Here is a 46,574-nt window from a genome sequence, read left to right on the forward strand (position 1 = left end):
GAACACCTCGCGATTCACAGTTGAGCATCAGATCAGTAGGATCAATAAGAATCCAAGAAACTGAACCAAAGTTCAATGCGCTAGTAGTCACGACGCGACAGAGTGAGGAGGCACCGTGAGCGGCAGTGCCACCGGTAAGGCGACCGCTGTAGCGGCCCGCGACGGAAGCGGTGGGCCGGGGCGACCTCTCCCGCGGCTCACCCCGGAGAACGAGTTCTTCTGGACGTCCGGAGCGGACGGGCGGATGCGCGTCCAAGAGTGCGAGGCATGCAAGGCCCTGATCCACCCGCCGCAGCCGGTGTGCCGCTACTGCCGCGGGACGGACCTCGGCATCCGTCCCGTCTCCGGATTCGCGACGCTCATCGGGTTCACCGTCAGCCACCGGTTCAACGTGCCGGGGCTCCCCGCCCCCTACGTCGTGGCGCAGGTCGCGCTGGAGGACGACCCCCGCGTGCGGCTCACGACCAACGCCGTTCAATGCGAGCCCGGCGACCTCGACCTCGGCCTGCGCATGGAGGTGGTGTTCGAGAGGGCCGAGGACGTGTGGCTGCCCCTCTTCCGGCCCGTCGCCGGGCAGGGGCCGCCCGACGAGATCCCGACCGACGACATCGAGCCCGAGCGGATGTCGGAACGCGTCCGCCCGATGCTCACGACCGACAAGTTCGAGGACAAGGCCGCCATCAGCGGTATCGGCGCCTCGCGGATCGGCCGCCGGCTGCTGGTGGACCCGCTGTCCCTCACCGTCCAGGCGTGCGAGCGGGCCACCGCCGACGCCGGCCTGACCCTGGACGACATCGACGGGCTCGCCACCTACCCCGGCGCGGGCCCGTTCGGCGGATTCGGCGAGGGCGGCACGACCGCTGTCGAGTCCGCGCTGGGCCTGCGGCCGACCTGGCACAACGGCGGCGCCGAGACGTTCGGTCCCGGCGGTTCGCTGATCGCGGCGATGCTGGCGGTGGCCGGCGGGCTCGCCCGGCACGTGCTCTGCTTCCGGACCCTGTGGGAGACCACCTACGGCGAGTTGACGCGTCGCGACGGGGCGGGGGGTGGCGGCGGCCGAGCCGAGGGCGCCGCGAGCTGGCGGATGCCGTTCGGGTCGACGTCGGCCGCGCACACCCTCGCGCAGAACGCGCAACGGCACTTCCACCGCTACGGCACCACGCGCGAGACGCTCGGCTGGATCGCGCTGAACCAGCGGGCGAACGCCGCCCTCAACCCGGCGGCGATCTACCGCGACCCGATGACGATGGACGACTACATGGAGGCCCGGCCGATCACCACGCCGTTCGGGCTCTACGACTGCGACGTCCCCTGCGACGGGGCCGTCGCCGTGATCGTGTCCGCGGTGGACGCCGCCCGAGACCTCGCCAAGCCGCCGATCCGGGTCGAGGCCGTCGGCACGCAGATCACCGAGCGGATCGAATGGGACCAGAGCACCCTGACCCACGAGCCGCAGGTCCTCGGCCCCGCGGCCCACCTGTGGACGCGCACGTCGATGCGGCCGTCCGATGTGGACGTGGCGCAGCTGTACGACGGGTTCACGCTCAACTGCCTCTCCTGGATCGAGGCGCTCGGGTTCTGCGGCATCGGTGAGGCCAAGTACTTCCTCGACGGCGGCACGAACATCGCCCGGGACGGCCTGCTCCCCTTGAACACCCACGGTGGCCAGCTCTCCCACGGCCGGACGCACGGCATGGGCCTGGTGCACGAGGCGATCGTGCAACTGCGGGGAGAGGGCGGCGAGCGGCAGGTGCCGGGCGCCCGCGTCGCCGTGGTCAGCAGCGGCGGTCTCACGCCCGGCGGCGCGATGCTGCTCAGGACAGACGCATGACGTTCGGCGATCTCTCGTTGACGGCAGCCCGAGACACCGGCGCGGTGCGCCCCGCCTACGTCGACGCCCCCGGACGTCCGCCGCTGTCGTTGCTGCGGACGGGCACGGCGCTCGGCTTCACCGTCCTCGCGCTGGCCCGTCCCGGCTACGGCGCGTCCGCCGGCCACGACCTAAGCCTCGGGCTCTCCGCCGCCGCCTACCACCTGAAGGCGCCGGCCTTCGCCGGGCAGTGTGCGGTGGCGCGAACGAGGTCCCACAACGATCTGACGGGAGAATGAGATGCCGGAAGCCGATGCCGTGGCCCTCTTGGCCGTGCGACTGGTCGTGGGCGTCACGATGATCGCCCACGGTTACAACCACTGGCGGGGCGGCGGACGGATCGAGGGCACCGCGGGCTGGTTCGGCGGGCTCGGGCTGCGCCACGGAAAGCTGCAGGCGTGGCTCAGCGTGATCACCGAGATCGGTGCGGGCGCGCTGCTCGTCCTGGGTCTGCTGACGCCGCTGGCCTGCGCGGCGATGGTGTCGGTGATGCTGGTCGCAGGTCTGCTCGCGCACCGCGCGAATGGGTTCTTCGTGGTCAAGGACGGCTACGAGTACGTCCTGGTGCTGGCGGTCGTGTGTGTCGCGCTCGGAACCCTGGGGCCGGGAACGGTGTCGGTGGACTCTGCCGCGGACATCGCGGTCACCGGCTGGGCCGGCGGCGCCATCGCTCTCGGTGTGGGGGTCGGCGCGACGGCGGGCCTGCTCGCCGCCTTCTGGCGGCCCGAACGCGAACCCGCCACGCCGGCCAGGGAACAGGCCGTCTGAGACACGCCCTACCCGTTGTCGGCGGAGATGCCGTGCAGGCAGAACCGCCACACCTCGCCGGCGGTCATCGGGGCTCCGTGGCCGCCGGCGACACTGCTGTTCTGTGCGGCGAACATGACCGTCTGCATGACCATGGCCGCCTGCCGGCGCGTCCGGCGCGGAGTGACGGCCCCCGCCGCTACGGCCTCCTCCATCAGTTCGGTGAGGACACTCAGCAGCGGACGATGCGCGGCCGCCACCTGCGGTGGATGTGTGACGACCAGCCGCAGGGCGAAGTCGTTGAACAGCGGGCGGCGGTCACCAGGGCGCGGGCAGGACTGCTCGTAAAGGGTTTCGATCGCAGCTCGCAGCCGCGACAACGGCTCATGGTGCCGCGCGGCGGCCTGCCTGATCTCGGCCGCCCCGGCCGCCAGCGCGTCCTCGAAAAGCGCGAGCAGCAGCTCGTGCTTGCCGCCGAAATGCTGGTAGAAGCTGCGCAGCGACTGCTTGGAGCGCTCGACGACCTCCTGGACGGTGAAGTCGGTCGTCTCCTTTTCCGCGATCAGCTCGTGCGCGGCCTCAAGGAAACGCTGCACGCGCTGTTCGGCGCGGATCCCGGCGGCACGGGTGGAACGCTCGACCGCACGCCGGCGCCAGGCGGGTTCTTCCGCGACCTCGGACATCCCGCCGATCATACTCGCACGATCGCAAGAATGAGACTCTTACTTACGTTCAATGAGAATGTTATTCTCGTGCGCATGGAGTTCGAGTTCGATGAGGACCAGCTGCTGCTGCAGCAGCTGGTCCGTGAGACGGTCGCCAAGTCGCGATCCCGCCCGGAGGACGAGCTCTGGGCGGCCTACCGCGGGCTGGGCTGGCTGGAAGCGCCCCCGGTGGAGCTGGCGATCGTGCTGGAGGAACTCGGATACGTCGCCGACCCGACCCCCTTCCTCGCCACCGCCACCTGGTTCGCGCCGCTCGCCGGGCAGCCCCCGCGCGGCGCGGGGACGGCGGTATGCGACGGCACGGGCCGGTTCGTCCTGGACGCCGACCGGGCGGACGAAATCGCGCTGGTGACGGCGGACGGCGTCGTGGTCGTGGACCGCGCCGACATGGCAGCCGAGCGCGCCGACACCTTCGACCCCACCCTGCACCTGGCCCACGTGACGTCCCTGCCGGACGGGCCGGGCCTCGTCGCGGGGGTCCCCGACCTCGCCCTGATGGGCCTGGCCATCACCGCGGTCGGCAGCTGCCGCCGCATCCTGGACATGGTCGTGGCGCACGTCCGTGAGCGGCACCAGTTCGGCGTGCCGATCGGCTCGTTCCAGGCGGTCAAGCACAAGGCGGCGGACATGCACGTCGCCATCGAGCGCGCCCGGGTGCTGGCCTACTTCTCCGCCCTGACGATCGCAGAGGACGATCCGCGCCGCGGCAGGGCGGCGGCGATGGCCAAGGCCGCTGCCGGCGAGTGCCAGCAGGTCGTCTTCCGCAACGGTCTCCAGCTGTACGGGGCCATGGGATTCACCTGGGAGAGCGAGCTGCAGATCCATCTCAAGCGGGCCAAGGCCTGCGACCTGCTGCTGGGGACGGCGGCCGAGCACAGGAGGGCGTTGCTGCGATGAGGCTGGGCACCGACCCCGCGGTCGAGGAGTTCCGCACCGAGTTCGCCGCGTTCCTCGACGCGCACCTGCCGGACGAGGCCGAGGCGGTGCCGCGGCCGAGATCGAGCGCGGACGTCCCGGAGTGGGCGCGACGGTGGCAGCGGACGCTGTTCGACGCGGGCTGGCTGCTGCCGGGCAACCCGCCGGAGTTCGGCGGGCGCGACGCCACGCTCCCGCAGCAGCTCGCGCACCTGGAGGAGCTGTCCCGGCGGCGGATCTACCACAGCTTCAACCCGCAGGGCCTGGGCATCATCGCCGCGTCGATCCTGACGTTCGGGACCGACGAGCAAAAGCTGAAGTGGGCCGTCCCGATCCTGCGCGCCGAGATCACGGCGGCGCTCGGGATGAGCGAGCCGGACGCCGGGTCCGATCTGGCCGGCCTGCGGACCCGGGCGGTGCCGGAAGGCGACGGGTTCGTCGTGAACGGGCAGAAGGTGTGGACGTCGGGGGCGCACGACGCCGACGTCCTGCTGACGTTCGTCCGCACCGACCCGGACGCGCCCAAGCACAAGGGCATCAGCGTCCTGCTGATCCCCACCGACAGCCCGGGGCTGGCGCGCCGCCCGTTCGGTTCCATCGCCGACCCCGACGACCTGGACTTCAACGAGGTCTTCTTCAGCGACGTGCGGGTGCCCAAGGAGAACCTGATCGGCGAGCAGAACAAGGGCTGGAGGGTGGCTCACGGCTCCCTCGGCCACGAGCGGACGCTGCTGTGGCTGAGCTTCGCCGAGCGCATGGAGGACCTCCTCCGGGACGCGCCGAGCGGCCAGGAGTGGTACGCGACGCTGCAGATGGATCTGCAGGCGTTGCGGCTGCTCGGCTACCGGGCGCTCGGCGGCGACGGGGACCCGGCGGAACTGTCGGTGCTCAAGCTCCTCGGCTCCGAGGCCGTGCAGGCCGCGTCCCTGCACGCCCTGGACGAGCACGGCGCCGAGGGGTTGGTCCATCCCGCCAGGACGGCGCCGCCGAACCACCTGAGCCTGGAGGCGTTCTCCGCGAGCTGGTTCGAGCGGTACGCCCGCAGCTTCGCCGGGACGATCGCGGGCGGGACGTCGGAGATCCAACGCAACATCATCGCCGAGCGGGTCCTCGGCCTGCCCAGGTAAACCACGTGAGGATGGCCAACGGACCAGACCCTGTACGAGGTGAGCGACAAGGTCGCGGTCATCACGCTGAACCGGCCCGAGGCCGCCAACGCCCGGACCGGTGCGCTGCTGGACGGCCTGGACGCCGCGTGGGCCCCGGCCGACGAGGACGTCCGCGTCATCGTCCAGAAGGTGAACGGCCGGCACTTCTCGGCCGGGCACGACCTGAAGGCCCGCGAGGGGGCGCCGGAGAAGCTCACCCTGGAGTGGATCTACTCCATGGAGACGCGGTGGTATCAATAGCCAGCCCGTGACCGAACGCGGTGGCGATCGTCCGCTCCAGGGGACGGTCGCCACCGCGTTTCTCCCGAGAGGCGGGTCAGGAACCCGCTCCGAGGGCGCCGTCGAACCCCTCGTCGGCAGTGCCTTCGTCGAGCGGCAGATCGAAGGTGGTGAACACCATCGAGAGCAGCGCGTAAGTCCCGACCGTGAAGACCAGGTCCATCAGCGCCCGGTCGTCGCCGAGTTCGGCCGCGATCTCCCGGTAGGTCTCGTCGGACAGGCGCGATCGCTCGTCGAGCTCGTCCACCACCCGGTTGAGGAGGGTGGGGCCGCCGGCGCGCACCTGCTCGATCTGGGCGTCGGTCACGCCGGCCTCACGGGCCATCTTCACGTGATGCGCCCACTCGTACCGGCAGCGCCGCCGCCAGGCGACCCGCAGGATCGCCAGCTCGCGGACGACGACCGGCAGCGCCGAGCGGTTCAGCACGTACGCGTTGTACCGCATGAACGACTTGGCCAGCAGGGGATGCCGGGCGAGCAGGTCGAGCGCGTTGTTGGGCGGCGGCAGCCGACCCTCTCGCGGGGAGAACGCGGCGATGGTCTCGTCGTCCCACTCGTCACGCGGCAGCGGGGAGATGCGGTTCATGTATTGCGCCCCCCGTTCACGCCGAGGATCTGGCCGGTGATGTAGCCGGCCTCCTCGGAGACCAGGAACGCGCAGGTCGCGGCGATGTCCTCGGGGCGCCCGACGCGCCGGACGGGGGTACGGGCGATGTGGTCCTCGACCGTCCCGCCGAGCAGTCTCCGGCTCTCGGCCTTGCGGAGCATGGGTGTGTCGATGAAGCCGGGCGGCACGGCGTTCACAGTGATGCCGGACGGGCCCAGTTCCAGAGCCAGGGCCTTGGTGAGCCCGTTGACCGCCGACTTCGCCGACACGTAGTGCGCCATGTACTGCTGGCCGGAGTGCGCGCTGGACGAGGAGATGTTGACGATCCGGCCCCAGCCGGCCTCCGTCATGTCGGGCAGGACGGCCTGCACACAGTGGAAGACGCCGTTGAGGTTGACGTCGATGACCCGCTGCCAGGCGTCGAACGACAGCTCGGAGAACCGCTTGAACCCGTCCATCCCGGCGGCGTTCACGAGCACGGTGACCGGGCCGAACCGCTCCCGGACGACGTCCAGCGCCTTGTCGACCTGGGCCCGGTCGGTCACGTCGGCGGCCTGCCCGAAGGCGGCGGCCGCCGGGTCGAGGTCGAGCGCGGCGACGTTGTACCCGTCGGCGCTCAGCCGCTCGGTGATGGCCTTGCCGATGCCGGACCCGCCGCCGGTCACGACCGCCGTTCTCGCGCCGGCGCTCACGCGACGACCTCGTCGAGGGGCGGGCTCGGCGTCGTCTCGATCATGGAAATCTCCCTTTCCGATGTGAGAACACTACTCTCGCCACTGTACGGCCGAAACCCCCCGGTCGTGGTCGGGGATCGATGCCGGGACTGTCGTGTCAGGAGTGCCATCAGGAGTCTCTACTGACATACTGTTCTCGCAACTGGATGGTTGATTTGCACTCATTGAGAATGTAGTTTCCGTCTCTAAGGAGGCAGGATGCGACTTCAGGAGACGGTGGCGAGGGTGAAACGCCTGCTCATCGACGGACGGCTCGTCGAAACCGAACGGACCTATCCCTCGCTGAACCCCGCGACCGGCGAGGAGCTCGGCCGGGCCCCGGACGCCACGACCGCCGACGCGGAGCGGGCCGTCGTGGCCGCGCGGCGCGCGTTCGACGCCACGGACTGGGCGACCGACCGGGAGCTGCGCATCCGGTGCCTCGACCAGCTCCACGCGGCGCTGGTCGAGCACAGGGAGGAGCTGCGCGAGCTGACCATCGCCGAGGTCGGCGCCACCCGCCAGCTCACCCACGCCAACCAGCTCGACGTGCCGATCGAGATGTTCCGCTACTACGCCGATCTGCTGCGCGAGTACCCGCTGACCGAGGAGCTCGCGGAGATCGAGAGCCGGGGGCAGCGGCACCGGCGCTGGGTCGAGAAGGAGGCCGCGGGCGTCGTCGCCGCGATCATCCCGTACAACTATCCGAACCAGATCGGGTTCGCGAAGCTGGCGCCCTCGCTGGCCGCCGGCTGCACCGTCGTCCTCAAGGCCTCGCCGGACACCCCGCTGATCACGCTGGCCCTCGGCGAGCTGATCGCCGAGCACACCGATATCCCGCCCGGCGCCGTCAACGTCGTCTCCTCGTCCGAGGCGGCCGTCGGCGAGGTGCTGGCCGGCCACCCCGACGTCGACGTCGTCACCTTCACCGGCTCGACCGCCACCGGCCGCAGGGTCATGGAGACCGCGAGCACGACGATCAAGCGGGTCTTCCTCGAGCTCGGCGGCAAATCGGCGATGATCCTGCTGGACGACGCCGACCTCGACACCTCCGCGATGTTCGCCGCCTTCATGATCTGCTCGCACGCGGGACAGGGGTGCGCCATCACCACCCGCCTCGTGGTGCCGCGCGAGCGGCACGACGAGATCGTCGAGAAGGTCGCGGCGAACCTCGCGCGGGTCACCTACGGCGACCCCGGCGACCCCAAGACCTACATGGGACCGCTGATCAGCGAGCGGCAGCGCGACAAGGTCGACGGCATGGTCAAGCGCGCCGTCGAGGCGGGCGCGAAGCTCGTCAGCGGCGGCGAGCGCGTCGACCCGGGCTACTTCTACACGCCGACGCTGCTGGCCGGCGTCGACCCGGCCAGCGAGATCGCGCAAGAGGAGATCTTCGGTCCCGTCCTCGTCGTCATCCCGCACGACGGTGACGACGACGCCGTGCGCATCGCCAACGACTCGATCTACGGACTTTCGGGCGGCGTGATGAGCGCCGACCCGGACCGGGCCATCGCGCTCGCGCGCCGGATCCGCAGCGGCACGTTCAGCATCAACGGCGGCAACTACTTCGCGCCGGACGCGCCCTTCGGCGGCTACAAGCAGTCCGGCATCGGCCGCGAGATGGGCGTCGCCGGCCTCGAGGAGTTCATGGAGCGCAAGACCTTCGCGATGGTGCTCCCGTGACCCCGCCGCTCGAGGGCATCCGTGTCGTCGAGGTCGCGATGTACGGATTCGTCCCATCGGCGGGCGCCGTGCTCGCCGACTGGGGGGCCGACGTCGTCAAGATCGAGCACGCGGTCACCGGCGACCCGCAGCGCGGGCTCCGGCAGACCGGCACGATGAAGGTCGAGGGAGACCCCAACCCCAACATCGAGCACGCCAACCGCGGCAAGCGCAGCCTCGGCCTGGACATGTCCGCACCCGAGGGCAAAGAGATCCTGCACGACCTGATCCGCCGGTCGGACGTGTTCCTGACCAGCTTCCTGCCCGCCTCCCGCCGCAAGCTCGGCATCGACGTGGACGACGTCCGCGCGGTGAACCCCGAGATCGTCTACGCCCGGGGCAGCGCACTCGGGCCCCGCGGTGAGGAAGCGGAGAAGGGCGGATACGACATGACCGCCTTCTGGGCGCGGGCCGCCACCGCCGCCAGCATCACGCCGCCCGGCGTGGAGGGCATGGTCCCGCCGCCCGGCCCCGCCTACGGGGACACCATCTCCGGCACCAACCTCGCCGGCGGCGTCGCGGCGGCCCTGCTGCGCCGCGAACGGACCGGTGAGGCCCAGGTCGTGGACGTCTCCCTCCTCGGCAGCGGCCTGTGGGCGATGGGCCACGGGATCGGACTGTCCCTGCACCTGGGCAAGGCGCTCGAGGCGCCCGAGACGGGCGCGCACGGCTCGCCCACGAACCCGCTGACCGGTCTGTATCGCACGGCCGACGGCCGCTACCTTGCCTTCGTCATGATGCAGCCGGCCCGATTCTGGGCCGACGTGTGCCGGCACATCGAGCGTCCCGAACTGGCCGACGATCCCCGCTTCGCCACCGCGGAGCTGATCGCGGAGAACACTCCGGCGGCAGTCGAGACGCTCCGCGAAATCCTCGCCACCCGCACGCTGGGCGAATGGACCGAGCGTTTCGCCACCCTCGCCGGGCCGTGGGCTCCGGTGCAGGACTCTCTCCAGGTGGGCGATGACGCGCAGATCCGCGACAACGAATACCTGGTGCGGGCCGGCGAGCTCGAACTGGTCGCCAACCCGGTGCAGTTCGACGTCACCGCCCCCCGGCTCCGCCCGGCTCCCGAATTCGCAGCGCAGACCGAGGAGATCCTCATGGAACTCGGTCTGGACTGGGCCCGCATCATCGCCCTCAAGACGGCGGGCGCGGTCACTTGACCATCGACATCGGGGCTCGGTTCCGAGGAGGAACATTGAGAACGTTGCGAACGTTGACCGCGTGCTTGCTCGTGGTGGCGCTCACAGGCTGCGCCGCCCGCGGGGAGGGGACCGGGGCCGAGGACGGCGACAAGGCCGGCGGAGGCTCCGGCGGATCCGTCCCGAAGCGGGACTTCGGGACGCTCAAGAACGTCTGCGGGCCCGGTGACCCCAAGCCGTCAGAGGTCCAGGGCGTCACCGGCACCGAGATCAAGGTGGGCGTCTTCACCGATGTCGGTTTCACCAAGAAATCCGAGATGGTGGACTCCGCCAAGGTCTTCGCCGCATGGTGCAACGCGGCCGGCGGGATCGGCGGGCGCAAGCTCGTCCCCGTCGTCCACGACGCCAAGCTGATGGAGGTCCGGCCGCGCATGGCCGAAGCCTGTCGGACGGACTTCGCACTCGTCGGCGGCTCCGCGGCGCTGGACGGCCAGGGTGTCGAGACTCGGCTGAAGTGCATGTTGCCGGACCTCCCCGCGCAGTCGAGCCAGGTCCAGGCCCGCGGCGCCGACCTTCAGGTGATGGCGAACGGAGCCTCGCTCGGTTACAACGACTACGCTGGCTTCTACGACTGGCTGATGAACGAGAAGTACAAGGGCTCGGGCGGCTCGGTGGGCGTCATCGCCGGCGACTCGCCGGTCACCAAGATCATGATCGACCAGCACACCGAGACCGTCGAAGGCCTCGGCGGCAAGGTCACCTACACCGGGCTGTACCCGGCGCGCGGTGTGTCCGACTGGACGCCGTTCGCGCAGGCGCTGAAGGACAAGAAGGTCAAGGGCCTGATGTTCCTCGGGGACTGGCGGCAGCTCGCCGAGCTCCTCCAGTCGCTCACCAACATCGGCCACCGGCTCGACTGGATCGACAGCACCAACAACGCCTACGGCCCCGGCTTCCCCAAACTGTCCGGCGCGGCCCTTGAGAGCCAGCCCTCCTACGCCGACCTCAGCGGCCTGCACCCGCTGGAGAAGGCCGCGGACAACTCGGCGACCCAGCAGATTCTCGACATGTTCGCCAAGTACGCGCCGGACGCCGAGGTCAATCTCCCGGTGCTGCGATCCTTCTCCGCCTGGCTGGTGTTCGCCAAGGCGGCCGGGGAATGCGCCGAGCTGACCCGCAAGTGCGTCCTGGAGAACGCCCAGAAGGAGACCGAGTGGACGGCCGGCGGCCTCCGGGCTCCGCTCGACCTGTCGACCAAGGCCGCCCCGGCCCCGTGCTGGAACGCCGTCAAGGCGACGCCGAACGGGTGGGTCCCCGCCGACTTCGGCGCGAACAACGGTGCCTACCGCTGTGACGACGTCTCCCACAAGTACGAGAACGACTATCCGGCCCCGGTCAAGCTCGAGGACGTCGGCAAGAGCATGGCGGATCTGAAGTAGAGGAAGCATGGACAAGTTCCTCACCTTCGGGCTCATCGGTCTCAGCTCCGGCGGCATCTATGCGGTCATCAGCAGCGGGCTGGTCCTGACCTACACGACGACCGGCATCTTCAACTTCGCCCACGGCGCGGCGGGGATGATGGCCGCGTTCGCCTACTGGCAGCTCACCGGGGGCTGGGGCCTGCCGGTCCCGATCGCCCTGGCGCTGGTGCTGCTCGTCCTCGCCCCGCTGTTCGGCCTGCTGGTCGAACGGCTCATCATGCGCCCCGTCCAGGGCGTGGGCGAGGTCGAGCGGCTGGTAGTGACGATCGCGCTGCTGATGGGACTCATCGCGCTGGCGCAGTGGGTCTGGGACCCCAACGTCGCGCGTCCGCTCAGGCCCTTCTTCGCCGACCGGGAGGCGCTCCACATCGGGCCGGCGGTGATGACGTGGCACCAGGTCGTCACCCTGCTGGTCGCGGTGGCCGTGGCCATCGGGCTGTACGCGTTCCTGTACGGCTCGCGGCTCGGCGTCGCGATGCGGGCGACGGTCGACGACCCGTCCCTCGCGCGGCTCAACGGCGGCGATCCCGTCGTGGCCGCCAAAGCCGCGTGGGTGCTGGGCACGGTGCTGGCCGCGCTCGGCGGCATCCTCATCGCGCCCAGCCTCCCCCTGGACGCCGCCGCTCTGTCCCTGCTCATCATCAGCGCCTACGCCGCCGCGATCTTCGGGCGGTTGCGAAGCCTGCCGATGGCGTTCGTCGGGGCCATGGTGGTGGGCTGCACCGAGAGCTACCTCACCGGGTACCTGCCGCAGAACGAGTACCTGCCGGGGCTGCGGATCGCCGCGCCCGCGCTGCTGCTGTTCCTCGTCCTGCTGCTGTTCCCCAACCCGAGGGTGAAGGGGAGCGTGCGGATCACACGCTCGCTGCCGACCCCGACGATCAAGGGCACGCTGGTGTTCGGCGCCTGCCTGATGGTGTTCGCGGCGATGCTCGCCACCACCCTCAGCGATCCGGACGTCATGACCTACGGGCAGATCTTCCCGATGTCGATCATCGGGTTGTCCATCGTCGTGCTGACCGGCTTCTCCGGGCAGATCTCGCTCGCCCAGCTCGCCCTGGCCGGGATCGGCGCGGTGGTCTGGGCGGGCGTGGGCGCGAGCGGGAACCCCCTCGCGCTGCTCGCCGTCGTGGCGGTCTCGGCCATGGTCGGCGTGGTGATCGCGATCCCCGCGCTGCGGCTGTCGGGCATCTACCTGGCACTGGCGACCGCCGCCTTCGCGCTGGTCCTGGACGGCTGGATCTTCACGATGCCGGTGGACTGGCTGTTCAGCGGCGGCAGCAGCGAGGTGACCCCGATCTTCTCGGGGCAACGCGTCCAGCTGATGTTCGCCGCCGCCATCCTCGCGGCGCTGTGCCTCCTGGCCGTCGCGATCCGCCGCGGCTTCTTCGGCCGCCGGCTCATCGCGATGCGCGACAGCGAGGCGGCCTGCGCGACTCTGGGCGGGCGGCTGCTGATCACCAAGGTGGCGGTGTTCGCGCTGTCGGCGGCGATCGCCGGGCTGGGCGGCGCGCTGTACGGGATGCAGGCGCGGACGATCAGCCCAGACCAGTTCAACCTGGTCGCGGGGCTGCCGATCTTCCTGCTTGTGATCATCGGAGGGATGGCCGCGGTCGGCTCGGGCTTCTTCACCGGCCTGAACCTGGCCGGGATCATGCACGCGATCACGGCTCTGTGGCCCGGTGCGCACCACGTGTCGTCCCTGCTCGTCGGGCTCGCCGGGATCGGGATGGGCCGGCACCCGGAGGGCGTTGTCCCGCATTTCCGGGAGTCGTGGAACCCGCTGCGCCGTTTCTGGGGACCGCTGGCCGCGATCATCGGGATGCTCTGGGCGCTGCGGCTGCTCGACGCGGTGAACGGCTGGGTGCTGACGTTCGGCTCGATCGCCGCGGCGGTCGCGTTGCGCGAACTGGCCAGGGCCCGGAGGCCGCGGACGGCGGACGTCCCGCTGGAATGGCGCGGCGTCCACCGGCCCTGGCTGCCTTCGGATCGGAAGGAGGTGCTCGATGGCCTTGCTCGAAGCTGAGGCGGTCACCGTACGCTTCGGCGGCAACCTCGCGCTGTCGGAGGTCGACTTCGAGGCGGAGGCCGGCCATGTCACCGGGCTCATCGGCCCCAACGGCGCCGGCAAGACCACCCTGTTCAACGTGGTCTCCGGGCTGATCCTCCCCAAGTCGGGCCGCGTCGTGCTCGACGGGACGGACGTGACCCGGCGCAACCCGGCCGCCCGGGCCCGCCGGGGCCTGGGCCGCACGTTCCAGCGGCTGGAGATCTTCGGTCACTTGTCCGTCCGCGACAACCTGCGGGTCGCCGCCGAGTTCCAGCGCGGCGGCCCGCCCGTCGAAGAGCTCCTCGTCCGGCTCGGACTGGCGGACATCGCCGACGTGCGTGCCGACTCGGTGCCCACTGGCCGAGCTCGTCTCGTCGAGCTGGGCCGGGCGCTCGCCGTCCGGCCCAAGGCGCTGCTGCTCGACGAACCCGCCTCCGGGCAGGACGAGTGCGAGACGGAGCGGTTCGGGCGACTGCTGCGCGAACTCGCCGCGGACGGCCTCTCGGTCGTCCTCGTCGAGCACGACATGCGCCTGGTGATGGAAGCGTGCGACGTCGTGCACGTCCTGCACCTCGGCAAGCTCATCGCCAGCGGCCCACCCGGCCGGATCCGCGCCGACGCGGCGGTGCTCAGCGCCTACTTGGGGGCGGCATGACCGGCGGAAGTCTGCTCGAACTGTCCGGAGTCCACGCGTCCTACGGCCGCATCTCAGCGCTGCGCGGGGTGGACCTGACCGTCGCGGCGGGGCGGATCGCGGCCCTGCTCGGCCCGAACGGCGCCGGGAAGACCACAACGCTGAACGTCGCGGCGGGACTGCACCCGGCCGACCGCGGCGAGGTCCGCGTCGGCGGGCGGGCCCTGACCGGCGCGGACCCGGTGGAGCTTGCGCGGCGTGGGGTGTGCCTCGTCCCCGAGGGGCGCGGAATCTTCCCCAACCTGACCGTCCGCGAGAACCTCTGGATGATGACCTTCGCGGGCGTCAGCCGGGCCGCGGTCGAGGAGATCGCCTACGCCCGGTTCCCCAAGCTGGCCGGACGGCGGCGCCAGACCGCGGGGACGATGTCCGGCGGCGAGCAGCAGATGCTCTCCCTGGCCCGCGGGCTGGCGACCGACCCGGCCGTCCTGCTGATCGACGAGCTGTCCATGGGCCTCGCGCCGCTGGTGGTCGCCGAGCTGTACGGGTTGGTCGTCGAGATCGCTCGGACGGGGGTCGCCGTCCTGGTCGTCGAGCAGTTCGCCAGCACCGTGCTGGAGATCTGCGACCTGGCGGCCGTGATGGTGAACGGCCGGATCGAGCGCGCGGAAGCACCGAGCGACGGCCTCCTGGCCGATCTTTCGGCCCTCTACCTGGGAAGTGCGACATGACCGAGACATCCACGACGTGCACCGCGGAGACGACCGGGAGGCAGGACGCCTCGCCGGCCGAGCCCGCGACCGGGTCGGCCGGCGGCAGTGCCGCGGAGACGCGCGCGGACCGCTTCGTCCGGCAGATCGCCGAGATGCGGATCCCCGACCCGGCCGCCGGCCGGGCCCTGATGTGGTTGCGGGTCGGGATGGGCCTCATGGTCGCCGGCCTGGTGGCCGGGGTGGCCGCCTACTTCCTCTCCCGCGGCACCACGGATTCGCTGGCCCAGCGGGACGCGCAGGCGGTGGGGATCGCCGGCGTCTGCGCCTGCATCGTCGGCAGCGCCCTCTACCTGCGCTACACGCTGGCCAACGTCCTCCGTTTCTGGTTCGCCCGCCTCACACTGACGGTCGAGGCAGGGGCGGAGAAGGTCGAACGGACGCAAGAAAACGACTGAACGGAGTACTCCCGTGCACAAGGATGATCTGATCCTGATCAGCGTCGACGACCACATCATCGAACCTCCCGACATGTTCGTGAACCACCTGCCGGAGAAGTACCGGAAGGAGGCGCCGCAGTTGGTCCGCCAGGAGGACGGCACGGACGTGTGGAAGTTCCGGGACATGGTGATCCCGAACGCCGCGCTGAACGCGGTCGCCGGGCGTCCCAAGGAGGAGTACGGGATGGAGCCGCAGGGCCTGGACGAGATCCGGCCCGGCTGTTACGACGTGAACGAGCGCGTCAAGGACATGAACGCGGGCGGGATCCTCGCCTCGATGAACTTCCCGTCCTTCCCCGGCTTCGCGGCCCGCCTGTTCGCCACCGAGGACTCCGACTTCTCGCTCGCGCTGGTTCGCGCCTACAACGACTGGCACATCGACGAGTGGTGCGGCGCCCACCCCGGGCGGTTCATCCCGATGGCGCTGCCGGTGATCTGGGACCCGCAGCTGTGCGCCGACGAGGTGCGCCGCGTCGCGGCGAAGGGCTGCCACTCGCTGACGTTCAGCGAGAACCCGGCGGCACTGGGCTACCCGAGCTTCCACAGCGACCACTGGGACCCGCTGTGGCAGGCGCTGGCCGACACCGGAACGGTCCTGAACGTGCACATCGGCTCGTCCGGGCGGCTGTCGATCCCCGCGGTGGACTCGCCGCCGGACGTCATGATCACCCTGCAGCCGATGAACATCGTGCAGGCGGCGGCCGACCTGCTGTGGTCGCGTGTGATCAAGGAGTTCCCCGACATCCGGATCGCGCTGTCGGAGGGCGGTACCGGATGGATCCCCTACTTCCTGGAGCGGGTCGACCGGACGTACGAGATGCACGCGACGTGGACGCTGCAGGACTTCGGCGGCAAGCTGCCCAGCGAGGTGTTCCGCGAGCACTTCCTGACCTGCTTCATCAGCGACCCGCTCGGCGTGCGGCTCCGGCACGACATCGGCATCGACAACATCTGCTGGGAGGCCGACTACCCGCACAGCGACTCGATGTGGCCGGACGCGCCCGAGGAGCTCCACAAGGTCCTGACCGACTGCCAGGTGCCCGACGGCGACACCCGTAAGATGACCTACGAGAACGCCATGCGCTGGTACTCCTTCGATCCGTTCGGGCACGTGCCGCGCGAGCGGGCCACGGTGGGGGCGCTGCGGGCCGCGTCCGCCGGCCACGACGTGTCCGTCCAGTCGAGGAGCCATCGCGTCATCGACCCGGCCGAGAAGCTGGAGGGCTACCGCACCCGGGCGCGCGCGGCGGTGGCCGCCGCCGCCAAGTCCTGACCGCCCGAGACACCGTCCGCCGGCCGCGCGCCCCCGTACCCTCCTCGGCCGGGACGCGCGGCCGAGGAGGGAAGGGCCGGGTCGACGGGTTCTCGCTGAGCGAGCACCTCGTGCCGGGCGCCCGCTGGCTGCACTCGGGCGGGCGCCAAGCGCCGCCGGGCCGTGGAGTCCAAGGCGATCCGGTGTAGCAAGGACGCTGCCCAGCCGTTCGACGACCGGTCACTCTCCCGGCGACTGGATGCCGACACCGTCTCGATCTGGACGGTCCACGGCCGTTGCCGGACCGATCCCGGTCCAATGCTCGCCCGAGCGGATGAAGCTTCTCTCCGACCACCGCAAGCGTTGCGAGTTCTCCCCTTCAGGGGTCGGGAAGCTGACCCGGCCGGTTTCGGGGCGGCCGACCGCGCTCCGGCGCGTCTTCTCGATGGACGTCCGTCACCCGTCCATGAAGGCGGCCATGGCCGGGACGATCCCGGCGCGCAGGGCTGCTGCGTCCCGATGCACCCGCAGGTCCACCATGACGCCGGAGCGGGCGGCCCGGGCGGCGAACGCCAGGGAGTCGTCGAGCAGAGGATCGGTCCCGGCCGTGAGGAGCCGCACCGGTGCGAGGCCGTGCAGGTTGGCGTACAGGGGACTCAGCAGAGGGTCGGTCCTGGGGGTGCTCCCGGCGTGCCGGTCGACGAGGTTCCGCAGGCCGGCGAGGTCGAACGCCGGGTCGGCGCCCGCGTTGAGCGTCAGACTCGGCGCCTCGAGGGTGAGGTCGAGCAGTGCGGAGACCAGCACCGCGCAGGCGGGCTGCACGGCCCCCGTGTCGCGCAGCCGCACCAGCAGCGCCGCCGCGAGCCCGGCGCCGAGCCGCTCGCCGGCCACCACCACCGGCCCGGACTCGACGGCGTGCTCGTAGGCGGCGTGCACGTCGTCGAGCGCGGCAGGGAACTCGGCGCGATAGCGGGCGAACACGAGCAGGGCGTTGGCCCGCAGCGCGAGCCGCCCGGCAGGCCCCGGCTCCGATGTGGAGACGGGTGGCCGGTGCCGGTCGCCGTGCAGGTAGAGGACCACCTTGTCGGTACGGCCGCGCGGGCGCACCACGGTGCCCACGGGGCCCTCCTGGACTCGCACGTCACTCGCCATCCTGTCACCTCCCACGCTGTCACCGCCCACGCTGTCGCTTGGCCACGCTCTCACTTGCCACGGCGCGTCATCCCTTCCACCGCCCGCCAGTGCTCGTCGGCGACCCACAGCCGAGCGAAGGCACGTGCCGCCTCCTCTCTGGACACGCCCGCCGCGACCCGTTTGATCTCCCGGGCCGGGGCGTTGGCGAGAGATCGGGCCAGCGCGCGCCAGTCGTCCTCGAAGGTCGCCCGCGGGACGACCCGGTCCAGTAGCCCGACCCGCTCCGCCTCGGCCGCGCCGAGCGTGTTCCCGGCGCCGGCGAGCAGGAGCGCCCGGCCGCGGCCGACGAGTGCGGCCAGCCGTTCCGCCCCGCCCCACGCCGGCATGATCGCCAGCGTCGACTGGGTGAAGCCGATCCTGATGTCGTCGGCGGCGATCCGGATGTCGGCGGCCACCGCCATCTCCGCACCGCCGCCCAGGGCGTGGCCGTTCAGAGCGGCGATCACCGGGGCGGGGAACTGCGCGAGCCGGTCGCAGATCCCGCGCATCCGCAGCGCCATGGCCATCGCGTCCGCCTCGGTGCGGATCGCGGCGAGCTGCTTCAGGTCGCCGCCCGAGACGAACACGCGGTCGCCGCCGCCGCGGACGACGAGGGCGTGGGCGCCCGCGGCCGCGTCGATGGCCTTGTCCAGCTCGTCCATGGTGTCCGCTGCGATGGCGTTGCGGGTCTCCGGGCGGTCGATGGTGATGACCGCCAGCCCCTCGTCCAGCTCAAGATCTACCATTCACGGCTCTCCAACCGCCCGAGACGGGCTCAATCCTCGTAGACGACGGTGATGTCGGCGGAAACGGGTTCGCCCTGGCAGGTGAGGACCAGGCCGTCGGCCACCTCGTCGTCGTCCAGGGCGTTGTTCACCCGCATCTTCGCCTCGCCGTCGGTGATCTGGGCGATGCAGGTGGCGCAGTTCCCGGCCTCGCAGGAGAAGGGCGGTGCGAGGCCCGCCCGGCGCGCGCTCTGCAGCAGCGTCTCGCCGGCGTGTTTCGGAACGGTGCGGCGCTTGCCGGCGAGGACGACCGTGACCGTTCCCTCCTCGCGGGGCTCCTCCTCCGGCGGCTCCTCCCCGAAGTCCTCAGCCGGGGCCCGCCCGGCGGGGGACTCGCTCGCGGTGCCGAAGCGCTCGACGAAGATCTGGTCGGTCCCGGCGCCGTGGGCGAGGAGTGCGCGCTCGGTCAGCTCCATGAACGGTGCGGGGCCGCAGAGGTAGAAATCGGCGTGCCGGTCGACGTTCACGAAATTCCGCACCTGGACCTCGGAGACGTAATCGTTCAGGACGTCCAGGTGGTGATGGACCTCCAGACGTTCCGGATGCCGATCGGACAGTTCGGCCAGCTGGGCTCGGAAGATGATCGCGTCGGCGTCCCGGTCGGCGACGAGCACGCGCACCCGCCGCCGTGTCGTCGCGAGCGCGCTCTTGACGAGGGACAGGACCGGCGTGACGCCGCTGCCCCCGCAGAAGGCCACCAGCGGTGCGGCCGTCTCGCGCAGGCAGAACACCCCGGCCGGCCGCGTCACCTCGACGACGTCGCCGGGACCGAGGTTGTCGATCATCCAGTTGGACACCAGTCCGCCCGGGACCCGCTTCACGGTCGTCATCAGTGCGCCATCGGTGTCCGGGGAACTCGACATCGAGTAGCTGCGCAGTACGCCGCATGCCCGGAACGTCACGAACTGGCCGGCCCGGTACGGCCACGGTGCGTCGAGCACGAAGGTGCGCGCGTCCGCCGTCTCCTGGACGACCCGCGTGATCCGGACCGGATGGAAGCCGTGGTCTCGAGCCATGTATGGAATCTATCTTCTCACTCTGGGAGAGTGCAATTCTCGACAGGAGATCGGAGCTGAAATCATGCCTGCGAACACCCCGCGCGACATCCCCGTGCGCACGGTCCCCGCCGAACTCGTCGAGCGGTACGAGGCGGAGGGCTGGTGGACCCGCGACACGCTCGGCGCCATGCTGGCGAGGGGTCTGCGGACCACCCCGGCCGCCGAGTTCCGCGTGTACTCCGACGCCCGGCCCTGGTCGGGCACTTTCGGTGACGTCGAGCGGGTCGCCCGCCGGTTGGCCGAGGGGCTGCGTGCGCGCGGCGTCGGCCCGGGCGACGTGGTCGCGTTCCAGCTGCCCAACTGGATGGAGGCCGCCGCGACCTTCTGGGCGTCGGCGTTCCTCGGCGCGACCGTGGTGCCGATCGTCCACTTCTACGGGCGCAAGGAGCTCGCGTACATCCTCGACTCCGTCCGGCCGCGCGCGTTCATCGCGGCGGAGCGGTTCGGGCGCATCGAGTTCCAGGCCGACCTGTGCGCGACCGTGCCGGTCGTCGGAGTGGTGGGGCGCGACTTCGACGACCTGCTCGCCGACGCCCCGGCGGCCGACCCGCTGCCGGGGGTCGACGGGACGGACCCGGACGCTCCCGCGCTGATCGCCTTCACCTCCGGCACCACGTGCGACCCCAAGGGCGTCGTGCACAGCCACCGGACGCTCGGCTTCGAGGCGCGCCAGCTCGGCGGTCACCTCTACCCGCCCGACCGGGGACGGCAGCTCACCGCGGCGCCGGTCGGCCACTTCATCGGCATGGTGAACGCCGTCCTGATCCCGGTGCTGGACGGCACACCGATCCACCTCACGGACGTGTGGGACCCGGGACGGGCGCTGCGGCTGATGAAGGACGACGGGCTGACCGTCGGGGGCGGCGCGACGTACTTCGTGACGAGCCTCCTCGACCATCGGGACTTCACCTCCGGGCACCTGGAGCACATGAGGTACGCGGGGCTCGGCGGGTCGTCGGTCCCGGCGGCGGTCACCACCCGGCTCGCCGACCTCGGCATCACGGTCTTCCGTTCCTACGGCAGCACCGAGCACCCCTCGATCACCGGCTCCCGGCACACCGCGCCGGAGGCCAAGCGCCTGTTCACCGACGGCGACGCCCTGCCGGGGGTGGAGGTCCGGCTGGCCGACGACGGCGAGATCCTCAGCCGCGGCCCGGACCTGTGCCTGGGCTACACCGACCCGGCGCTCACCGCGGCGCACTTCGACGACGAGGGCTGGTACCGGACGGGCGACATCGGCGAGTTCGACGAGGACGGCTACCTCACGATCACCGACCGCAAGGCAGACGTCATCATCCGGGGTGGCGAGAACATCAGCGCGCCGGAGATCGAGGATCTGCTGATGGGCATGCCGGGTGTCGCGGAGGTCGCCGTGGTGTCCGCGCCGGACGAACGGCTCGGCGAGCACGCGGCCGCGGTCGTCCGGCCGCGGGTGGGGAAGCGCGCGCCCACGGTCGGGGAGATCCGGGCGCACCTGGAGAAGGCCGGCCTGGCGCGGCAGAAGTGGCCGGAGGAGGTGTACGAGGTCGACGACTTCCCGCGGACCGCCAGCGGCAAGATCCAGAAGTTCGTTCTCCGTCGAGACGTTGCGGGACATCGATAGCGAGAATACTCTTCTCGCTAGAAGTAAAGGAGGGTCTCACATGCCGTCGCGCGAGCTGCCCTATCCGCTCTTCGACGCGGACAACCACCTGTACGAGACCGAGGAGGCGCTGACCAGGTACCTTCCGAAGGGGTACGAGAACGCCGTCCAGTACGTGGACATCAAGGGCCGTACCAAGATCGCCATCCGTGGTCAGATCAGCGAGTACATCCCCAACCCCACGTTCAGCGTGGTCGCCCGTCCCGGGGCGCAGGAGGAGTACTTCCGGCACGGCAACCCCGAGGGCAAGAGCAAGCGCGAGATCTTCGGCGAGCCGATGAAGTCGATCCCCGCCTTCCGCGAGCCCGCGCCGCGCCTGGAGTTGATGGACGAGCTGGGCATCCAGCGCACGTTGATGTTCCCCACGCTCGCCAGCCTCATCGAGGAGCGCATGCGCGACGACCCCGAACTCATCCACGTGGTCGTCCACTCGCTCAACCGGTGGCTGGAGGAGACCTGGTCCTTCAACTACAAGGACCGCATCTTCACCACCCCGGTCATCGGCCTGCCGATCGTCGAGAAGGCCATCGAGGAGCTCGACTGGTGCCTGGAGCGGGGTGCGAAGTGCATCCTGCTGCGGCCCGCCCCCGTGCCCGGCTTCCGGGGGCCGCGCTCCTTCGCCCTGCCCGAGTTCGACCCGTTCTGGAAGCGGGTCCAGGAGGAGGGCGTCCTGGTCGGGATGCACTCGTCGGACAGCGGTTACAGCCGCTACGCCAACGACTGGGACGGCAACCACTCGGAGATGCTGCCGTTCAAGACCAACGCGTTCCGGATGCTCAGCGAGTGGCGCCCGGTCACCGACGCCGTGGGGTCGATGGCCTGCCACGGCCTGCTGACCCGCTTCCCCGAGCTGAAGATCGCGGTCATCGAGAACGGATCGTCCTGGGTGGCGCCGCTTCTGGAGAATCTCGCAGGCGTCTACAAGAAGGCGCCCGAGGCCTTCGGCGAGCATCCGGTCGACGTGGTCAAGCGCAATGTGCACATCAGCCCCTTCTGGGAGGAGAACATGGCCGACCTGGCCGACATGATCGGTGTCGACAAGGTGCTCTTCGGCTCCGACTACCCCCATCCCGAGGGCCTCGCCGACCCGGTCACCTACGTCGACGCGCTCGACCCCGGGCGGCTGACCGAGACCGACCAGGCCAAGATCATGGGCGGCAACCTGGCCAGACTCCTGTCGGTATGACATGGGAGAACACCCCGCGGCTGGTGCTGAGCGCCGGCGACCGCTCCGGTGACGCGGAAGCGGTCGTCGACGGCCCGCTGCGGCTCACGTTCGCCGAACTGGCCGGCCGCGTCGCCGCGGCCGCGGGCACCTTCCGGGCGCAGGGCATCGGCAAGGGCGACCGCTACCTCGCGGTCAACCCGTTCTCCGACGTGTTCGGGTACAAGGCGGGCTGCACCGCCTCGATGATCTGCGGCGCGACGATCCTGCCGTGCCTGTGGAGCCGATCCGCCGGGTCCGCGGGGAGCCGTCCTTCCGGTTGAGCATGACCGGATGCGGGCTGACAGAGGCCGGGACGGTCACCGCGTCCCGGCCCGGCGACTCGTTCGACTCGACATATCGACATCAGAACTCTCAACATCTGGAAGTGGCGTATTCGTCGATGAACGACATCGTGCAGACCTCGTCCGGCATCCCGCTACGGCCGGTCTACGGACCGGGGGACCGGAGGACCGACCCGCCGGACCCGGGGCGGTTCCCCTTCACGCGCGGCAACTACGCCACCGGGTACCGGGGACGGCTGTGGACGTTCCGGCAGTACTCGGGCTTCGGGACGGCCGAGGAGTCCAACCGCCGCTACCGCTACCTGCTCGACCAGGGCGGCACCGGCCTTTCGGTCGCGCTCGACCTGCCGACGCAGTGCGGCCACGACTCCGACGACCCCGAGGTGAGCGAGGAGGTCGGCCGGGTCGGCGTCGCCGTCGACACCCTGGCCGACGCCGAGATCCTGTTCGACGGCATCCCGCTCGACAAGATCAGTACGAGCTTCACCATCAACGGGACCGCCGCGATCCTGCTGGCGTTCTACGTCGCCGCGGCCGAGCGCAAGGGCGTGCCCCGGGTGAAGCTCACCGGGACGATCCAGAACGACATCCTCAAGGAGTACGCCTCGCGCGGCACCTGGATCTGGCCGCCCGAGCCGTCGTTGCGGCTGATCGCCGACACCATCGAGTTCTGCGCGGCCGAGGCGCCGAAGTTCAACGCCATCTCGGTGGCCGGCGCGCACTTTCGGGACGCCGGCGCCAACGCCGTCCAGGAGATGGCGTTCACCCTCGCCGACGGGGTCACCTACTGCGACACCGTGATCGAGCGCGGCCGGATGTCGATCGAGAAGTTCGCCCCGCAGATCTCGTTCTTCTTCTACACGCACGGCGACTTCTTCGAGGAGATCGCCAAGTACCGGGCCGGACGGCGGCGCTGGGCCACGATCGTCCGGGAGCGCTACGGCGCGTCCAGCGACAAGGCGTCGATGTTCCGCTTCGGCTGCGTCGCGGGCGGCGCGTCCCTGTACGGGCCGCAGGCTCGCAACAACGTCGTCCGGGTCGCCTACGAGGCGATGGCCTCGGTACTGGGCGGGGTCCAGTCGATGTTCACCGCCGCCTGGGACGAGCCGTTCGCGCTGCCCAGCGAGGAGTCGGCGACGCTCGCGCTGCGCACCCAGCAGATCCTCGCCCACGAGACCGGCGTCACCCGGGTAGCGGACCCGCTCGGCGGCTCCTACTTCGTCGAGGCCCTCACCGACGAGACCGAGGCGCGGATCGTCGAGATCATGGACGACCTCGACCGGCACGGCGGGATGGTGCGCGCCATCGAGGACGGCTACCTGCAGGGCCTCATCGCCGACGAGGCGTACACGCTCCACCGGGAGATGGAGGCGGGCACGAAGCCGATCGTGGGGGTGAACCGGTTCCTGTCCGACGAGCCCGCCCCCGAGCTGTCGACCTACGAGCTGGACCGGGCGGGCCGCGAACGGCAGCTCGAGCGGCTCGCGAAGGTCAAGACGGACCGCGATGACGCGGCCGTCCGCGCCCGGCTCGCCGACCTCGCCCGCGCGGCGGAGGGCGACGCCAACCTCATGCATCCCCTGATCGACTGCGCCGCCGCGTACTGCACGGTCGGCGAGATGGTCACCGCGCTCAAGGCGGTCTGGGGCGAGTTCCGGCAGCCGGTGGTGTTCTGATGCCCGCGAGAGTGCTGATCACCAAGCCCGGCCTGGACGGCCACGACCGCGGTGCCAAGATCGTGGCCCGTGCGCTGCGCGACGCCGGCTTCGAGGTGGTGTTCACCGGCATCCGGCAGCGCGTCGAGGACATCGTGGCGATCGCCGTGCAGGAGGACGTCGCCGTCGTCGGACTGAGCATCCTGTCGGGGGCGCACGTCGCGCTGACCGGGCGCGTCGTCGACGGCCTGCGCGAGGCCGACGCGGCCGACATCGCGGTCGTCGTCGGCGGGACCGTCCCGGCGGCCGACGTCGAGAAGCTGACGGACGCGGGCGCCGCGGCCGTCTTCCCGACCGGCACCGCCCTCGACGCCATCGTGAAGCGGGTCCGGGCGCTGACCACGGCGCCGGCCTGACCCGGCGCGGCCGGAGAGAAGCTCGAACGAACCACCTGGAGGAATTGTGCGGGTCGGCGTGATGGTCGGACCGGAGCGGGGCGACTCCGCCAAGAAGGTCGCGCGGATGATCGACGACGTGCGGTGGGCCGAGGAGGCGGGCCTGGACAGCGCCTGGATTCCGCAGGTCCCGACGGACTTCGACGCCCTGATCGCGGTGGCGCTGATGGGGGCGAGCACGAGCCGGATCGAGTTGGGCACGGCGGTCGTCCCGCTGCAGGCGCAGCACCCGATCGCGCTCGCCCGCCAGGCGCTGTCGGCGCACGCGGCGGCGGGCGGGCGGCTGACCCTGGGCGTCGGGCCGTCGCACCACTGGATCGTCCAGGACATGCTCGGGCTGCCCTACGAGAAGCCCGCCGCCTACACCCGCGACTACCTCGACGTCCTCGGCGTCGCGCTGCGCGGGCCGGGCGACGTCGATGTCGAGAACGACACGTTCGCGGTGCACAACCCCCTGGGCATCGGCCCGGTCGCCCGCATGCCGGTCATGCTGGCGGCGCTCGGCCCGGTGATGCTCAAGATCGCGGGGGAGCGGGCGGACGGGACCGTGCTCTGGCTGGCCGATGAGCGCGCCATCGCCGACCACGTCGTGCCGCGCATCACCAAGGCGGCCGACGAGGCGGGACGGCCCGCTCCGCGCGTCGTCGCCGGGATCCCGGTGTGTCTGTGCGCGCCGTCCGAGGTCGGCGCGGCGCGGGAGCGCGCGAACCGCATCCTCGGCGAGGCGGAGGTCTCCCCTAACTACCAGCGGCTTCTCGACCACGGTGACGCCGAGGACGTCGGGGACCTGTGCGCGGCGGGCGACGAAGAGGCCATCGCGGCCCGGTTCCGCCGGTTCCGCGACGCGGGCGTCACGGACCTGTCGGTGCGGCTGCTGCCTCTCGGTGAGGGCAGGGATCAGCTCGTCGCGTCCAAGCGCCGGACCCGCGAGGTGCTCGCCGGGATCGCCGCGGATCTCCGATGAGCGCGGCTCCCGGACCACTCGCCGGAATCCGCGTCCTGGAGGTCGGCCACATGCTGGCGGGCCCGTACGCGGCGATGACGCTCGCCGACCTCGGCGCCGAGGTCATCAAAATCGAACCGCCGGGTGGGGACATCTCCCGCCAGGTCGGCGACGCCTACTTCGCGAGCCTCAACCGCGGCAAGCGCAGCGTCCGGCTGGACCTCACCACCGAGGAGGGGCGGGAACGGCTGGGCGGGCTGGCCGCGAACGCGCACGCGCTGCTGGTCAACCTGAAGCCGTCGGCGATCCACCGGTACGGGCTCACCTACGAGTCGCTACGGCGGTGGAACGAGCGGATCGTCTGCGTTGCCGTCACCGGGTACGGCCTGGACGCGGGGGACGACCCGGCCTTCGACTATGTGATCCAGGCGGCCACCGGGATCGCGGCGCTCACCGGCGACCCGGACGGTCCGCCGACGCTGCCCGGCTACTCGGCGGCCGACAACTCGGCGGGGCTGACGGCGGCGCTCGGCCTGCTCGCCCAGATCGTCTCCGCGCGCGGCGGGCAGGTGGAGGTGTCGCTGCGCGACGTGATGCTGTCGCAGCTCAACTACCGGGCGTCGGCCTACCTGAACGAGGGGGCCGCGCCCCGGCGGCTGCCGGGCGGCGCGCACTCCTACTACGTTCCGGCCCAGCTCTTCCCCACTGCCGAGGGACATCTGGCCCTGTTCATCACCCATGACGAATTCTGGAAGTCGTTCTCGCGGGAGGCCGGGATAACCGGTTTCCAGGCGATGGGGCAGCGCGCGTTGCGGCGCGAGGAGGTTCTCGATGTCGTGGCGAAGGCCCTGGCGGCCGACACCGCCGCCGGATGGGAGGCGCGGCTGCGCCCGTTGGGCGTCCCCGCGGCGGCGGTGCGCACGCTCCCGGAGGCGCTCGCCGCCGCCCCGGAGACGATCGTGACCGCCGGCCGCTTCCGGCTGGTCCGCTGCCCGGTCCGGGTGACCGGCCACGAGCCGGACCACCGGCCGCCGCCCCGGCTGGGCGAGCACGATGGGAGGTTCTGATCCGATGTCGTCCCCTGATCCCCGCTCCCCGAGCGCCGGGGACCGGGTCGCGCTCGTCTTCGAGAACCCTGACGGCGTGGGCGACCGCGAGTACAGCGTGGATCGGCTGGACGCGCTGGCGAACGGCCTGGCCGGCACCCTCGAGGAGCGGGGCGTGCGGGCGGCGGATCGGGTGGCGCTCATGTCGTCCAACCGGCCCGAGTTCGTCGTCGCGGTGCAGGCCGTGTGGAGGCTCGGCGCAGCGGTCGTCCTGCTCAGCCCGGCGTGGAAACGCGCCGAGGTTGAGCACGCCTTGCGGATCACCGCGCCCGCGCACGCGATCGGCGACCATCCCGTGCTCGCCGAGCTGATGCCGATGCTGCACCTCGACGAGCCCATCGAACCCGGTATGCGACCCTACCGGCATCCTGAGCCCAAGGCCGACGCCGTCCTGGTGTTCAGTTCCGGCACGACGGGCATGCCGAAGGCCGTCCGGCACACGCACGGGTCGTTCGCCGCCGCCGTCCGGCACTGGCAGGGCGCCCTCGCCCTCACCGGCCGGGACCGCATCCAGATCACGACGCCGCCCTCCCACATCCTCGGCCTGCTCAACATCGTCACCGCACTGGACGCCGGCGCCTGGATGCGCCTGCACCGCCGGTTCGACCTCGACCGGATGCTCCACCACATCCAGGCGGACGGAATCACTGTGGAGATGGCCGTCGCGCCGATCGCGCTGGCGCTCGCCGACCATCCGGGCCTGGAGTCCTACGACCTGTCCTCGCTGCGGTACATCATGTGGGGGGCGACGCCGGTCACGCCGAGCGTCGCCGAGACCGTGACCCGCCGCACGGGCGTCGGCTGGGTGCCCGCCTACGGTGCCAGTGAACTGCCCGTCATCACCTGCAACCCCCTCGACGCCCCCCGGCTGGACAGTGCCGGACGCGCGGTGCCCGGCGTGACGCTCCGCGCGGTGTCGCTGGAGACCGGGAAGCCGGTCGCCCCCGGCGAGGTCGGGGAGATCCAGGCCAGGGCCGAGTCGCTGATGGCCGGCTACCTGCCGGACGAGGCCACGGCCGGGAGTTTCCACGACGGCTGGTACCGCACCGGCGACGTCGGCCGCATCGACGCCGACGGCTGGCTGACGCTCACCGACCGCTTCAAGGAAATGATCAAGGTGCGGGGGTTTCAGGTCGCGCCCGCCGAGGTCGAGGGCGTCCTGCACGGCCACCCCGGCATCGCCGACTGCGCCGTGTTCGGGATCCCCGACGAGGCCGACGGCGAGGTGATCATCGCGGCCGTCACCCCTCAGGGCCCGGCCCCCGACTCCGCCGACCTGGTCGCCTACGTCGGCGAAAGACTCGCCGGCTACAAGCGGCCGAGCCGGGTCGTGTTCGTCCCTGAGATCCCGCGCCTGCCCTCCGGCAAGGTGTTGCGCCGTATGCTCAAGGAGCGCTATGGACGCGCGACCGACCACTGAACAGCGTGAACTGCGGGACCCCGCAAAGGCGCGGGGCCCCGGAAGCGGATGCTTCCGGGGCCCCGCGGCCGCCGTGGCCCCGGCTCACTTCGGGGGAAACCGCAGCGCGCCGTCGAGGCGGACGATCTCGCCGTTGAGGTAGTCGTTCTCGATGATGTGCGCGACGAGCCCGGCGTACTCAGAGGGCCGCCCCATCCGGCGAGGGTGCGGGACCTGCGGGCCCCAGTGCGCCTCGAGCTGGTCGCCGGCCTTGCCGTAGGCGGGGGTCAGGACGGTGCCGGGCGCGATGCTCATGACGCGGATCCCGAGCGGCGACAGGTCGCGGGCGGCGACGAGGGTCATCCCGACGACCCCGCCCTTGGCGGCCGCGTACGGCAGCTGGCCGACCTGGCCCTCGTAGGCGGCGATCGACGCGGTGTTGACGATGACGCCGCGCGAGCCGTCCACCGGCTCCCGGCGGCCCATGGCCGCGGCCGCCAGCCGCATCACGTTGAACACGGAGGTCAGATAGAACTCCAGCGTCGTGCGGAACCCGTCGAGGTCGAGCGGGCTCCCGTCCTTGCCGACGAGCCGGCCGCCCGTGGCCGGGCCGCCGTGGCAGTCCACCGACGCCCGCAGCGGGCCCAGTTCCTCGGCGGCCTCGATCGCGTCCGTGAGGCTCGCCTCGTCGGTGGCGTCGGTCCGCATGTACCGGACGCCGAGCTCGCGCTCGAGCGCCTTGCCCTTCTCGTCGGCGACGTCGGCCACGACGACCTTCGCTCCGGCCGCGTGCAGGCGGCGGACGGTGGCCTCGCCGAGGCCGCCCGTGCCGCCCACGACCACGACGGAGCACCCATTGATCTGCATGCGTGTTTCCTTCTCTTGCTAACTATGATCTGTCTGGGCGAGAATAGCATTCTCATGAACCTTGCGATGATCTTGGAGATGGCGGCCTCGGCGGACGATCGGGTGGCCGTGACGGTGGGCGAGCGTTCACTCACCGCCTCGGGACTGCTGCGCCACGCCCAGGCTGCGGCACATCGGTTCCGGACGTACCCGGCGGTCCTCCACCTTGGCGCCAACGGGCTCGCGTATCCCGTGGGGCTGTTCGGGGCGGCACTGGCCGGGGTACCCTTCGTCCCCCTCAACTACCGGCTCGGCCGAGACCAGCTGAGCGGCTTGATCGAACGACACCCCGGCGCGCTCGTACTGCGCGACCCCGGCGACCTCGACGGTCTTCTGGACCTGCCGGACCCGCCCGCCGGCGAGGAGATCACCGAGATGCCGGACGGGGACGAGATCGCCGTCCTGCTCTACACGAGCGGGACGACGTCCGCCCCCAAGGCGGCGGTCCTGCGGCACCGGCACCTGCTGGCGTACGTGCTGAACACTCTCGAGTTCGCCTCCGCGGAGGAGGAGGACGCGGCGCTCGTCGCGGTCCCGCCCTACCACGTCGCCGGCCTGGCGAACCTGCTGACGAACCTCTACACCGGCCGCCGCGTCGTCTACATGCCGAACTTCGAGCCGGGGGAGTGGCTGGAGATCGTCCGGCGGGAACGGGTCACGCACGCGCTGGTAGTGCCCACCATGCTGGCGCGGATCGTTGCGGAGGTGCCGGGCGACGACGCCGGGACGCCGTCGCTGCGCAGCCTCGCCTACGGCGGTTCGCGCACGCCGCGTCCCGTGCTGGAGCGGGCCTTGCGGGTCTTCCCCGGCGTCGGCTTCGTCAACGCCTACGGGCTGACCGAGACGGCATCCTCCGTCGCCGTTCTCGAACCGGACGACCACCGCAAGGCGCTCGCCTCCGACGACACCGCCGTGCGCGCGCGGCTGGAGTCGGTCGGCCGGGCGCTGCCGGGCGTGGAGTTCCAGGTCCGCGACGACGACGGCACACCGCTCCCGGTCGGCGAAACCGGGCTCGTGTTCGTCCGCGGTGAGCAGATTTCAGGGGAGTACGGGGGACGAAGCGCCCTTGACGAGGAAGGCTGGTTCCCCACCCGCGACCGGGGGCGTCTCGACGCCGACGACTACCTGTTCATCGAAGGCCGCGCCGACGACACCATCATCCGGGGCGGCGAGAACATCGCCCCCGCCGAGATCGAGGACGTGCTGCTCACCCATCCTGATATCACCGAGGCGGTGGTCGTCGGCCCGCCCGACCCCGAGTGGGGGCAGCGGATCGTCGCCGTCGTCGTCGGCTCCGGCGACCCCGCCGAGGTCCGGCGGTGGGTCAGGGATCGGCTCCGCTCGTCCAAGACCCCTGACGCGATCGTCTTCCGCGGCGAGCTGCCCAAGACCGACACCGGAAAGATCCTCCGCCGCACCCTTCTCGCCGATCTGGAGTCAGCCAATGCCTGAAGCCGTCATCACCGCTGCGCTGCGCACCCCCATCGGCACCGCGTTCAAGGGGACCCTGCGCGACACCACCGCCTTCGAGCTGGCCCACCACGTGGTCGAGCACGCCGCCGCGAAGCTGGACGGCGGCCTCGTCGACGACGTGATCCTCGGCGAGGGCCTTTACGGCGGCGGTGTCGTCGCCCGGCACGCCGCCGTGACCGCCGGGCTCACCGACGTTCCCGGCCTCGCCCAGAACCGGCACTGCGCGGCGGGCCAGGCCGCCGTGCAGAGCGCCGCCGCGAGCGTTCGAGCGGGCATGGACGAGCTGATCATCGCCGGGGGAGTCAACTCCGCCTCCACCTCGCCGAGGTCGAGTTTCCGCGTCGACGGGGAGTGGGCCGACTGGTTTCCGCCCACTCATCCGGACCGCCCGGACGCCCCCAACCGCGACATGTCGATCACCGTGGGCTGGAACGCGGCCGTCGAGGCGGGCGTCTCCCGCCAGGAGATGGACGAATGGGCGCTGCGCTCGCACCGCAATGCCGTCCGCGCCATCGACGAGGGCCGGTTCGCGGCCGAGCTCGTCCCGATCGAGACGCCGCACGGGACGTTCGAGGTCGACGAGCACCCGCGCCGCGACACCACCCTGGACAGGCTCGCCTCCCTCAAGCCGCTGCACCCGGAGATCGAAGGGTTCAGCATCACCGCCGGCAACGCCTGCGGTGCCAACGACGGCGCGGCGGCGCTGGTCGTCGCCAGTGACCGGATGGCGCGGGAGCAGGGTTTTCCCGTGCTGGCCACGGTCCGGTCGTGGGCGTCCGTCGGCATCGACCCCCGGATCACCGGCTTGGCCCCCGTGAAGGCGATCCCCAAGGCACTGGCCCGCGCAGGCATGAAGCCCGACGGCGTCGACGTCTTCGAGATCAACGAGGCGTTCGCCGCCATGTGCGTCGCCACCGTCCGGCGGCTCGGCCTCGACCCGGAGCGGGTCAACGTGAACGGCAGCGGCTGCTCGCTCGGCCACCCCGTCGCGGCGACCGGCGCGCGGATGATCGTCACGCTGGTGCACGAGCTGCGCCGCCGGGGCGGCGGCGTCGGCGTCGCCGCGATGTGCGCGGGCGGCGGAATGGGCTCGGCCACGGTGATCGAGGTAGCCGCCCCGTGACGGACGTCGCCGGGCTGGTCGCTGCGGCCCGCCACGGTTCGCCCCGGGCGGCGGGTCGGCTGTTGAGCCTCGTGGAGGGGGAGGGCCGGGACGAGGTTCTGGCGGCCCTCGACGCGGCGCCGGCCGAGTCCTGCGGCGCGGACCTGGCGCCCGCCCCCGCCTCCGGGGAGGGCGTCGCCCGGGTGATCGGACTGACCGGGCCGCCCGGCGCGGGCAAATCGACGACCGCCGCCGCGCTCGTCGGGGCCTACCGCGGGCACGGCCTGCGGGTGGCGGTCCTCGCGGTCGACCCGTCCTCCCCCTACAGCGGCGGCGCTCTGCTCGGCGACCGCATCCGGATGGCCGAGCACACCGCCGACCCCGGCGTGCTCATCCGCTCGGTGGCGACGCGCGGCCACCTGGGCGGGCTCGCCGCCGCCGTGCCCGCGGCCGTCCGGGTGCTGACGGCCCTGGCGTTCGACCTGGTTCTGGTGGAGACGGTCGGTGTGGGGCAGTCCGAGATCGAGATCGCCGCGGTCGCCGATCCGACCGTCGTCATCCTCGCCCCCGGCGCGGGCGACGCCGTGCAGGCGGCCAAGGCCGGGCTGCTGGAGGTCGCCGACCTGCTGGTGGTCAACAAGGCCGACCGCGACGGCGCCGACCGGACCGCCCGCGACCTGCGGGCCGAGACCGGCGCTCCCGTGCTCACCCTCATCGCTTCAGCGGGCAAGGGCCTGCCCGAACTGGTCGAAGCGATCGACGCCCACGACGGCGCCGACACCGCCGCCCGGCGGGGCGCTCGGGCACAGGCCCAGATCCTCTCCCTGGCCCACACCCGCCTGCGCGCCCACCCCGACCTGGCCCGGCTCGCCGACGCCGTCGCCGACGGCCGCCACGACGCCTATACCGCCGCCGCCCTGCTCCTCTGCTGCTCCTTCGAGCCCAGCGGGACGGCGGAGGAAAAGGAGTCCTAGGGTGCTCCGGTCGGTCAGACCGGGTTCATCCGGAGCAGGGCCTCCTGCGCGTAGGAGGCGACGAGCGAGCCGTCACCGGTGAGGACGTCGCCCCTGCCGAAGCAGCGGCCGTGCGCGAGGATCGGGCTGTGCTGGCGCAGCAGCAGCCAGTCGTCGGTGCGGAACGGCCGGTGGAACCACAGGCTGTGCGAGGTGACCGCCGACGTGAACGCGGTGCCGGCGTCGTGCTGGGAGACGCCGTCGAGCGGGCGCAGCGCCGTCCCGATGAGGGTGAGGTCGGGCGTAGGCGGCGACGGCGGGTGCGAGCGCGGCGTTGAGGGCGGGGGTGCGCATCCACAGCTCGTACTCGGGCGGCTCGGACGTCCGGCTGTCCTGCCCCGCGACCGATCGAGTCTCCCAGGGCAGCAGGTCGAGCCTCACCTCATGCTCGGCGCCGGGAAGCGGCGGGACGTCCGGGACTGACTGGTGCGCGGTCCCGTCCTCGGGCGCGTGCAGCGACACCGAGGCGGTGGCGATGACGCCGCGCTCCTGCCGGGCGGTGATCGTCACGGTCGCGAACGTCCGGCCCTCATGGTGGCGCTCGGCCTCGTACCGGACGGGCTCGTCCGAGCCGCCGGCGCGGGGGAACAGCGCGTGCAGGGACTTGACGGCCTTCTCCGGGCAGACCCGGGCGGCCGCCCGGACGAACTGCGCCAGGAGTTGGCCGCCGAACAGGCGGTGGTAGGTCAGCCGCTGGTTGTGTCCCTCGAAGCGCACGGAGGCGGAGCCGTCCTCAGGGGCCCGCTCCAGACCCCGAAGGTCCAGGCAGGAGAGGAGGTCGGTCCACGGATCGATCACGGAAGTGGACATGCCACAACTGTAGAACACTTGGCCGATCTGCAAGAACGACGTTCTCAGATCGTTGTGCCGAACCCGGAGGCGCAGAACTCCCACAGCTCGTCGGAGCTGATCGGGTGGGAGACCTCGTCGGTGGGGGCGCCCTGGGCGATGAACATCACCGTCTGCATCACCAATGCCGCCGCGCGCCGTGGCTGCACGCCGGGACGCAGCCGCCCGGCCGCCTCGACCTGCTCCATCAGCTCGGTGAACAGCGTGAGCAGGGGGGCGTGTGCCGATTTGACCTCGGCCGGGTGGGACACCAGCAGCTGCGGTGCGAAGTCGGTGAACAGCGGCCGCTGCGCGGCCGGGTCGGGCCGGCACAGTTCGAACAACAGTTCGACGGCGACCTTGAGCCGCTGCATCGGCTCGGCCTCCCCGGTCGCGGCGGCGCGGATCTGGTCGGTGGAGCGGCGCAGGGCGTCCTCGAACAGGGCGAGCAGCAGCTCGTGCTTGCCGTCGAAATGCTGGTAGAAGCTGCGCAGCGACTGGCGGGATCGGTCCACGACCTCCTGAACGGTGAAGTCGGTGGTGCCCTTCTCCGTGATGATCGACTGGGCCGCGTCGAGGAACCGTTCCACCCGCTGCTCGGCGCGCAGCCGCGCGGCCTTGGTGGAGCGCTCGACCGCGCGGTCCTTCCAGGCCGGCCGATGGGTAGGTGTGTCCGCCGTCGAATCCGTCTTCTGCACCATGTGTAGAACCTTACTTCACAGTACCGGTAGTGCCCGGTACCGCCGCCGCACCGCGGTGCGCACGACAGCGAGACTATGACTTGCGTAAGTCAAGAGTGTCATAATCTCGCCGCCTCATGCCGTGTTCCCGCTCACAGCTCGACGGGCCGCCGCGCCGAGCCGCCCGCGCTCAGGATCCGGCCCGCCTCCCGCGAACAGGCACGTGGGCGCCGCCTCGACTGTTCCGGGACCTCGTCGAGCCGGTAGGTGTCGCCGAAGGCGCTGTAGGCGCCGTCCGGGGTGAACACCCCGACCAGCCCGTGGATGTCGCCCGCGTGATGGTGACCGCGTACCGGGCCGGCAGTCGCCGGGTCCCCGACGTGGTCCTCGACCTCACCTCTCGACAAAGACCTTCCCGCCCTTCATCACGAATCGCACGTCCTCCGTGACGGCGATGTCCGCCAGGGGATCGCCGGGGACGGCGATGACATCGGCGAGGAGCCCCTCGGACAGCCGTCCCCGGTCGGTGACCTCGACCAGCTCGGCGGCCCGCACGGTGGCCGCCCGCAGCACGTCCGCCGGGGACAGGCCACGCTCGACCAGTGCGACGAGCTCACCGGCGTTGCGGCCGTGCGGGATCGCGGGGGCGTCCGTGCCGACCGCGATCTTCACCCCCGCCCGGTAGGCGGCCAGCACGGACCGCCGGGCGCGCGGGAACATCACCGCGGCCTTCTCCTGGAGCTCGGGCGCCGCCTTGGAGACGTCCATCCCGTCGGCCAGGAACGTGGTCGGGACGAGCCAGGTGCCGCGCTCGACCATCAGCTCGATCGTCTCGTCGTCGATGAGGAAGCCGTGCTCGATGCAGTCGATGCCGGCCTCGACGGCGTTGCGCACGGCCTCCGCGCCGTGCGTGTGCGCCGCGACGCGCAGGCCGCGCCGGTGCGCCTCGTCCACGATCGCGCGCAGCTCCTCGTCGGAGTAGTGCTGCGCGCCGGGCTGCCCGGTGTGCGACATGACGCCACCGGACACGCACACCTTGATCAGCTTGGCGCCGTGCTTGATCTGGTACCGGACGGCCTTGCGCACCTCGTCGACGCCGTTGGCGATGCCCTCCTCGACCGACAGCTCCAGCACCCCGGGCGCGAACGCGGCGAACATCGTCGGGTCCAGGTGCCCGCCCGTCGGGGTGATGGCATGGCCGGCCGGGACGATCCGCGGACCGTCGATCCAGCCCGCGTCGATCGCCTTGCCGAGCGCGACGTCCAGCAGGTAGCCGCCGGTCTTCACGAACAGCCCGAGGTTGCGGACGGTCGTGAAGCCGGCCCGCAGGGTGCGGCGGGCGTTGCCGACCGCCCGCAGCATCCGCAGTGCCGGATCGTCCTGGACCGGCGAGTACGCCGCCGTCTCGCCGCGCCCGCCCATCAGGAGGTTGACCTCCATGTCCATGAGGCCGGGCAGAAGGATCGCATCGCCGAGGTCGAGGACCTCGCCCTCGGGCGGGCCGCCGACCCCGGCGATGCGGTCGCCGTCGATTCGCAGGACGCCCGGCCGGACGATCTCGCCCGCGTCGACGTCGAGGAGACCGGCCGCTTTCAGCGTGAACATGTCAGACCACGGGTTCCACGACGATGTCCAGGTAGGCGGCGCCGCTGTCGGGGACGCGGGCCTGCTTCCACACCTCGACGGGAAACGACGCCATCACCAGGCCCTGCATCAGGTGCATCAGAGTGCGGGCATCGTCGGGCAGGTCGCCCCAGGGGAACCGGTCGACGTAGGCGATGGCGTCCTCAAGGCGGGGGAACGCCGCGTCGTAGAACGCCTGCATCTCGTCCATCGAGCTGGCGAGGCGCTTGGCGTACCGCTCGGGCTCGGTGGGCAGGGCCCACGCCGCGTACGGCTCGAGGTCGGAGAACTCAGCGGGCAGCGGCATCGCGGTGCTCCTTGACGTGGTCGCCGGCGACCTTGTGCAGGTGCCGCAGGAGGATCTCCTGGTCGTTGAGGGGGAATTGGGTGACGGCGCGGCTCTTGAGCATGGTCTGGGTGGCCTCAAGGGTGTTGGCGTCCTGGAGCGCGTACTCCTTGAACGTCACTGCGGCGAGCTCGTGGCCGAGACGCTCCCGGGCGTTCTTCGGCGGGGCGAAGTAGAGGCTCGTCTCGAAGATGTGCTCGTCGACGGCGGTCGGCCAGTAGTGGTACGTCAGGTACCAGCCGGGTGCCCAGATCAGCAGCATGAAGTTCGGGAAGAGGACGAACGAGTCGCTTCCCCATGCCTTGTGCCGGGCGGGGTTGAGGCTCTCGGGGAGGTCGTCGAGGCCGTCTATGCCGGGGCGGTCCCAGGGGCCGAACAGACCGCTGCGCAGGATGCGCTCGATCGGCTTGACCATCGACGGGTCCTTTGGCGGGGACATGCCGCCCCAGGAAGAGATCACCGAGTGCGGACCCTCCAGCTTGTAGTGGAGCGCCTCGTAGCCGAAGCTCATCAGCTTGTCGGCCTCTTCCTTCACCGCCTGCTTCTGGTGCAGCACGGGCGCGTGGTAGAATTCCGCGAACGCGTCGATGAACAGCTTCCAGTTGCTGCCGATCCGGGCCTTGTAGGTGTAGACCTCGGTCATCTCGTGGAAGGGGTAGCCCTCCAGGCCCTTGGCGAGGTCGCCGAGGTACTCGCCGAGCGGCGCGGCGTCCGGGTCGAGGTTGACGAAGACGAACCCCTCCCAGACCTCGCAGCGCACGGATTTGAGCCCGTACTCGCTCTTGTCGACGTCGAAGAACTCGTCCTCCTGCTGGATGAACGTCAGCTCGCCGTCAAGTCCGTACCGCCACGCGTGGTACTTGCAGGTGAACTGGCGGCAGGTGCCCTTGACCTCTTCCTGGGGGAAGTCGTTCCAGACGAGCTTGTTGCCGCGGTGCCGGCACACGTTGTGGAACGCGCGGATCTGCCTGTCCTTGCCGCGGACGATGATCAGCGAAGTGTCCGCGACCGCGAGCTCCTTGGTGAAGTAGCTGCCGACCTTCGGCACCGACTCCACGCGGCCGACGTTCAGCCACGTCCGCTTGAAGATGGCCTCTCTCTCGGCCTCGTAGTGCTCCGGGTCGATGGAGTCGCTGTAGTCGACGGGGGCCGTGCCCAGCTCGGGGTACTGCTCCGTCCAGCTGCCCACGGCGGGTTTGGGGAAGTGGGGCAAGGGTCCGACCTCTCGTGGCGTTCATTCTCGATCCCGAGAATCATATTCTCACTTATGGATCGAAGATTCTCATGTCTCATGCCGGTAGTCAATCCGCCGGTGCCGAGGGCCCGGCCCGCCGACCGGATGGATGGTTGATTCTCTGGAAGTGAGAAGGTAATTTTCGCGGCAAGTGGAAGGAAGGTCCGTCATGACGTCATCAGAGTCGGCGCTGCGCCCCGGTGAGCAGCTCGCCAGCTCCGTGTGCGCGACGAGGGTCGTGGTCGTCCGGGCGCCCGCGCGGGGCCGTCCGGCGATCGCCTGCGGGGGCGGCCCGATGGTCCCTGCCGCCGGAAAGCTCGCAGCGCCGTCCGGAGGACCCGCGGGAGCGTCCGCCGACGCCGCGAACGCCACGCTCGTCGGCAAGCGCTACGTGGACGAGGCCGGGACCGTCGAACTGTTGTGCGTGGCCCCCGGGACGGGCGAGCTCACCTGCGACGGCGCGCCCATGAGCATCAAGGCGGCCAAGCCGCTGCCCGCATCCGACTGAGGGAACGCCATGGACTCCGAGGATGGGACGCCGAGGGCCGTCCGGCTTCGGGCGCACGCGGCCCGGGAGTCGCGGTGAGCGACCTCGTGCCGATCGAGCGGCACGGCCACGTCCGGGTGCTGACGCTCAACCGGCCCGGCGCGCGACGCCCTCGACCCGGCCGCGATGGAGCGGTTGCCTCCACCTCGGTCGTCGCGGCGCCGAACGGCCCCGCACTGAGGGCGGGTTCGAGCTGGTGCCGCCTGCGAGCTGATCACCGCGAACGAGGGCGCCCGGCTCGGGATGACCGAGAGCGGGGACTGTTCGCCGGTGGCGGTGGGACGCCGCCCCAGGCCGTCGCCCTGTAGATGGGCCTCACCGGCGACCCGGTCACGGCGGAGGAGTCCCGCGAGTACGGGCTGGAGTTCGGCCGGATCAACATCGTGGCGCGGGCGGTCGGCGTAGCACAGGCCGCCTACGACGCGGCGGTCGGCTACTCGCGGCAGCGGGAGGCGTTCGGTCGGCCGATCTCGGACTTCCAGGCCATCCAGTTGAACCTCGCCGAGGCGACCGAGATCCAGGCCGCCCGGCTCCTGACGTACCAGGCCGCCGGCCAAGTCCGAGGCCACCGACGGCCGGGTCGCCATGGAGGCGGGGCCGGGGCGCCTCGGCTGGTGACCCGTCCCGGTGATGCCCACTCCCGGCCGGGGTGCCGGCGGCGGCGTCTGGAACCCCAGCGGGCCGCCGGGGGCTCGCGCGTGGCCGGCCGCCCGTCTGCCGGCGAGTATGCGTGACCCTTGTCACAGCGGATCCAACCGACCTAATGTGTGTTCAGTAGGTTTCGGGAAGGAGTCCGGTTGACCGATCAACGGCCGTACGCCGCGCTCCTGGCGAAGGGAGAGAACCGCCGGCAGCGGATCCTGACCGCCGCCCAGCGACTGCTGAAGCGGCACGGATGGCGCGGAATCACGCTCGGGCGGATCGCCCGTGAGGCCGGGGTGAGCCCGGCCGGCCTGTTGCATCACTTCGAGTCCAAGGAGCAGCTGCTCCACGCGGCCATCGACGCCCGGGACGCCTACGACGAGGCCCACGCCGACATGGACGCCGACCTCATCACGCAACTCTTGCAGGTCGCAGAGCGGTACCACCGGGCGCCGGATCTGGTCGGCATGTTCGCCGTCCTGCTCATGGAGAACCTCGCCACCGACGATCCGCTGCACGACCGCTTCTTCGACCGCTATCGGGCCTCCGTGCGCACCGTCGCCGAAGGCATCCGGCGCGGTCAGCGCTCCGGGAGATACCGCACCGACCTGGATCCGGACGTGAAGGCGGTCGAGATCATCGCCTTCCTCAACGGGATAGAGACATCATGGCTGCTCGACCCTTCGATTCCGCTGACCGAGGTCTTCAAGGAGTACACCGGGTCGTTGGCCCGGCAGCTCGCACCCGGCGCCGATCCTCGCTGAGGCACCACCTGGTCGTGGTGGCCCCGAGCATGGTGGGCGGTGTCCGGTTCGCGGGCGGCTGGGTGTTCGATCGCGTGGCCGCCGGGTGGGACGTCACCGTCCTCACCGCGGACGGCACCGATTCCCGGGCGCTGCGCATCCTGGGCGTCCGCGGCATCGATCTGGACAAGGCGCTCAACTCGCGGATCCGCGGCCCCCGCCCGCTTGCCCTCGCGCTGGACGCCGCGCTGTTCGAGTCCGACGAGCTGGTCCGGCGCAAGCTGTTCGAGGTGCTCGACGGCGACATGCACATCCGCCTGTGGGGCGGACGGCGTGCCGGGGAGGTCGACCCGGCTCTCGACGAGGTTCCTGGTCGCTTGCAGCACCGGCTGAGCAGCGCGGCGCGCGCGTTCAAGACGCACGCCCTCGCGGCCGCGTCCGCCGCCCGGGTGCCCGCGCAATGCGTCGCCCCGGACCGCGTCACCGGCGACTGCACGTCCGGTGCCCCCGTACCGGGCGACCCCGCGACCCGAGCCACCGAGGTCTTCTGGTCGGCCGAGATCCTCCGCTCGACCGGCGCCGGCATCACCTGACCGGGCCGACCCGAAGGACCGGGCGCGTCCATTCGTGCGGGCGCGCGCTTCCGCATGCCCGCCGGCCGCCCGCGCGTCGGATGCTGAGCTCGGTTGGCGTAGACTGAGCCGCGGTTCAATCGGCTGATGGCTGGTTTGAGCGTGTGGCGGGCAAGGAGGGTGCGGTGACGGAGAGGGAAGCGGCCGGCGTCACGGGCCAGGCGCGGCCGGACGGGGAGGCCGCGGCGCCTGAGCGGCTCAGCCCGCGCGAGGTGCGCCGCCGGCAGCGTATCGAGCTCGGCCGCGAGCAGATGCTCGAGACGGCCGAGGAGCTGTTCGCCGAGCGAGGGTACTACGAGACCAACTTGAAGGACGTCGCGCAACGGTGCGAGTTCTCGGTCGGCTCGATCTACTCGTTCTTCGACAGCAAGGAGGCCCTGTACCTCGCGGTCCTGATGCGGCGAGGACCCGGGCGGCTGGCCGAGATGAAGCGGCTCGCGGCCGGCGGGGGCCCGGCGGGCGAACGGTTCCTCGCGCTGGTGACGGCGGAGCTCGAGCACCGCCGCAAGTACCCCGCCTGGGCGCTGCTGCACGCCCGGATGACCAAGGTCGGTGGCCGGACCGTCGCCGACGTCCCGCAGGACTACAAGGATCTCCACCGTGAGACGGTTCGGATCCTGGCGGGCGTCATCGCCGACGGGCACGCCGACGACACGATTCGTCGCGGGGAGCCGCACGCCCTCGCGCGCATGTGCTGCGCCCTCCTGGACAGCTTCACCCTGATGGACCCCATGGTCAGCGACGAGCCGGGGGGTATCGGTGCCGAGGAGTTCCGGATGTTCGTCCGGGAGACCTTCACCATCACCTGAGCTGCGACCCCGGGACGCGCGCGGGGCGTACGCCGGTCAGGGTGTTGCCGGTCAGCCCGGCCACACCTCCCCGGACGTGCGGCTGACCGGACGGATCGAAGTGCGGATGCACGGCCCCTGAGTGGGGCGACCGTCGAGTTGCCCGTGTTCACCGTACGGAGCGGCTCCTGCCCGGACGCGGTGTCTCGCCCTCCGGAGATCACCGTGGGACTGATCCCGGGAGTAGGCGGAACGGCCACCCCATCGACACCCTGAAAGGGTTGCTCTGGATAATTGAGAACGGTAATCTCAACTTCGAGAATGGCGATGTCGCCTGGCGGTGAAGCGGTACCTGACCGGCCTGGCGTGGGGGTGGGTGCTCTTGGTGGACCTGGCCTTCCCGCCCGGCCGGGCGGCACCGCGTGAGGAGAGCTCTTCACGACGCCCTTCCCAATGCCCGAAGGCCGTCACCCGGCCTTTCGTCCTTTCGAACAGGAGCGGACCTGATGGCGGACGACTTCGACAAGATCGACTTCTTCCGGGGCGACGAACTCACCGCCGACCCCTATCCCTATTTCGACGCGTTGCGCGCCAAGTGTCCGGTGACCCGGGAGCCCAACCACGGGGTGATGATGGTCACCGGGTACGACGAGGCCATGGAGGTGCTCTCCGACTCGCGGACCTTCTCGTCGTGCCTGTCGGTGACTGGGCCGTTCCCCGGGTTTCCCGTCGCCTTGGAGGGCGATGACCTGACCGACCTGATTGAAGAGCACCGCGACAAGCTCCCGATGAGCGACCAGCTGCCCACGCTGGACCCGCCGGTGCACACCGCCCACCGCAGCCTGCTGATGAAGCTGATCACCCCGAAGCGGCTCAAGGAGAACGAGGAGTCCATGGGGCGGCTGGCCGACGGCCTGCTCGACACCTTCCTCTCCGGTACCGAGGGCGAGTTCATCCGCGGGTTCGCCGGGCCCTTCACCCTCCTCGTCATCGCCGACCTCCTGGGCGTCCCCGAGCAGGACCTGCAGGAGTTCATGGAGAAGTTCAACCTGGAGGAGTCCACCGGCACGATCGGCAGCGTCGACGAGGACAACCTCAAGCACACCCCGCTGGAGTTCCTGTACGGCCGTTTCGCCGAGTACATCGTCGACCGCCGCCGCGAGCCGCGCGACGACGTGCTCACCGGCCTGGCCACCGCGACGTTCCCCGACGGATCGATGCCGGAGGTCATGGACTCGGTGCGGGTGGCGTCCAACCTCTTCGCGGCCGGCCAGGAGACGACCGTCCGCCTCCTCGGCTCCGCGCTGAAGGTGATCGCCGAGCGCCCCGATATCCAGGCATGGCTGCGTGAGGACCCCGGCCGCATCCAGAACTTCATCGAGGAGACGCTGCGGCACGAGAGCCCGATCAAAGGCGACTTCCGGTTGTCTCGCGTCCCCGCCACGATCGGCGGGGTCGACATCCCCGCCGGCACCACGATGATGGTGGTGAACGGGGGAGTGAACCGCGACCCCCGCAAGTTCGAGGATCCAGAGCGATTCGACCCCGCCCGTCCCAACGCACGCCATCACATGGCGTTCGGGCGCGGCATCCACACCTGCCCCGGAGCGCCGCTGGCCCGGGCCGAGGCCCGCACGTGCATCGAACGGATTTTGGACCGAACCTCCGACATCCGGGTCTCCGACCGCAGGCACGGTCCCGCCGAAGACCGCAGGTATAAGTACATCCCGACCTATATCCTTCGCGGCCTGACCAGCCTGCACCTGGAGCTCACCGCGAAGGAGGGTACGTCCGGATGAAGGTCACGATCGACGAGGACCGCTGCGCGGGCCACGGCATCTGCTGCACCACGTGTCCCGGGGTCTTCGACCTGAGCGACGACGGCCACGCTACGGTCGGCACCGGCGAAGTCCCTGCCGAGCACGAGGAGGACGTCCGCAGGGCGGTCCTCAACTGCCCCGAACGGGCGATCACCGCGGAGTGACGCCTGAGGTGGTGCATCCGACCACCCGGCACACGCAATGCACTCCGGCCCGCACGGCGGGCTCCGGGACTCCGTGCCATGCGTCCGGTTGAGCGACCTGTACATACCGGGAGGGTGGGCGGCTCCGGCCGCGTGTCGATCCCGTCCGGCTACGCCCTCACCCGTGCCAACCTCACCGCGAGGCCTGCGCCTTATCTACGATTCGGCCCGCAACCGCGGCCGGTGAACCGTGCCAGAGTTCCTGCCAGGCACTCCGCCGCGCGTGCAGCGCCCTGGACGAGACCAGCGTTGCCGTGACGATCGATCCAGCTCGCGACACCGGTGGCGGCTCCGAGCCGCCACCGTTGCAAGTGTCGTTCGTCGTGACGTAGAGTGCAGATGCTAGTTCTGAGAATGACATTCTCCGTTCGCGGTGATCTGAGGGAGCGCGCAGACGGTGGACGACTTCAGGTCTGTGGACTTCCGCGGCGACGCGGTGGCGGCCGGTGCGTACCACGGGGTGTTGCGTCAACGGTGCCCGGGGCACCGGGAACGTCGTTGCGATGCGCTCCACGATCGTTCTGCCGACCTGCGCCGACAATCACGCTCTGCTGATGCGGCTGACCCCGGCGCCGCCGTACTTGTTTCGATTCGGCGAATATGGCTTCGGCGAGCTCATCCCCCACCGGACTCGACGTGCGCCGTGAGCTGCGCGCGTTCGCGGCCGCCCGACCGATGGCACAGACAAGGAGACGCAACGATGCAGAGAAGCCCGGTGGCAGGTACCCGAGTGCGCAAGCGAGCCCTGGCTCTCGGGGTCGTTGTGCTGATGACGAGCACGCTCTTGCAGGGCATCGGTGGAGCGGGGGAGAGCGCGCAGCGCACGGCCGCCACGGCTGTCGAGTACTCCTCGCCGGGTACTCCCGGCGTTCGGAACTACCCACCGGCACCCGCACCGGAACGCGTCGATGTGCGACGGCTTCCGCTGCCACCTGCGCCACCGTCGACCGACCCCGGTTCCTGCGTCGTGCGCACCGGATGCATCACCGACTCTGGAGGACCCGGCTGGACGCCGGACGGCCGCCACGTCATCGTGTACGTTGACTACGCCGGGGCCCCGGAGGGAAGCGTCTACACCGGGGAGCAGATGCTCATCGTGAAGGCCGACGGGAGCCGGTTCTCGAACGGCGAGCCGTGGAAGTGCCTCACGTGCGGGGTGCCACCCGAGAACCGTCAGGGCACAGGCGGGGGCTACAGCTACGTGCAGCCGTTCGCCGACGGCAGGCGGGTACTCGGCGGCACCAACATCGTCGACTGCGGGCGCCATCGGGTAGTCGACGAGGCGTGCACTCCCGACCGGGTGCGCATTCACCCGATCCGCTGGAACGTGACTCCCGACGGCTCCGGGGGCGGCGGCAGCATGCGGGAGCTCCGTCTGCACCCCGACAACGAGCACCTTGGCTGGAGCAGTGTGACGGTCGCGCCCGGCAACAGGTTCGAGCAGTTCTCCTACCTGGGACGGCTGGTGTTCAACCCTGCCCCGGAAACCGGGCAGCCACGTGTGCCGCGCTACGAGCTCACAGCCGTCACCTTGCTGTTCGACGCCTCACCGCAGGCGCAGCCACTGAGGGTGAAGCCCGGCAAACCCGGCGAGCTGGAGTACGACCCGCGGGCTCGTTCGGTCGGAGAGCTCCGCGGCTTCTCCAGCGACGGCCGGGAAGTCATCTACGTCGGCTATCCCGAGGAGTCGGCCAACATCGACGTGTTCGCCGCCGACCTGACCACCGGGAAGGTGCGCAGGCTCACCAGGCATCCGGAGTACACCGATCCCGTGGACGCCTCACCGGACGACAAGTGGATCGTCGCGGAGGACACCAGGGGGACGGACCGGCAGATGTTCGTGGCGGGAATGCGGGCCATTCCGCCGGTGACCGACGTGCTGACCACGAGCGCCGTGTCGTCGATCCGCAACAACCACCAGCGCCGGTTCTTCCAGCCCTACCTCATCGACCGGTACGGCGACCGCGGTTCGTACAACGGCCAGCAGCTCAACGCCTGCACACCGCGCCACAAGCCGGGGCCGGGCAGCATCTGTGACCCGAACTGGAACGCCAGCGCCGACCCGGCCTGGTCGCCGAACGGCACCAGCGTCGTGTACGGGCAGCGCCTCGTCAAGGCTCCAGCGTGTGGGGGAGCCAACCCGCTCCCGTGCCCCGAGTCCACCGAGCCAGGTGGCCGCATGTCGCGGCTGATGCTCGCCAGGCTCGTGGAACGCAGGCCTCAGCGGCCCAAGCCCGTCGTCCCCATTTCGGACGAGGTGAGCTGGGGAACGCCGTACGAGGCGGGTGACCCGGCGGCCGTGCGTCCCTATCCCCCGGAGGGGACGTACACGTTGCGCGGCCGGCGGTCCGGTTCCGCGACGGTGGAGATCTCCTGGAACGAGGCCGGCACCACCGTGGAAACGGTCGCGGCGCGTTACACCGACTACTCCGACGACGGCGCCCACGTGCTCAACGGCACCGAGCGCGTCACCAGGGAGAACCCGACGCAGACCTCGAGCACGCTGCACTGGTACTCCGACCTCGTCCAGACCGGCCGCACCAACGGCACGAAGAAGACCAGCCCGGACGGCTTCCACCTGACCATCGACCTGTTCGAGACGGTCTTCGACGCGACCGGAACGATGACGACCACGCTCGACGGTCGCACCTACCGGCAGCCCGCGAACGGAACCTAGAGGGCCGACGAAGGTCTTGTATGAGGGCTGTCCGGCCGTGGGCCGGACAGCCCTCGGGTCATGCGCCGGCAGGGGAGAGGTGCCGGAGGCCGTGTCCGGTAGATCTTGGGTGAGGTCGCGGAGCCAGATCTTTGATGGAGGCGACGTCGATGGCGCCCTCGTAGGCGAAGGCCCTCTTGTCGTAGCGGGTTGCGGCCGCCCCGGAACTGCTTGAGCAGGCTGGTTGGGTAGCCGCGCGGCGAGACCGCCTTGATACCCCGGCGGCGGAGATGGGCGCGGATGGCCCGACTGGAGTAGGCGTTGTCGGCCAGCACACGGTCGGAGCGGACTCGATCGCGGCCGATGCAGCAGCGTTTGAGGTCAGCCGGGCGGTCGGTCGGCAGCACCGGTCGGCGGCCAAGTGGATCTTGGTGGTGAGCCCGCCGCGGGACCGGCCCAGTGCCTCACGGCCGTCGGGTTCATCCCCTCTCAGAGGTCCCCTTCTGCGGAGCCGACTCGGAATGAACGGCGCGAGCCGCTCCCACTTCGCATCAGTCAACTCGAACCGTCGCGTCACCGACCAGCGTCTCAGGTTTCAGCGTACGGTCACCCGGACGGCGGCGAGGTTCTGGATCAGGCCGTACGGGGAGTGGGGGTCGCCGTTGTGCTGCGCGGTTACGCGGGCGACGGTGTGATAGGTGCCGGGCTTGGTGAAGGTGTGGGTCGTTCGCCGGTGGATCGCGGGTCGGTTCGGGGGCGGCGCGGCGGTGAAGGTGCCGGTTCCCTGGAAGTCCCATTCCACTCGGACGATTTTTCCTGTGCCGGGTGGGACCTGGGCGCGGAGCGAGAAGGTGACGGGCCTGCCGGCCGGGTGCGCGCCGGGGCGGACCCGTAGCGTCGCGACCGGCTGGAGGCCGTGGCGCCGCGCGGCGGTCGGTGCGAGTCTGACCTGGCTGTCGGAGTCGACGTGGTAGCCGGTCGTCGCGGGCGGCCTGCTGCCTCGCGCAACCCAGGCGTCCAGGTAGAGCAGTGCCTGCTGCAACTCGCCGTCGTATCCGACGATGTGGGCGGCGGCGTCGTGGGCGGGGCTGGCG

The 46,574-nt window shown here is 70.8% G+C and carries 48 protein-coding genes and 1 pseudogene; 34 read left to right on the top strand and 15 right to left on the bottom strand.

The annotated features are described in order from the left end of the window. Positions 1-115: 115 nt before the first annotated feature. The 3 genes from E1281_RS06410 to E1281_RS06420 are packed head-to-tail and all read left to right on the top strand — an operon-like array spanning position 116 to position 2,638. A complete protein-coding gene (locus E1281_RS06410) occupies positions 116-1,831 on the top strand; it encodes an OB-fold domain-containing protein (RefSeq protein ID WP_207943134.1) in 1,716 nt (571 codons plus the stop codon). Further along, positions 1,828-2,109, top strand: coding sequence for a hypothetical protein (locus tag E1281_RS41095; RefSeq protein ID WP_207943144.1), 282 nt, complete (start codon positions 1,828-1,830; stop codon positions 2,107-2,109). The genes E1281_RS06410 and E1281_RS41095 overlap by 4 nt, the downstream gene beginning before the upstream one ends. A gap of 1 nt (position 2,110) precedes the next feature. Beyond that, positions 2,111-2,638: a DoxX family protein gene (locus E1281_RS06420; protein WP_131876216.1), complete on the top strand. Its 528-nt coding sequence runs from the start codon at positions 2,111-2,113 to the stop codon at positions 2,636-2,638. A gap of 8 nt (positions 2,639-2,646) precedes the next feature. On the opposite strand, the gene E1281_RS06425 is transcribed toward E1281_RS06420, so the two are convergent. Beyond that, the gene (locus tag E1281_RS06425; protein ID WP_131876217.1) at positions 2,647-3,300 is read right to left on the bottom strand and encodes a TetR/AcrR family transcriptional regulator; all 654 of its coding nucleotides are present in this window, start codon (positions 3,298-3,300) and stop codon (positions 2,647-2,649) included. A gap of 75 nt (positions 3,301-3,375) precedes the next feature. Here E1281_RS06425 and E1281_RS06430 point away from each other — a divergent pair, with 75 nt between their 5' ends. The 3 genes from E1281_RS06430 to E1281_RS06440 are packed head-to-tail and all read left to right on the top strand — an operon-like array spanning position 3,376 to position 5,666. Beyond that, positions 3,376-4,239, top strand: coding sequence for an acyl-CoA dehydrogenase family protein (locus E1281_RS06430; RefSeq protein WP_131876218.1), 864 nt, complete (start codon positions 3,376-3,378; stop codon positions 4,237-4,239). Beyond that, positions 4,236-5,384 carry an acyl-CoA dehydrogenase family protein gene (locus E1281_RS06435; protein ID WP_131876219.1) on the top strand — a complete coding sequence of 383 codons (1,149 nt, stop codon included), beginning with the start codon at positions 4,236-4,238 and terminating at the stop codon, positions 5,382-5,384. The genes E1281_RS06430 and E1281_RS06435 overlap by 4 nt, the downstream gene beginning before the upstream one ends. A gap of 39 nt (positions 5,385-5,423) precedes the next feature. Further along, positions 5,424-5,666 (top strand): enoyl-CoA hydratase-related protein, encoded by a 243-nt coding sequence (locus tag E1281_RS06440; protein WP_207943136.1) that lies wholly within the window; start codon positions 5,424-5,426, stop codon positions 5,664-5,666. A 76-nt stretch (positions 5,667-5,742) separates the two neighbouring features. Here E1281_RS06440 and E1281_RS06445 read toward each other — a convergent pair whose 3' ends face one another. Both E1281_RS06445 and E1281_RS06450 read right to left on the bottom strand, forming a co-directional pair. Beyond that, entirely contained in the window at positions 5,743-6,291 is a 549-nt protein-coding gene (locus tag E1281_RS06445; protein ID WP_131876221.1) for a carboxymuconolactone decarboxylase family protein, read from the bottom strand. Beyond that, positions 6,288-7,004 (bottom strand): SDR family NAD(P)-dependent oxidoreductase, encoded by a 717-nt coding sequence (locus E1281_RS06450; protein ID WP_131876222.1) that lies wholly within the window; start codon positions 7,002-7,004, stop codon positions 6,288-6,290. The genes E1281_RS06445 and E1281_RS06450 overlap by 4 nt, the downstream gene beginning before the upstream one ends. A gap of 240 nt (positions 7,005-7,244) precedes the next feature. On the opposite strand from E1281_RS06450, the gene E1281_RS06455 reads away from it, so the two are divergent. The 8 genes from E1281_RS06455 to E1281_RS06490 are packed head-to-tail and all read left to right on the top strand — an operon-like array spanning position 7,245 to position 16,540. Beyond that, a complete protein-coding gene (locus tag E1281_RS06455; protein ID WP_131876223.1) occupies positions 7,245-8,708 on the top strand; it encodes an aldehyde dehydrogenase family protein in 1,464 nt (487 codons plus the stop codon). Further along, complete coding sequence (locus E1281_RS06460) at positions 8,705-9,913, top strand: CoA transferase (protein ID WP_131876224.1); 1,209 nt, start codon at positions 8,705-8,707, stop codon at positions 9,911-9,913. The genes E1281_RS06455 and E1281_RS06460 overlap by 4 nt, the downstream gene beginning before the upstream one ends. A gap of 53 nt (positions 9,914-9,966) precedes the next feature. After that, positions 9,967-11,331 carry an ABC transporter substrate-binding protein gene (locus E1281_RS06465; protein WP_207943137.1) on the top strand — a complete coding sequence of 455 codons (1,365 nt, stop codon included), beginning with the start codon at positions 9,967-9,969 and terminating at the stop codon, positions 11,329-11,331. Between the two features lie 7 nt (positions 11,332-11,338). Next, entirely contained in the window at positions 11,339-13,399 is a 2,061-nt protein-coding gene (locus E1281_RS06470; RefSeq protein WP_131876226.1) for an ABC transporter permease, read from the top strand. Further along, a complete protein-coding gene (locus tag E1281_RS06475) occupies positions 13,380-14,078 on the top strand; it encodes an ABC transporter ATP-binding protein (protein WP_131876227.1) in 699 nt (232 codons plus the stop codon). The genes E1281_RS06470 and E1281_RS06475 overlap by 20 nt, the downstream gene beginning before the upstream one ends. Next, the gene (locus tag E1281_RS06480; protein ID WP_131876228.1) at positions 14,075-14,788 is read left to right on the top strand and encodes an ABC transporter ATP-binding protein; all 714 of its coding nucleotides are present in this window, start codon (positions 14,075-14,077) and stop codon (positions 14,786-14,788) included. The genes E1281_RS06475 and E1281_RS06480 overlap by 4 nt, the downstream gene beginning before the upstream one ends. Further along, positions 14,785-15,225 carry a hypothetical protein gene (locus E1281_RS06485; protein WP_207943138.1) on the top strand — a complete coding sequence of 147 codons (441 nt, stop codon included), beginning with the start codon at positions 14,785-14,787 and terminating at the stop codon, positions 15,223-15,225. Before E1281_RS06480 ends, E1281_RS06485 begins: the two co-directional genes overlap by 4 nt. A gap of 13 nt (positions 15,226-15,238) precedes the next feature. Continuing rightward, positions 15,239-16,540, top strand: coding sequence for an amidohydrolase family protein (locus tag E1281_RS06490; protein WP_131876229.1), 1,302 nt, complete (start codon positions 15,239-15,241; stop codon positions 16,538-16,540). 435 nt (positions 16,541-16,975) lie between these two features. Here the strand turns inward: E1281_RS06490 and E1281_RS06495 are convergent, their stop codons facing one another. Genes E1281_RS06495 through E1281_RS06505 form a run of 3 tightly spaced genes read right to left on the bottom strand, consistent with a single transcriptional unit; the run spans position 16,976 to position 19,493 of the window. Next, positions 16,976-17,671, bottom strand: a complete 696-nt coding sequence (locus E1281_RS06495) for an alpha/beta hydrolase fold domain-containing protein (protein ID WP_131876230.1) — start codon at positions 17,669-17,671, stop codon at positions 16,976-16,978. 50 nt (positions 17,672-17,721) lie between these two features. Then, positions 17,722-18,438 (bottom strand): enoyl-CoA hydratase/isomerase family protein, encoded by a 717-nt coding sequence (locus E1281_RS06500; protein ID WP_131876231.1) that lies wholly within the window; start codon positions 18,436-18,438, stop codon positions 17,722-17,724. A gap of 29 nt (positions 18,439-18,467) precedes the next feature. Beyond that, positions 18,468-19,493 (bottom strand): ferredoxin--NADP reductase, encoded by a 1,026-nt coding sequence (locus tag E1281_RS06505; RefSeq protein ID WP_131876232.1) that lies wholly within the window; start codon positions 19,491-19,493, stop codon positions 18,468-18,470. 64 nt (positions 19,494-19,557) lie between these two features. On the opposite strand from E1281_RS06505, the gene E1281_RS06510 reads away from it, so the two are divergent. From E1281_RS06510 to E1281_RS06545, 8 genes are all read left to right on the top strand, one after another. Further along, a complete protein-coding gene (locus E1281_RS06510; RefSeq protein ID WP_207943139.1) occupies positions 19,558-21,138 on the top strand; it encodes an AMP-binding protein in 1,581 nt (526 codons plus the stop codon). Positions 21,139-21,178: 40 nt separating this feature from the next. Next, the gene (locus E1281_RS06515; RefSeq protein WP_131876233.1) at positions 21,179-22,363 is read left to right on the top strand and encodes an amidohydrolase family protein; all 1,185 of its coding nucleotides are present in this window, start codon (positions 21,179-21,181) and stop codon (positions 22,361-22,363) included. After that, a complete protein-coding gene (locus E1281_RS06520) occupies positions 22,360-22,665 on the top strand; it encodes a hypothetical protein (RefSeq protein ID WP_131876234.1) in 306 nt (101 codons plus the stop codon). The genes E1281_RS06515 and E1281_RS06520 overlap by 4 nt, the downstream gene beginning before the upstream one ends. A 104-nt stretch (positions 22,666-22,769) precedes the next feature. After that, positions 22,770-24,362, top strand: coding sequence for a methylmalonyl-CoA mutase family protein (locus tag E1281_RS06525; protein WP_243716657.1), 1,593 nt, complete (start codon positions 22,770-22,772; stop codon positions 24,360-24,362). Beyond that, positions 24,362-24,757: a cobalamin B12-binding domain-containing protein gene (locus E1281_RS06530; protein WP_131876235.1), complete on the top strand. Its 396-nt coding sequence runs from the start codon at positions 24,362-24,364 to the stop codon at positions 24,755-24,757. Before E1281_RS06525 ends, E1281_RS06530 begins: the two co-directional genes overlap by 1 nt. Before the next feature lie 46 nt (positions 24,758-24,803). Next, a complete protein-coding gene (locus E1281_RS06535; RefSeq protein ID WP_131876236.1) occupies positions 24,804-25,760 on the top strand; it encodes an LLM class F420-dependent oxidoreductase in 957 nt (318 codons plus the stop codon). After that, positions 25,757-26,806 (top strand): CoA transferase, encoded by a 1,050-nt coding sequence (locus tag E1281_RS06540; RefSeq protein WP_131876237.1) that lies wholly within the window; start codon positions 25,757-25,759, stop codon positions 26,804-26,806. Before E1281_RS06535 ends, E1281_RS06540 begins: the two co-directional genes overlap by 4 nt. Before the next feature lie 4 nt (positions 26,807-26,810). Continuing rightward, positions 26,811-28,265 (top strand): AMP-binding protein, encoded by a 1,455-nt coding sequence (locus tag E1281_RS06545; RefSeq protein ID WP_131876238.1) that lies wholly within the window; start codon positions 26,811-26,813, stop codon positions 28,263-28,265. 84 nt (positions 28,266-28,349) lie between these two features. Here E1281_RS06545 and E1281_RS06550 read toward each other — a convergent pair whose 3' ends face one another. Further along, positions 28,350-29,111, bottom strand: a complete 762-nt coding sequence (locus E1281_RS06550; RefSeq protein ID WP_131876239.1) for an SDR family NAD(P)-dependent oxidoreductase — start codon at positions 29,109-29,111, stop codon at positions 28,350-28,352. Positions 29,112-29,165: 54 nt separating this feature from the next. Here E1281_RS06550 and E1281_RS06555 point away from each other — a divergent pair, with 54 nt between their 5' ends. Genes E1281_RS06555 through E1281_RS06565 form a run of 3 tightly spaced genes read left to right on the top strand, consistent with a single transcriptional unit; the run spans position 29,166 to position 32,699 of the window. Next, on the top strand, positions 29,166-30,602 hold the full coding sequence (locus E1281_RS06555) for a fatty acid--CoA ligase family protein (protein WP_165958807.1): 1,437 nt from the start codon (positions 29,166-29,168) through the stop codon (positions 30,600-30,602). Beyond that, positions 30,595-31,746: a thiolase family protein gene (locus E1281_RS06560; RefSeq protein ID WP_131876240.1), complete on the top strand. Its 1,152-nt coding sequence runs from the start codon at positions 30,595-30,597 to the stop codon at positions 31,744-31,746. The genes E1281_RS06555 and E1281_RS06560 overlap by 8 nt, the downstream gene beginning before the upstream one ends. Beyond that, entirely contained in the window at positions 31,743-32,699 is a 957-nt protein-coding gene (locus E1281_RS06565; protein ID WP_131876241.1) for a GTP-binding protein, read from the top strand. The genes E1281_RS06560 and E1281_RS06565 overlap by 4 nt, the downstream gene beginning before the upstream one ends. Before the next feature lie 72 nt (positions 32,700-32,771). On the opposite strand, the gene E1281_RS06570 is transcribed toward E1281_RS06565, so the two are convergent. From E1281_RS06570 to E1281_RS06590, 6 genes are all read right to left on the bottom strand, one after another. After that, positions 32,772-33,548 (bottom strand): acyl-CoA thioesterase domain-containing protein, encoded by a 777-nt coding sequence (locus tag E1281_RS06570; protein ID WP_207943140.1) that lies wholly within the window; start codon positions 33,546-33,548, stop codon positions 32,772-32,774. Between the two features lie 44 nt (positions 33,549-33,592). Beyond that, a complete protein-coding gene (locus E1281_RS06575) occupies positions 33,593-34,267 on the bottom strand; it encodes a TetR/AcrR family transcriptional regulator (protein WP_131876242.1) in 675 nt (224 codons plus the stop codon). Between the two features lie 131 nt (positions 34,268-34,398). Further along, positions 34,399-34,653, bottom strand: a complete 255-nt coding sequence (locus E1281_RS39995; RefSeq protein ID WP_165958806.1) for a hypothetical protein — start codon at positions 34,651-34,653, stop codon at positions 34,399-34,401. Then, positions 34,640-35,851: an amidohydrolase family protein gene (locus E1281_RS06580; protein WP_131876243.1), complete on the bottom strand. Its 1,212-nt coding sequence runs from the start codon at positions 35,849-35,851 to the stop codon at positions 34,640-34,642. Before E1281_RS06580 ends, E1281_RS39995 begins: the two co-directional genes overlap by 14 nt. A 1-nt stretch (position 35,852) precedes the next feature. Beyond that, the gene (locus tag E1281_RS06585) at positions 35,853-36,176 is read right to left on the bottom strand and encodes a hypothetical protein (RefSeq protein ID WP_131876244.1); all 324 of its coding nucleotides are present in this window, start codon (positions 36,174-36,176) and stop codon (positions 35,853-35,855) included. Then, a complete protein-coding gene (locus tag E1281_RS06590; RefSeq protein WP_207943141.1) occupies positions 36,160-37,404 on the bottom strand; it encodes an aromatic ring-hydroxylating dioxygenase subunit alpha in 1,245 nt (414 codons plus the stop codon). Before E1281_RS06590 ends, E1281_RS06585 begins: the two co-directional genes overlap by 17 nt. 214 nt (positions 37,405-37,618) lie before the next feature. Here E1281_RS06590 and E1281_RS06595 point away from each other — a divergent pair, with 214 nt between their 5' ends. The 9 genes from E1281_RS06595 to E1281_RS06630 all read left to right on the top strand — a co-directional run bounded on the left by E1281_RS06595 (position 37,619) and on the right by E1281_RS06630 (position 45,501). Then, on the top strand, positions 37,619-37,957 hold the full coding sequence (locus E1281_RS06595) for a hypothetical protein (protein ID WP_207943142.1): 339 nt from the start codon (positions 37,619-37,621) through the stop codon (positions 37,955-37,957). A 347-nt stretch (positions 37,958-38,304) separates the two neighbouring features. Next, positions 38,305-38,730, top strand: coding sequence for an acyl-CoA dehydrogenase family protein (locus tag E1281_RS41715; RefSeq protein ID WP_243716659.1), 426 nt, complete (start codon positions 38,305-38,307; stop codon positions 38,728-38,730). Between the two features lie 63 nt (positions 38,731-38,793). After that, complete coding sequence (locus E1281_RS06605; protein ID WP_131876246.1) at positions 38,794-39,402, top strand: TetR/AcrR family transcriptional regulator; 609 nt, start codon at positions 38,794-38,796, stop codon at positions 39,400-39,402. 14 nt (positions 39,403-39,416) lie between these two features. Beyond that, the gene (locus E1281_RS06610; protein WP_131876247.1) at positions 39,417-39,974 is read left to right on the top strand and encodes a hypothetical protein; all 558 of its coding nucleotides are present in this window, start codon (positions 39,417-39,419) and stop codon (positions 39,972-39,974) included. A gap of 164 nt (positions 39,975-40,138) precedes the next feature. Further along, positions 40,139-40,822 carry a TetR/AcrR family transcriptional regulator gene (locus tag E1281_RS06615; protein ID WP_131876248.1) on the top strand — a complete coding sequence of 228 codons (684 nt, stop codon included), beginning with the start codon at positions 40,139-40,141 and terminating at the stop codon, positions 40,820-40,822. A 485-nt stretch (positions 40,823-41,307) separates the two neighbouring features. Next, positions 41,308-42,600 (top strand): cytochrome P450, encoded by a 1,293-nt coding sequence (locus E1281_RS06620; protein ID WP_131876249.1) that lies wholly within the window; start codon positions 41,308-41,310, stop codon positions 42,598-42,600. Beyond that, positions 42,597-42,785 (top strand): ferredoxin, encoded by a 189-nt coding sequence (locus E1281_RS06625; protein WP_131876250.1) that lies wholly within the window; start codon positions 42,597-42,599, stop codon positions 42,783-42,785. Before E1281_RS06620 ends, E1281_RS06625 begins: the two co-directional genes overlap by 4 nt. A 542-nt stretch (positions 42,786-43,327) precedes the next feature. Further along, the gene (locus tag E1281_RS40000) at positions 43,328-43,471 is read left to right on the top strand and encodes a hypothetical protein (RefSeq protein ID WP_165958808.1); all 144 of its coding nucleotides are present in this window, start codon (positions 43,328-43,330) and stop codon (positions 43,469-43,471) included. 320 nt (positions 43,472-43,791) lie between these two features. Continuing rightward, entirely contained in the window at positions 43,792-45,501 is a 1,710-nt protein-coding gene (locus E1281_RS06630; RefSeq protein ID WP_131876251.1) for a hypothetical protein, read from the top strand. A gap of 236 nt (positions 45,502-45,737) precedes the next feature. On the opposite strand, the pseudogene E1281_RS41720 reads toward E1281_RS06630, so the two are convergent. Then, a pseudogene (locus tag E1281_RS41720) lies at positions 45,738-45,940 on the bottom strand (IS5/IS1182 family transposase); the annotation flags it as partial. A gap of 135 nt (positions 45,941-46,075) precedes the next feature. Beyond that, positions 46,076-46,574 (bottom strand): PKD domain-containing protein (locus E1281_RS40005; protein ID WP_207943143.1); only part of this gene is annotated, 499 nt, incomplete at its 5' end.

Source organism: Actinomadura sp. KC345 (genome assembly GCF_004348515.1).
Lineage (GTDB): Bacteria > Actinomycetota > Actinomycetes > Streptosporangiales > Streptosporangiaceae > Spirillospora.

Excerpts from the sequence above, each read along its gene's own strand:
- E1281_RS41095 (WP_207943144.1), top strand. The coding sequence starts at position 1,828 with ATGACGTTCGGCGATCTCTCGTTGACGGCAGCCCGAGACACCGGCGCG.
- E1281_RS06420 (WP_131876216.1), top strand. The coding sequence starts at position 2,111 with ATGCCGGAAGCCGATGCCGTGGCCCTCTTGGCCGTGCGACTGGTCGTG.
- E1281_RS06425 (WP_131876217.1), bottom strand. The coding sequence starts at position 3,300 with ATGTCCGAGGTCGCGGAAGAACCCGCCTGGCGCCGGCGTGCGGTCGAG.
- E1281_RS06430 (WP_131876218.1), top strand. The coding sequence starts at position 3,376 with ATGGAGTTCGAGTTCGATGAGGACCAGCTGCTGCTGCAGCAGCTGGTC.
- E1281_RS06435 (WP_131876219.1), top strand. The coding sequence starts at position 4,236 with ATGAGGCTGGGCACCGACCCCGCGGTCGAGGAGTTCCGCACCGAGTTC.
- E1281_RS06445 (WP_131876221.1), bottom strand. The coding sequence starts at position 6,291 with ATGAACCGCATCTCCCCGCTGCCGCGTGACGAGTGGGACGACGAGACC.
- E1281_RS06455 (WP_131876223.1), top strand. The coding sequence starts at position 7,245 with ATGCGACTTCAGGAGACGGTGGCGAGGGTGAAACGCCTGCTCATCGAC.
- E1281_RS06470 (WP_131876226.1), top strand. The coding sequence starts at position 11,339 with ATGGACAAGTTCCTCACCTTCGGGCTCATCGGTCTCAGCTCCGGCGGC.
- E1281_RS06475 (WP_131876227.1), top strand. The coding sequence starts at position 13,380 with ATGGCCTTGCTCGAAGCTGAGGCGGTCACCGTACGCTTCGGCGGCAAC.
- E1281_RS06480 (WP_131876228.1), top strand. The coding sequence starts at position 14,075 with ATGACCGGCGGAAGTCTGCTCGAACTGTCCGGAGTCCACGCGTCCTAC.
- E1281_RS06485 (WP_207943138.1), top strand. The coding sequence starts at position 14,785 with ATGACCGAGACATCCACGACGTGCACCGCGGAGACGACCGGGAGGCAG.
- E1281_RS06495 (WP_131876230.1), bottom strand. The coding sequence starts at position 17,671 with ATGGCGAGTGACGTGCGAGTCCAGGAGGGCCCCGTGGGCACCGTGGTG.
- E1281_RS06500 (WP_131876231.1), bottom strand. The coding sequence starts at position 18,438 with ATGGTAGATCTTGAGCTGGACGAGGGGCTGGCGGTCATCACCATCGAC.
- E1281_RS06505 (WP_131876232.1), bottom strand. The coding sequence starts at position 19,493 with ATGGCTCGAGACCACGGCTTCCATCCGGTCCGGATCACGCGGGTCGTC.
- E1281_RS06510 (WP_207943139.1), top strand. The coding sequence starts at position 19,558 with ATGCCTGCGAACACCCCGCGCGACATCCCCGTGCGCACGGTCCCCGCC.
- E1281_RS06515 (WP_131876233.1), top strand. The coding sequence starts at position 21,179 with ATGCCGTCGCGCGAGCTGCCCTATCCGCTCTTCGACGCGGACAACCAC.
- E1281_RS06520 (WP_131876234.1), top strand. The coding sequence starts at position 22,360 with ATGACATGGGAGAACACCCCGCGGCTGGTGCTGAGCGCCGGCGACCGC.
- E1281_RS06530 (WP_131876235.1), top strand. The coding sequence starts at position 24,362 with ATGCCCGCGAGAGTGCTGATCACCAAGCCCGGCCTGGACGGCCACGAC.
- E1281_RS06540 (WP_131876237.1), top strand. The coding sequence starts at position 25,757 with ATGAGCGCGGCTCCCGGACCACTCGCCGGAATCCGCGTCCTGGAGGTC.
- E1281_RS06545 (WP_131876238.1), top strand. The coding sequence starts at position 26,811 with ATGTCGTCCCCTGATCCCCGCTCCCCGAGCGCCGGGGACCGGGTCGCG.
- E1281_RS06550 (WP_131876239.1), bottom strand. The coding sequence starts at position 29,111 with ATGCAGATCAATGGGTGCTCCGTCGTGGTCGTGGGCGGCACGGGCGGC.
- E1281_RS06555 (WP_165958807.1), top strand. The coding sequence starts at position 29,166 with ATGAACCTTGCGATGATCTTGGAGATGGCGGCCTCGGCGGACGATCGG.
- E1281_RS06560 (WP_131876240.1), top strand. The coding sequence starts at position 30,595 with ATGCCTGAAGCCGTCATCACCGCTGCGCTGCGCACCCCCATCGGCACC.
- E1281_RS06570 (WP_207943140.1), bottom strand. The coding sequence starts at position 33,548 with ATGTCCACTTCCGTGATCGATCCGTGGACCGACCTCCTCTCCTGCCTG.
- E1281_RS06575 (WP_131876242.1), bottom strand. The coding sequence starts at position 34,267 with ATGGTGCAGAAGACGGATTCGACGGCGGACACACCTACCCATCGGCCG.
- E1281_RS06580 (WP_131876243.1), bottom strand. The coding sequence starts at position 35,851 with ATGTTCACGCTGAAAGCGGCCGGTCTCCTCGACGTCGACGCGGGCGAG.
- E1281_RS06585 (WP_131876244.1), bottom strand. The coding sequence starts at position 36,176 with ATGCCGCTGCCCGCTGAGTTCTCCGACCTCGAGCCGTACGCGGCGTGG.
- E1281_RS06595 (WP_207943142.1), top strand. The coding sequence starts at position 37,619 with ATGACGTCATCAGAGTCGGCGCTGCGCCCCGGTGAGCAGCTCGCCAGC.
- E1281_RS41715 (WP_243716659.1), top strand. The coding sequence starts at position 38,305 with ATGGGCCTCACCGGCGACCCGGTCACGGCGGAGGAGTCCCGCGAGTAC.
- E1281_RS06620 (WP_131876249.1), top strand. The coding sequence starts at position 41,308 with ATGGCGGACGACTTCGACAAGATCGACTTCTTCCGGGGCGACGAACTC.
- E1281_RS06625 (WP_131876250.1), top strand. The coding sequence starts at position 42,597 with ATGAAGGTCACGATCGACGAGGACCGCTGCGCGGGCCACGGCATCTGC.
- E1281_RS40000 (WP_165958808.1), top strand. The coding sequence starts at position 43,328 with ATGCGCTCCACGATCGTTCTGCCGACCTGCGCCGACAATCACGCTCTG.